We start from the raw sequence: 57,671 nt of genomic DNA, 5'->3' as shown, positions 1-57,671 counted from the left end.
ATTCTTGTTTTGGGCGGCGCGCAATATTACAAATTGTTTGATGTCACAACTTTTACAACTCCCTTTTTTCAAGGACTTTATACTATAAAAGGATTATTTTTAATTCCCGTTTTAGTATTGGCGGGCTTATATTTTTTTAGCTTTAAATTTTTGAAAAAAAATCTGTATCTCGACGCAGGACTTTCTGTAAAAGAAGATGTTGCAACAACAGAGAATCTTTCTTGGCTTAATCAATTTGGAACCGTGGGAACTTTTCTAAAAAACGATATTAAACTTATCAAAAGAAACAAAAGGTCGAAAACGACTATTTTTATGAGCTTTTTATTTTTGTTCTACGGATTTTTATTTTTCTCCGGAGGAATTGAAACCTACGACAAACCAGTAATGCACCTTTTAGCAGGGATTTTTGTTTCGGGCGGATTTTTATTTGTCTTTGGACAATTTGTACCAAGCTGGGATAGTTCGTATTATCAATTAATGATGACACAAAATATTCCGTATCGCGGTTATATTATGGCAAAATGGTGGCTGATTGTTATTGCCACAATTATTTCTACAATTCTGGCTTCGTTTTATATTTATTTTGGATGGCAGATTTATTTAACCATTGTTGTTGCAGCAATTTATAACATTGGAGTCAATTCACATTTAGTTTTATTGGGAGGTGCATTTACTAAAACCCCAATAGATTTAAGTAATGCCGGCGGAGCTTTTGGAGATAAAAAAGCGTTTAATGTAAGCGCGATGTTATTAACGCTTCCCAAAATTTTACTGCCTTTAGCGTTGTATGCAATCGGACTTTATTTAAACAACAAAAACCTCGGATTAGCATTAGTTGCCGGAGCCGGCGTTTTAGGTTTTATTTTTAAAGACAAGGTTTTTTCTTTAATCGAAAAAAGATATAAAATCGAAAAGTACAGTACAATAAATGCTTATAAACAAAAGAGTTAATTAGAGAATATGTCAATTTGATAATGAGATAATTTTATCAGATAGAAATCTAAAACCAACAATCTAAAATCTAAAATTACAAATGATACAAGTAAATCAACTTTCAAAAATATATAACGGTACTACAGTTTTAAACATTCATAATCTTGAAATTCCAAAAGGGCAGAGTTTTGGATTAGTGGGCAACAACGGAGCAGGAAAAACTACTTTTTTTAGTTTGCTTTTAGATTTAATCCAGCCTTCAGCAGGAGATATAACAAACAATGATATTCAGGTAAATAAGAGCGAAAACTGGAAATCTTTTACAGGTTCTTTTTTAGATGAAAGTTTCCTGATTGGCTATTTGACTCCCGAAGAATATTTTTATTTTATTGGAGATTTACGTCATCAAAATAAAGCTGATATTGATGCATTGTTAGCGAAACATGAAGAATTTTTTAACGGAGAAATTTTAAACAACAAAAAATACCTTCGCGATTTATCAAAAGGAAACCAAAAGAAAGTGGGAATTATTGCCACACTTATTGGAAACCCTGAAGTAGTAATTTTAGATGAACCTTTTGCAAATTTAGACCCGACAACAGTAAGCCGATTAAAGAAAATTATTAAAGAATTAGCTGAAAATCCAAATGTTACTGTTTTGGTTTCAAGCCATGATTTGCAACACACCGTTGAGGTTTGCGATAGAATCGTTGCACTTAATAAAGGCGAAATTGTAAAGGATATTCAAACCTCAGAAGAAACCTTACAAGAATTGGAATTGTTTTTTGCAGTATAACTCTCGAAAGTTTCAAAAAAGAAGTGTATTTTTACAAGTCATTATACTAAAAATGCTTTTTAGAAGTTAATGCTTTAAAATCAGTTCTATTGAAAAAGAATACTCTTAAATATAGTTTTTTTCTCACGTTTTTTCTCCTTTTGATAGCATGTTCTACCAAGAATAATACTTTTGTGAACAGAAATTCCCATGCATTAAGTACAAAATATAACATTTTGTATAATGGGGGAATTGGTCTCGAAAAAGGACTGCTATCCATTCAGGCCAACAATCAGGATAATTTTTGGAAAAGGCTTCCTATTGAAAAAATGCAGTTTGATGAAAATTTTTCGGAAGGATCAAAAACAAAAAATCCTGATTTTGAAAAAGCAGAAACAAAGGCAACAAAAGCAATTCAAAAACACTCCATGAATATTGGAGGAAGAGAAAGAAATTATCAAATTGACGAAGCATACTTAATGCTTGGAAAAGCCAGATATTACGATCAGCGTTTTATTCCGGCCTTAGATGCATTCAATTACATTCTCTACAAATATCCAAACAGCAGTAATATTTATACGGCAAAAATATGGCGCGAAAAAACCAATATGCGCTTAGGAAATGATGCGATTGTGGTTAAAAATATCAATCAATTATTAAAGAAAACAGATTTAGATAAACAGACATTTTCTGATGCCAATGCTTTATTGGCCGAAGCTTTTCTGAATTTAGAAGAAAGAGACAGTGCCGTTGCTAAACTTAGAATTGCAGAAGAATTTTCAAGAATAAACGAAGATCGTGCTCGTTATAAATTCATCTTGGGACAAATGTATCAGGAAGTTGGAAATAAAGACAGCGCTACCTATTATTATGATGGCGTAATCGACATGAATCGTAAAGCCAACAGAAAATACATGATGCATGCTTACGCAAAAAAAGCGCAGATGTACGATTATGAAAAAGGCAACGATACCATATTTTTAAAAATCTATAATAAGTTAGTTGCAGATCGTGAAAACCGACCTTATTATGATGTTCTTTTTTATGAAATGGGAGTTTTCTATGATAAAAAGAAAGACAAAGAAAATGCATTAAAATTCTACAATAAATCTTTAGGCAGAAAATCTACAGATCCTTATTTAATGGCATCGGCTTATAGAAATATTGGAAACATGTATTTTAAAAATACAGACTATACAATGGCTGCTAAATATTATGACAGTACATTGACAAAATTAGACCCAAAAACAAGGGAGTTTACTTTTATCGAGAAAAACAGAAAAAATCTTGACGACGTAATTAAATACGAAGGAATTGCAAAACGAAATGACAGTATTATTAAAGTCTACGGATTGCCTGATGCTGACAGAAAAATTTATTTTGAAAATTACATTGCCGAGCTTAAAAAGAAAGACGAAGCAAAACGAATTTTAGAAGAGAAAGAAAAAGAGAAGTTAGCGAATATTGACCGAAACACAAATGCTTCGAGTGCGCCAACAGCAATAAATCCGAATTCATTGGGTAAACCTGCAGATCCTGATGACGGAATAAGACCTCCATCTGGAAATGATGCCACAGCAAGTACTTTTTACTTTTACAACCCAACAACAGTTGCCTACGGAAAACTGCAGTTTAAAAAAATGTGGGGTAACAGAACGCTTGGCGGAAACTGGAGACTGGCTACAATAAAATCTGCAAATGATGCAGCAATGCTCAATGACAGTATAAATGAAGTGGAAGCAGCTAAATTGAAAGATACAGTTGTTATTGAAAAATATACCACTGCTTTTTATGAAAAACAGCTTCCGAAAACACAAACAGCAATGGATAGTATTGGTAAAGAACGCAACTTTGCCTATTATCAATTAGGTCTTATATATAAGGAGAAATTTAAGGAATATAAATTAGCAAGTGATAAACTGGAGCAATTACTGAAAAATAACCCAGAAGAAAAACTGGTGCTTCCATCGAAGTATAATTTGTATAAAATATATCAAATTACAGATCCGGAAAAAGCAGCAAGAATTAAATCAGACATAACAACAAATTATCCAACTTCGAGATATGCCCAGATTTTAAATAATACAAATGCTGATGATATAGCTTCGCCTGAAAAAGAATACCAAAAATGGTATAAACTATTTCAGGAAGAGAAATTTGATGTTGTCTTAGATAATATTGACAATTTAATCAATCAATATTCTGGAGAAGAAATTGTTTCTAAATTTGAATTACTAAAGGCAAATACTTTAGGAAAAGTAAACGGATTAGATGCTTATAAAAAAGGTTTAGAAAACGTGGCAGATAATTATCCAAATAGTGAAGAAGGAAAAAATGCCAGAGAAATTTTGGAGAAAGATGTCCCAGCTTTAGAAAGACTTAATTTTACAACTGTAGATAATAAAAACTGGAAAATTGTATATCTGGTTTCTAATACGGATACTAAAACAGTTAAAAAAATTGAAGAAGCAATTAGAGTATTTTTATTAGTTGAAAACTTTGAAAGACTAACGACTTCTATTGATAAATACAATAGAACAGAAAGTTTTGTAGCTATTCATGGTTTAAAATCTGAAGCTTATGCCAGAGATGTAGCAGGAGTTTTAAGAGATGATGCTAAATATAAAATTGCACATCCGTCAATTATTATATCGACCGATAATTACAAAGTGGTTCAAATTAAAAAGAACCTCGACGCCTACCTCGCCCCAAAAACCCCATAATATAATGTTTGACAAAGTAAAAAAAAACGGAACAGAACTTTTAGGAAAAACAAACCGAATTGTTGAAGGAACTTCTATTGTAGGAGACATTGTCTCAAAAGCTGATTTTAGACTAGACGGCGAATTGATTGGAAATTTCACCTCGCAGGGAAAATTAGTGATAGGCGCAACAGGCGCAGTAAAAGGAGAAATTATTTGTAACAACGCCGATATCGAAGGTGAATTTCATGGAAAAATTAAGGTTCTTGAAATCCTTAATATTAAAGCCTCAGCAAAAATTCACGGCGAAGTTGCCGTTGGAAAACTTTCTATAGAGCCGGGAGCAGATTTTACAGCAACTTGTACCATGCTTACACAAAATAAAGAAGTAACCATAAAAGATGGAAAAGGACCCGAATAAAAAACAAAATAATAAATGGATAGCCCTCATAAATATTCCTATTCAAATGGGGGTTATTATTTTTATATTTAGTTACTTTGGCACCTGGTTAGACAAAAAATATTCTAACGGAGGGTCGCTTTGGACAATTGTACTTTCATTATTCTCTGTTTTTTTAGCTTTATATAATGTCATCCGGCAAGTTAAAAATTTAAATAAAGAATGAATAAATCCGTAAATTTCCTAAAGTATTTTATTCCCTTTTCAATTGTATTGTTTCTAACACAGTTCTTTGTAATGCAATCATTATCAGAAAGGATAGCTTTTTTTTATTCAGCCTGGAGTATCTATCTATTTAATATCGTAACTACAATTCTTATTTATCTTGTGCTTACTTATATAAATAAGAATTTCTCAACCTATACCGGTTTTACTTTCCTTGGTCTTAGTTTTTTTAAGATGATGGCTGCTATTGTTTTTTTAATTCCATTTATAAAATCAGATGTTTCGGATCCTATAATTGATGTGAGCTCGTTTTTTATTCCTTATTTTTTGTTTTTGCTTTTCGAAACATATTTTACAATTAGACTTATTAATAAAGGTTAATTGCTTCATTTTTAACAATATCGTAATTTAAAGTTGCATTAATAAAAATTCTATAGATATATTTTCAGTTTTAAATTAAAAATGTACCTTTGCAAAAAATTTTTGAAACCTAAATTTAGATACAGTTTTAATAATGATAATTTCAAATAAATCAGTCCAGTACTTATTAGTTACCTTATTAGCACTTACTTCGTCGATAAATTTCGCCTCAACTTCAGTTGATAGCGTTTCTGTTGACCACAAAAACGTTGAAGTGACAGAAGAAAGTCATGCAGCAACAAGTGCTCACGGAGAAACTGTTGGTCACGAAATCGAAAAAGAATTTAACGCAAGTGAATTAATTAATTCACACATTGGAGATTCTCACGATTTTCATATCGCTGACTGGGATGGTCATCCTATTTCTTTTAGTCTTCCAGTTATTTTATGGACAAATAACGGATTGGAAATTTTTTCATCTTCAAAATTTCACCACGATAATACAGGTGAGCATGTAGTTGATATCAATGGTCAGAAATTAGTTCGTTATAAAGAAATAATTTTTTATGCTGACAAATTTGAAGAAATGGCAGCAGATGAGAGAGACAATGGTGCTTTTGCTTTTGATGCAAGACCGTTAGATTTCTCTATCACAAAAAATGTTTTCTCAATGTTAATGTCTGCGATTATTTTGTTTTTATTGTTTTTTGCAGTTGCAAGGTCATACAAGAAAAACCCAAATGCCCCAAAAGGTATAGCTGGATTTTTAGAGCCGCTAGTTACTTTTGTAAGAGACGAAATTGCTGTTCCTAATATTGGTACAAAAAAGGCTGGAAAATATATGCCATACCTTTTAACTATCTTTTTCTTTATTTGGATCAATAACCTTATCGGATTAATTCCTTTTTTTCCATTTAGTTCTAACTTAACAGGTAATATCTACTTTACATTCGTAATGGCTTTTATCACTTTTATCGTTACAACTTTAAGTGGAAACAAATCATACTGGGGACATATTTTCAACACACCGGGAGTTCCTGTATGGTTGGCTCCAATTATGATTCCTGTAGAAATCATCGGGATGTTGACTAAACCATTTGCATTAATGATTCGTTTATTTGCAAACATTACTGCTGGACATATTATCATTTTGAGTTTAGTTTCTTTGATTTTCATTTTCAAAAGTATCGCTGTTGGCCCAGTTGCCGGAGCATTCGTATTGTTCATGAGTGTATTAGAAATGCTAGTTGCTGCTTTACAGGCGTATGTATTTACATTGCTTTCAGCATTATTTATTGGTCAGGCTGTTGAAGAGCACGATCATCATTAATTAGAGTTTTATTAATTATTAACTATATAAATTTATTATTATGGTATTAGCTGGAATCGGAGCTGGATTAGCTGTAATTGGTGCAGGTCTTGGTATTGGAAAAATTGGTGGTTCTGCAATGGACGCTATTGCTCGTCAACCAGAAGCTGCTGGAAAAATCCAGACTGCTATGATTATTGCTGCTGCACTTATTGAAGGTGTTGCACTTTTCGCAGTAGTTGTTGCGTTAATCGCAAAATAATTTACATTTAAAACTTCCTGTAGCGGTTGGCTTCAGGAAGTTTTTTTAAAAAACTACAAAACAATTTTTAAATATATACTGTTATGCAATTAACTTCACCAGAAAGTTTAATTTTTTGGACAACAATTATCTTTATTGTTTTCTTCATTCTTTTGGCAAAATTTGCTTGGAAACCTATTTTAGGGGCTGTAAAAAGTCGTGAGGAATCTATTAACAATGCGTTGGCATCTGCAGAAGCTGCACGTTTAGAAATGCAAAATTTAACTGCTGATAATGAGCGTATCTTAAAAGAAGCTCGTGCTGAACGTGATGCTATGTTGAAAGAAGCTCGCGAAATGAAAGAGCAAATAATTGCTGACTCTAAAAACGAGGCACAAGAGCAAGGTCAGAAATTGATCGAACAGGCTAAAGCTGCTATCGAAAATGAAAAAAATGCAGCTATGGCTGAATTGAAATCTCAGGTTTCAACGTTATCATTAAGCATTGCTGAAAAATTATTGAAAGATGAATTATCTAACAAAGAATCTCAAACTAAATTAGTAGAGAAAATGTTAGGTGACGTAAAGTTAAACTAAGATTATGGCAAGTACAAGAGCAGCAATTCGTTATGCAAAAGCAATTCTAGACTTAGCAAACTCTAAAGGTGTTGCCGAAGCTGTCAATTACGATATGAAGTCAATTGCTTCGGCAATTGAGACAAGCGCAGAATTGAGTACCTTTATTCAAAACCCAACTACAAAAGTTGAAGTTAAGGAAAGCGCTCTTTTAGAAGTTTTTGCAAATGTAAATGGCGTTACTAAAGGTTTATTTCATTTATTATTTGAAAACAAAAGGTTTGAAATTTTAGGTGCAATTGCAATAGAATACAGCAAAATATTTGATGAAAGTAATGGTATTGAAACAGCAAAAGTTACTACTGCTATTCCTATGGATGCTGCACTAGAAGCTAAAGTTTTGGCTAAAGTTGCAACTTTGTCAAATAAAAAAATAACAATAGAAAATATCGTAGATCCATCAATTATTGGAGGATTTATTTTAAGAATAGGTGATCAACAATACAATGCATCTGTTGCAAATAGATTGCAGGTATTAAAAAGAGAGTTAAGTAATTAGTTTTATTACACATAAAAGTGTCTAAATTATAAATTTAAGATGGCGGAAATCAAACCTGCTGAAATTTCAGCAATATTAAGAAAGCAAGTAGAAGGTTTTGAATCTGGTGCTACGCTAGAGGAAGTAGGAACGGTACTTCAAGTTGGAGACGGTATTGCTCGTATTTACGGGCTATCTAATGTACAATACGGTGAGTTAGTTGAATTTGATAACGGACTTGAAGCTATTGTATTAAACCTTGAAGAAGACAATGTTGGTGTGGTACTTTTAGGACCATCAACTGGAATCAAAGAAGGATCAACTGCAAAAAGAACACAACGTATTGCTTCTCTTAAAGTAGGTGAGCAAATGGTTGGACGTGTGGTTAATACTCTTGGTCTTCCGATTGACGGTAAAGGACCAATTGAAGGAACTTTATACGAAATGCCATTAGAAAGAAAAGCTCCTGGAGTTATTTTCCGTCAGCCAGTAACTGAGCCATTACAAACAGGAGTAAAAGCAGTAGATGCTATGATCCCGGTTGGACGTGGACAACGTGAGCTTGTTATTGGTGACCGTCAAACAGGTAAATCAACTGTTTGTATCGATACAATCTTAAATCAAAAAGAATTTTACGATGCAGGAAAACCTGTATTCTGTATATATGTTGCAATTGGGCAAAAAGCGTCAACAGTAGCAGGAATTGCAAAAATGTTAGAAGAAAAAGGAGCAATGGCTTATACAGTTATTGTTGCGGCAAATGCTTCTGATCCAGCTCCAATGCAAGTTTATGCTCCTTTCGCAGGTGCTGCAATTGGAGAATACTTTAGAGATTCAGGTCGTCCGGCACTTATTGTGTATGATGATTTATCTAAACAAGCTGTTGCTTACCGTGAGGTTTCTCTTTTATTAAGAAGACCACCGGGACGTGAGGCTTACCCTGGAGACGTTTTCTACTTACACTCTCGTTTATTAGAGCGTGCTTGTAAAGTAATTGCTGATGACGGAATTGCTAAAAGCATGAACGACTTACCAGATTCTATCAAGTCTATCGTAAAAGGTGGTGGTTCATTAACTGCTTTACCAATTATCGAAACTCAGGCTGGTGACGTTTCTGCATATATCCCAACAAACGTAATCTCGATTACAGATGGTCAGATTTTCCTTGATGGAGATTTGTTCAACTCTGGAGTTCGTCCTGCTATTAACGTAGGTATCTCTGTATCTCGTGTTGGAGGTAATGCTCAAATTAAATCAATGAAAAAAGTTTCAGGAACTTTAAAATTAGACCAGGCTCAATTCCGTGAATTAGAAGCTTTCGCTAAATTTGGTTCTGACTTGGATTCAGTTACATTAAACGTAATTGAAAAAGGAAGAAGAAACGTTGAAATCTTGAAACAAGGTTTAAATGATCCTTATCCTGTTGAAAACCAAGTTGCTATTATTTACGCTGGTTCTAAAAACTTATTGAAAAGTGTTCCTGTAAATAAAGTAAAAGAATTTGAAGCTGATTTCTTAGCTTACTTAAACAGCAAACATAAAGATACGCTTAACGCGTTGAAAGCTGGTAAGTTAGATGACAACATTACTGATGTTATCGAAAAAGCAGCAAAAGAAATTTCAGCAAAATATATCTAATTAGAGAATTGGTCAATTAGATAATTAGAAAACGTCTTAACAGTATTCTAATTATCTAATTTTCAAATTGTCACATTTTTTAATCGACAAATGGCAAATTTAAAGGAAATCCGTAATAGAATTACTTCCGTTTCATCGACGATGCAAATTACATCGGCAATGAAAATGGTTTCTGCAGCAAAGCTTAAGAAAGCACAAGATGCAATCACTGCAATGCGCCCTTATGCCGAGAAATTAACAGAGTTATTACAAAATCTTTCTGCTACACTTGAAGGTGAAGTTGGAGGAGATTACACAACTCAACGTGAAGTAAAAAAAGTATTGCTTGTAGCTATAACTTCAAACAGAGGTTTATGTGGTGCATTCAATTCAAATGTTATTAAAGAGGTTAAGAATCGTACCGATTTTTATGCAGGAAAACAAGTTGACGTTTTTGCTATTGGTAAAAAAGGAAATGATGCTTTAACTAAAACGCATAAAGTTCACGGTCATCATAATGCAATTTTTGATCATTTAACTTTCGAGAATGTTGCTGGAATTGCTGATAATTTGACTGAAAAATTCTTATCTGGAGAATATGACAGAATCGAATTAATCTACAATCAATTTAAAAATGCTGCAACTCAAATTGTTCAAACAGAGCAGTTTTTGCCTTTAGCACCTATTAAAACTGATGCTGCAGTTTCTGCGGGAGATTATATTTTCGAACCTTCAAAAGAAGAAATTGTTTTGACTTTAATTCCAAAGTCTTTAAAAACACAATTATACAAAGGTATTCGCGATTCATTTGCTTCTGAGCATGGTGCGCGTATGACAGCTATGCACAAAGCAACTGACAACGCAACAGAATTAAGAAACCAATTGAAATTAACTTACAACAAAGCACGTCAAGCTGCAATTACAAACGAAATCTTAGAGATTGTTGGTGGAGCAGAAGCTTTGAATGGATAAGAAGTTCATCAATAAATAAAAAAATAGCCGACAAATATTTGTCGGCTATTTTTTTTTTGGAAGTTTTTTCTTTTTTAAGAATATCATCTATAAACAAGAAAATTTATAAAATGGTGATTCTCAATTTACCCAAAATTGAGAATCCATACCATTTTATAAAATTATTGACACAGATTTTATCACTCTGTAGCTTTGTCTTTCATGGGAACAAACTAGCTTTATAAATCCCAGTGCTCTGTTTTTTTTTTAGGGTTACATTTCAGCAGAATCAATCCCTGTGCTTTGTTTTTTATGGGTACAAACTAGCTTTATTAGTCCCAGTGCTCTGTTTTTTTTAGGGTTACATTTCAGCAGAATCAATCCCTTATGCTTTGTCTTTTATGGGAACAAACAAGCTTTATTAGTCCCAGTGCTTCCTTTTTTATAAGGGTTGTATTTAGCTTTCTCAATCCCTGTGAAACAAATTTAAGAAAAGACTGTTTAAAAAAAGTTACATAATTTTCAGCCTTAATTTACATATTTCACATGTTAGTGTGTTGTTAATTATATAACTTGCTTAAAAAAAATAATTAATTTTGAATTCTATTTCTATCACAATGGCTTTACAAATACGCGAATTTACTACGATTGACGAAATGGTGGCTCAAATTGAAACCATCAGATTTCTATATCCTAATATAACTTTAGAAAAGTACCAATCATTTCTTTCTGAAATGGTTCCGCATAATTATATCCAGATTGGAGTTTTTGAAAATGAAGTTTGTTTGGGCATTACAGGATGCTGGTCAGCAACCAAATTATGGACGGGAAAATATCTCGAAATTGACAATTTTGTAGTAAATCCAGAATATCGCTCTAAAGGAATTGGAAAAATGCTTACAGATTATATCGAACAAAAAGCGCTGGACATAGGCTGCAGCAGTATTGTTCTTGATGCTTTCTCGGGAAATTTTGGCGCGCACCGATTTTATTATAATCAAGGATATGGCCCAAAAGGTTTTCATTTTGTGAAAGTTTTAGACGAAAATAAATTAACACATTAAAATTGTCGCTAAGTTTTTTTATTGAACCGTCAAAAGGACTAATAAAACCAAAGAATTGGTTATTTTTGTTTTTTGAACTTTATTACTAATTATTTTGGGATTATATAAAAATCTATTCAAACAAACTGCAATTTATGGACTGGCAACCGTTTTACCGCGAATGCTCAGTTTTTTATTGGTCAGATTATATACAGGTATTTTACCGACTGCCGAATACGGCGAAGTTTCGATTGTTTTGTCTTGGATGGTTTTCTTTAACGTAGTTCTTTCTTATGGAATGGAAACAGCATTCTTTAGATTTTACAGTGCCGAAGAAGATAAGAAAAATGTAATCGCAACTTCTACAATATCAATATTTTGGTCATCAATTGGATTCTTGTTTGCGGGGTTAATTTTTAGAAATACGCTGGCAAACTGGGCCGAAGTTGATGCGCAGTATATTACCTATTCTGTTTGGATTTTAGTTTTAGACGCATTGGTTTTAGTACCATTTTCAAAATTAAGAGCAAACCAGCGTCCAATGGTTTACGCAGCAATAAAAATAGGAAACGTAGTAATTAATCTATTGCTGAATATTTTCTTTTTATTGTACCTGCCAAAATTAGCGGCTTCACATCCTAATTCAGTTTGGGATAATTTATATGTAGAAAATTTCCAGATTGCCTATATTTTCATCGCCAACCTCTTGGCAAGTTTAGCAACTTTCATTGTACTTTCTCCAAATTATCTTTCGTTAGGAAGAAAATTTGATCCCATACTTTGGAAAAAAATGATGAAATACGGTCTGCCAATTTTAGTTGCCGGACTTGCATTTGCAGTGAATGAACATTTCGATAAAATCTTATTAGGATATTTACTTCCTGAAAATCTTGCAAAATCAGAAGTTGGGGCTTATTCTGCCTGTTATAAACTAGGGTTATTTATGGTCTTGTTTGCAACGGCTTTTAGATTAGGAATTGAACCCTTCTTTTTCAGCCACGCAAAAAATGAAAACGCACCTCAGACTTATGCCATAATTACAAAATATTTTGTGATTCTGGGTTCACTGATTTTATTAGGCGTTATCGTTTTTGCAGACATACTAAAATATCTTTTATTAGACAACAAATCCTATTGGGAAGCCATGAAAGTGGTGCCGTTAATCATTCTGGCAAATTTCTTTTTAGGAATTTACAATAACTTATCAGTTTGGTATAAACTAACAGATCAAACAAGAATTGGAGCCTATATTTCAATTGTTGGAGCAATCGTAACTTTGGTTTTAAATTACTTTTTGATTCCAAAATACAGTTATTACGGATCTGCAATTGCAACAATTTCTGCCTACGGAAGTATGATGTTAATATCGTATGTTTTAGGAAACAAATATTATCCTATTCCATACGACATGAATAAAATTTCGGCTTATTTAGGAATTTCAATTTTATTTTCTGCCATTTCATTTTATGGATTTAGAGAAAATTATTTTGTTGGAATCCCGTTACTATTAGGCTTTATGTACTTTGTTTATCACAACGAAAAAGACACAATTAAAGGAATAATGAATAGAAAGTAAAAGTGCTTTTTTAATCTTTTATAATAAAAATGAAAATACAAATTATCAATAAATCACAACATGATTTACCAAATTACGAAACAATTGCTTCTGCAGGAATGGACTTGCGTGCCAATATTACAGAACCAATTACGTTAAAACCTTTAGAAAGAACAATTGTAAAAACAGGACTTTTTATTGAATTGCCAATTGGTTACGAAGCACAGGTTAGACCAAGAAGCGGGCTGGCAGCAAAAAAAGGAGTTACAGTTTTAAATTCTCCGGGAACTGTTGATGCAGATTACAGAGGTGAAATAGGAGTGATTTTGGTAAATTTATCAAATGAAGAATTTGTAATTGAAAACGGAGAAAGAATTGCACAATTAATTATTGCCAAACACGAAAGAGCAGAATGGATTGAAGTGGAAGAATTAACGGAAACTTCAAGAGGAGCAGGCGGATTTGGAAGTACTGGAGTGAAATAAGTTTTCAGTCTCAGTCGCGGTTTACAGTTTTTTTGATAAAGCTGTTAAACTTCTGCGAATTTTAAAAATTAAAACTTGAACTAACCAAACTGAAGGTTTTTTTAAATCTTCCCACATAAAATAAAATTAGATGAAAATAATCGTTCCAATGGCAGGTCGTGGATCAAGACTTCGCCCACATACATTAACAGTACCAAAACCATTAATTCCGGTTGCGGGAAAATCTATCGTTCACCGTTTAGTAGAAGATATCGCTAAAATATTAAAACAGCCGATAGAAGAAGTTGCCTTTATTCTTGGAGACGAAGCGTTTTTTGGAGATGATGTTGTTGCAAGTCTAAAGGATTTGGCACAAGGGTTAGGAGCGAAAGCTTCAATCTATCGTCAGGATTTACCTTTAGGAACCGGGCACGCTATTATGTGTGCAAAAGAATCTTTATCAGGACCAGCAGTTATCGCTTACGCGGATACTTTAATTAGAGCCGATTTTGAATTAGATCCATCTGCCGATGCGGTAATTTGGGTAAAACAAGTCGATCAGCCGGAAGCTTTTGGAGTTGTAAAATTAAATCCAAATAATGAAATTATAGAATTGGTTGAAAAACCAAAAGAATTTGTTAGTGATTTAGCCGTGATTGGAATTTATTATTTTAAAGAAGTTGGAGATCTGAAAAAAGAACTTCAGGGAGTTTTAGATAATAACATTCAAAATGGCGGTGAATACCAAATCAACGACGGTATCAAAGCCATGATGGCAAACGGAAAAGTTTTTAAAACCGGAAGTGTTGATGAGTGGATGGACTGCGGAAACAAAGATGTTACGGTTGAAACGAACAGCAGAATGTTAGGATTTTTGCATAATGACGGAGAACATTTAGTGGATTACAACGTAACGCTTGAAAATTCAACAATTATTCCTCCATGTTATATTGGTGAAAATGTAGTGTTGAAAAATACAACTGTTGGGCCAAATGTTTCAATAGGAAAAGGCTGCCATGTAACCGACAGTTCTATTAAAAATAGCTTAATACAAACTAATTCTCAAATAAAAAATGCTAACTTAGATAATGCAATGATTGGAAATCATGTTAGTTATGATGGAAAATTCACAAGTATCAGCATTGGAGATTACTCGGTTTTAGAATAAAATGAAATCGTAAAAAAAATGAAAAAAAGAGTTTTGATAATTTTATTTTTTGCTTTACTAAGCAATTCAGCTTCGGTTTTCGCGCAAACGGAACCGGAAGATATTGCTTTGGCACCAGATGAATATCAAGACGCTTTTTATGAATCTTTGAAACAAAAAGGAATCGAAAACTACGATAAAGCAATAGCATCTTTAGAAAAATGTATCAAAATAAAACCTTCTGATGCTGTCGCTTATTTTGAAGTTGGAAAAAATTATCTGGCACTAAAAGAATATCAAAATGCCCAAAATGCATTTGAAAAAGCCACGCAGTTAAATCCAAAAAACAAATGGTATTGGCTGGGAATTTACGATGTAAGTTACGAAACCAAAAACTACCCTTTGGCGATAGAAACGATTCAGAAGATTATTGTTTTTGATGAAGAATATAAAGACGATTTGATCTCGTTATATATGTTGACAAACCAATATGATAAAGCGCTTGTGACGATTAACGAAATGAATGATAAATTCGGAAAATCTGAAGATCGTGATCGTTATAAAACACAGATTTTATCTCAGGGAAAATATCAAAATGCAGAAATTTCAAATTTAATTGAGCAGATTAAAAAGAACCCAAAAGAAGAATCAAATTATGTTAATCTGATTTTTCTATATTCAAAATCAGACGAAACAGACAAAGCCGTTGATGTTGCAAAACAACTGGCAAAAGAACTTCCAGATTCTGAATGGGGACAGGTAAGCTTGTTCAAAAGTTATTTAGATGCTAATCAGGCAGACAAAGCCATTAAGTCGATGAATGTAATTTTGTCAAGTTCAAAAATTGATTCAAAAATTAAGCATCGAACATTAAATGAGTTTTTGATTTATGTAAATAAAAATCCGCAATACGGTCCAGATTTAGAAAAAGCCATTTCTTATTTTGACAATGATAAAGAAGTTGACGTTGCTAAAGAAATTGGAAAATTTTATCATAGTAAAAACCAGTTTGAAAACGCCATTAAATATTACGAAAAAGATTTAATGACCAATTCAAACACTGATCGTGAAACGAATTTGCTTTTGCTTGAAGCTTATACACAAGCAAAACAATTTGCGCCAATGACAAAAAGAGCAATGACCATGATTGAAGTTTATCCAAGCCAGCCGCAATTTTATTATTATGCAGGTTTGGGAAGCAATCAGTTACAGCAATTTAAAAATGCAAAAACCGTTTTAGAAATGGGACTTGATTATGTTGTTGATGATAAAAAACTAGAGGCAAATTTTAATATTCAATTGGGAGAGGCATATAATGGATTAGGAGATGCTAAGAAAAAAGAGGAATACTTTTTGAAGGCAAATGAATTATTAAAAAAGAAGTAAGAAGAAATTAAGATGAAAAAATATATTATAATAGTATTAATATCGGTTTTTATGGTCTCGTGTAAGTCCAAAGCCGTAGCTGTTCAAAATAATAATACTACCGAAGTTGTTGCAAAAAAAGACAATAAAGCAATCGAAAAACATTACGAAAACAAACTAGATTTTTCGACCTTAAATATAAGAGCCAGTGCGAGATATGAAGACGAAAAACAAAGCCAAAATGTTACCGCCGATATAAAAATCGAAAAAGACAAACAGATTTTAATAAGTGTTAAATTTTTGGGAATTACAATGGCAAAAGCTTTGATAACCCCAACAACAGTAAGTTATTACGAAAAAATAAAAGGTACTTATTATGAAGGAGATTTTAGCAGTTTGAGCGAATGGCTTGGAACTGACCTGGATTATAATAAAGTTCAGAATTTATTAATTGGAGAAGCTTTTGATGATTTACGAAAAGGAGAGTATACACAGACAATTGTAGAAAATCTTATACGTTTAGAAGACCAAAAAAGTCAAAAGATTCAAAAAGTATTTTATTTAGATCCTGAAAAATATCTAGTACAAAAAGAAGAGATTTCTCAGTCATCTGAAAACATAAAATTAGAAATCAATTATTCAGATACTAAAACGTTCAGTCAGGGAACTATTCCAACAACATTGGTAATTAATGCATTGCAGCCAAAAGGAACAACCAATATTAATTTGAATTATAACAATATATCATTTAACGAAGAACTTTCTTTTCCGTATAGTGTGCCAAGCGGTTATAAAAAAGTTTTAATTAAGTAAATTTGTAAAAAGAAAAATAGAAAGATGCCAAAATTTCTCCTAAGCCTAATTTTTGTTTGCGCCACGACTTTTGTCTGGGCACAAGATTCGCAGCAAGAAAAACTTGAACAGCGCAAAGCGCAGATTCTTCAGGAAATAAAAGACAATGAAAAAATGCTGCAGTCTGTAAGGAAAAAAGAAAAATCAGCAGTGAATGAATATTTAATTCAGGCAAATAAAATCAAGCTTAAAGAAAAGCTGATTAATACAACAGCAAAACAGGAAAGAATTTTAAGCAACGATATGTATATTAACCAAGTTCAGGTTAATAAACTGAAAAAAGAACTGGCGGTTTTAAAAGAAGATTATGCAAAAATGATTTTGAAATCGTATAAAAGCCGTTCTGAGCAAAGCCGTGCGATGTTTATTTTATCTTCAGAAAGTTTTTTACAAGCCTACAAAAGAGCACAATATTTAAAACAATATACGAATTTCAGAAAAAACCAAGGTTTAGAAATTCAGTCTAAAACCGCACAACTGGTTGATTTTAATGCCAAATTAGACGGACAGAGAAAGGTTAAGAAAAAAATTATTGTTGAAAACGAAAAAGAAAAACAAAGCTTAGAAGTTGAGAAAAAAGAACAGCAAAAGCTTGTTAATGCAATTAAAAAAGATAAAAACAGAATTGCGTCTGATATTAAAGCAAAACAAAGCGAATCAAAAAGAATTGACAGACAAATTGATCGTTTGATTCGTGAAGCAATTGCCGAAGCAAACAGAAAAGCGGCACTTGAAAAAGCTAAAGAAAACCCTGGGTCTGCAACTGTAAAACCAGTTTCATCTTCTAAAATCGCAATGACGCCAGAAGATAAAGTTTTAGCAGCCGATTTTAAAGCCAATAAAGGAAGACTGCCTTGGCCGGTAGAAAAAGGATTTATTTCGTTAGGTTATGGAGATCAGCAGCATCCGCTTTATCCAGATATAAAAGTTCATAATTCAGGAGTTGAAATTACGACCGAAGATGGTGCAAATGCAAGATCTGTATTTGCTGGTGAAGTATTCAGCGTAATGGTTTTATCTCCGGTAAATACGGTAGTTATGATCCAGCACGGAGATTACTTTAGCGTTTACCAAAACCTGAGTAAAGTATTTGTAAGCAAAGGAGAAAAAGTTTCGATCAAACAAAATATTGGAAAAGTAAGAACCAGCGGTGATAGCGGAAAAACGGTTATTAAATTCTTGATTCTTCAAAATACAACCAATACCGATCCTGAAAATTGGTTACAAAACAGATAAAAAAAGGGAGCTATTTAGCTCCCTTTTTATTTAATCATATTGTTCTAAAAAATATTTGATAACATCAGTTGTCGTGACAATCCCTTTCAGTTCTCCGTTATCTACAACCGGAAGAGCGTGAAATTCTTCTTTTACAAATGTCGACGCTAAATCTTTAATAATAGTGTCAGAAGAAAGAGTTTTAGGTTTTGATGTCATAACCTGAGGAATTGTCAGCATATCCAAAATAGCTTCATCGATACCTTCCTGCCCTTCAAACAAAGCACCAAAAGTAAGACGATTAACATCTGTACGGCTGATAATACCCACAACTTCCTTACCATTTACAACAGGAATATGTCGAATAGAATTCGATTTTAGTTTTTCTACTACTTTTCTTAAATCGTCATTTTGATTTACAGTCACCACGGTTTTAGTCATGATGTGACTAATTGGTTCTCTTTTTTTCATAATAGATCAGTTTTATATTTATATCAAATATGTAGAATAATTCTGATAAATAACATGATCTTTATCAGCTTTTAAAACAATTAAAAACCCGATATAGAGATACTTTTTTGAGGGTAATACATTGAAAAGTATAGCGAAATTTCAATAATAATTCTTTACTTAATTTGAAATTGCAATGAATGAATTTAAAAATAGTATTTTTGCAGTATGGAAACAAATAGACAGAAAAAAATAGGCAGTGTCATCCAAAAAGATTTGGTTGATATTCTGCAAGGTGAAGTGCGAAAAAATGGAGTTAGCAATTTGGTAATTTCAGTATCCAAAGTTAGTGTAACCTCAGATTTATCTGTGGCAACGGTATATTTAAGCATTTTTCCTCAAGAAAAAGCAAAGGAAACTTTAGAAGGAATAAAATCAAATACAACTTTAATTAAACATGATTTGTCGCAGCGCGTTCGTCTTCAATTACGCCGTGTGCCAAATTTGGTTTTCTTTATTGATGACTCACTAGATTATATCGAAAAAATTGACAATGCATTAGCAAACAGAGAAAACCCAATTGAAAACCGTGATCTTTTAGAAAAAAGAAGAAAATCATAAATTGAATTTCCCATTTTACATAGCCAAACGTTATCTTTTCAGCCTTAGTAAAAATAACGCGATCAATATCATCAATTTAATTGCCAGTATGGGAATTATTGTTGGTACAATGGCTTTGTTTGTGGTTTTATCTGTTTTTAGCGGATTAAAAGTTTTCAGTCTTTCGTTTACAAATGAGATTGATCCGGATTTAAAAATGACAAGTACATACGGAAAATCATTTTTAATTTCACCCCAGCAAGAAAAAGAGCTAAAAGAAATTAACAGTGTTGCCTGTTATACCAAAATTATTGAAGAACGGGTTTTGTTTTTATTTAAAGACAAACAACGCGTTACTTATTTAAAAGGTGTTGACAGCATTTACCCGGTTGTAAACAATATCAAAGTAAAACTTTTTAACGGACAATGGCTAAAACCAGATTCGTATCAGGTTGTTATTGGTTACGGAATTGCACAGGATTTTTCGCTGGGAATTCTTGATTTCGAAAACCCGCTGCAGATATTTGCTCCAAAACCCGGAAAAGGAGCAATCGACAATCCCGAAGAAGCATTTAATAAAACAGATGTTTTACCCGTTGGGATTTACTCAATCAGCGAAGATTTAGATTCAAAATATGTTTTTGCCGATTTAGGTTTAACACAGGAATTATTGATGTATAAGCCAAATCAAATTTCGGGAATCGAATTTAGGTTAAAACCAAACACAGATGAAAATGCGGTTAATACACAGATTAAAAAGATTTTTAATAATAAAGTCACTATAAAAAATAGGGAGCAATTGAATGAGTCTTTATATAAAATGCTCAATACCGAAAATATTGCTGTTTATTTAATTTTTACGCTTGTAATTATCGTTGCACTTTTCAATTTGATTGGAGCTTTAATTATGATGATTTTAGACAAAAGGGCAAATTTAAAAACCCTTGTTAATCTGGGAACTGAAATAAACAGCGTGAGAAAAATTTTCATACTACAAGGAACTTTACTTAGTGTTTTTGGAGGATTGATAGGACTTTATTACGGAATTATATTAGTCACATTGCAGCAAAAATACGAGCTGATAATGATCACGCCAACGCTGGCTTACCCAGTTGTTTTTACACTTGAAAATGTTGTAATCGTAATGACAACAATTGTTTCTCTTGGATTCGTGGCATCACTTATTGCCAGCAGCCGTGTAAGTAAAAAATTATTAGATTAATTTTTTCTTTCAAAATATTACTTATATTTACCGCCTTGAAAATTCACAGCATATGATTGTTTCTGCCTAATCCTATTTTATTTTTAAGAATAATTAGGATACTTACGTTTTTTACTTTTCAGTTCAGATAAAGACATCTGGACCAATTTTATCATTTATCCTAATATATCATGACAGAAACAACTATACAAAAAAGTTTTTTTTCTAAATTTTTTACCACTTTAAAACAAGCCTTAAAAGGCGATGAATCATTTGATTATACTGCCGGAAGTATAAAGAAAGCCGTAATTCTATTGGCCATTCCGATGGTTTTAGAAATGATGATGGAATCGGTTTTTGCTTTAGTCGATTTATATTTTGTTGGGCATTTGGAGCATAGCAGTTTTGCGATTCAAACCGTTGGTTTGACGGAATCTGTTTTGACAATTATATATTCTCTTGCAATAGGAATGAGCATGGCCGCAACAGCAGTTGTAGCAAGACGTATTGGAGAAAAAGATCCGGTCGCTGCCGCAAAAGCCGGAATGCAGGCGATAATTGTAGCATTTGCCGTTAACGCTGTTCTAAGTGTTTTGGGAATTATCTATGCAAAAGATATTCTGCTTTTGATGGGCGCTTCTGTTGATGCTGCCGAACACGGTTTCAAATTCACGCAGATTATGATTGGCTCAAGTTTATGCATTATGCTTTTATTTTTGATTAACGGAATTTTCCGTGGAGCAGGAAATGCAGCAATTGCAATGAAAAGTCTTTGGATTGCCAACATTTGCAATATTATTTTATGTCCGATTTTAATTAACGGTTTTGGACCAATTCCTGCCTTTGGCTTAGTTGGAGCTGCCTTGGCAACAACTTTAGGAAGAAGCATTGGAGTTTTATATCAGGTTTATCATTTGTTCTCTGGAAACGGAATTTTAAAAATTAAAATAGCCTATTTCGCTCCAGACTTTAAGCAGATAAAAGCTTTGGTTAAAATAGCTGCACCGGGAATTTTACAATTTGTAATCGCATCATGCAGTTGGATTTTCTTAGCTCAATTAGTTGCAACAACTGGAGGCGATCACGGTTCTGCAGGTTATCAAACGGCGCTTAGAATTATGATGTTTTTTATTCTTCCGGCTTGGGGCTTAAGTAATGCTGCGGCAACTTTGGTTGGACAGAATTTAGGAGCAAAACAAATTGAACGTGCCGAAAAATCGGTTTATACGACAGCAAGATATAATGTAATTTTCATGGCCACGATCATGATTATTACTTTAGGTTTTGGCCAATATATCATTTCATTTTTCACGAATGATGAAGCTGTAAAAACAATTGCTGTCGAAGCACTGCAAATCATGAGCATCGGATTTATCTTTTACGGAATCGGGATGGTTTTGATCAATACTTTTAATGGAGCAGGAGATACCTGGACACCAACCGGAATTAATTTCTTCGGGTTTTGGCTGTTCCAAATTCCGCTGGCTTTTGTATTAGCCAAACATTTTAATATGGGGCCAACCGGAGTTTTCATCGCAATTCCCGTTGCCGAAACTGCTATAACTTTAGCCGGAATCTTTTTCTATAAAAGAGGAAAGTGGAAAAGAGTTCAAGTGTAATAAAAATAAAAAGGCCTTCAAAACGAAGGCCTTTTTTGTATAAAAAAGTTAAATACTGGAAAAATTATTTTTATACCACAAAGATATTGTACATTTGAGCGTACAATTAAAAGTACTATATCATGAAGGCTATTACAATATCTACATTAAGAAAAAACATTAAAAACTATTTTGATGAAGTCTCAGAATCCTCAGAAATAATTGTTGTTCCCAGAAATACTGAAGAAGATGCAGTTGTTATAATTTCAATGAAAGAGTACAATTCTATATTAGAAACACAACATTTATTATCAACTAAAGCAAATAGAAAAAGACTTTCAGAATCTATTGAACAAATGGAAAGTGGAAAGTTAACGTCTTATAATTTAGACGAATTATAGAGGAAGAATATGGATATTTGTTTTACAAAAAATGGCTGGGAAGAGTTTGAATATTGGATTGAAAATGATACAGATACTGCACTAAAAATAAAAGAATTAATTAAATCGATTAGAGAAAATCCATTTAAAGGAATTGGTAAGCCAGAACCATTGCGGCATGATTTAAAAAGTTTTTGGTCCCGAAGAATTAATGGAGAACATCGATTGGTTTATAAAGTATCAGGAACAAAGGGGATTGATCAAAAGTGTATAATTATACAATGTCGATTTCATTATGATGATTAATAAATACAAAAAGACCTCTAATTGAATATTTTGTAAGAAATTTGCATTAATTTTGTTTCGTAAAATTTAATACTTTTTATGATTAAAATTAATTTAGAAAATACTTTTGAAGCAATACATGTAAGTTCTAATTTCGATCAATATATTTTTGAATCTCAATTAAAGAATAATAAAATAATTCAGCTTAAAGTTAAGTTCACCAACATTGCTGAATCCTTATTGCCCAATGTTTACAATTTAGCTTTTGGCCCATTTGATGCAAACGGAAAAATTAATGATTCTATAAATCTTAAACATAATGATAGTAATAAAGTTTTCTCGACAATTATTTTGTTTTCGATAACTTTTTTAAAAAACAATCCTCATACCTCAATTGGTATTGATGGCTCAGATGATTTACGAGCCAATCTATATCATCGAATGTTTAGATATAATTACAAAGATTTAAAAGATTTTCTAGTGATTATCGGAGTAGATTGGTACGTGAGATTACTGCGAAATGGCACAATTGAATTAGATAATAATGGATTGGCATTTTTTAAACCAAAACCAGAATCGTTTGATTTTCAAAGAAAAACTAACGATCTTTATAGATACTATATGTTTAATTTAAATCAATAATGTTTAAATTTGCTTTATGAAAGATTCTATTCAAAATAAGATTAATAAAATTCAGGAAATCGCTTTAGCCTCTGCTTCTGAGAAAAACATTGCTGATGATAGAGATGTTACAGAATCAAATTATAGTGATAATTTGACTAAATCAATTCGAAATAAAAAAGAAGCGGAATTATTTTTTTCTGAGTTAAAATCAGCTATTGATCTGGCTAAAAGAAATTCTATAAGAAATATTTTAGAATAGAAATAAAAAAAAAAACCTTCAATATTGAAGGTCTTTTTTTTATATTAAACAAACTCATATCCAGCATAAACCTGTTCGATTTCTTTCATAATTGCGAATAAATCTTCTGGAGCATCAGTTGTAACTAATTTTTGTTTGAATTCTTTAAAAGAATGAATTCCTTTAAAATAGTTCGTATAATGACGACGCATTTCTACAATTCCCAAACGCTCGCCTTTCCAATCCATTGACCATTGCAAATGATTTCTCGCGGCTTCAACACGATCAATAACTGTTGGAGCAGGTAAGTGTTCACCTGTTTTGAAATAATGCTTGATTTCATTAAAAATCCACGGATAACCAATTGCCGCACGGCCAATCATGATACCGTCGATTCCATACTCATTTTTATATTTTAATGCTTTTTCCGGACTGTCGATATCGCCGTTTCCAAAAATAGGCATTGAAATTCTTGGGTTGTTTTTTACACGCGCAATGTGTGACCAGTCAGAATGACCTTTATACATTTGAGCACGAGTTCTGGCGTGAATGGTCAAAGCCTGAACACCAATATCCTGAAGTCTTTCTGCGACTTCATCAATATTAATAGAGCTTTCGTCCCAGCCTAAACGCGTTTTTACCGTTACAGGTAAGTCAGTGCTTCTAATAACCGCTTTTGTTAAGCGTACCATCAAATCGACATCTTTCAAAACTCCGGCACCGGCACCTTTACAAACTACTTTTTTTACCGGACATCCAAAATTAATATCAACTAAATCTGGTTTTACTGTAGAAACAATTTTAGACGAAAGCGCCATTGCTTCTTCGTCACCACCAAAAATCTGAATTCCAACCGGACGTTCGTAATCAAAAATATCCAGCTTCATACGGCTTTTTATAGCATCACGAATTAATCCTTCCGACGAAATAAATTCAGAATACATCATGTCAGCGCCATGCGTTTTGCATAATCTGCGAAACGGCGGATCACTAACATCTTCCATCGGTGCGAGTAATAAAGGAAATTCGGGTAATTCTATGTTGCCAATCTTGACCATCTTCATGATTTTTTGCAAAATTACAACATTTAGTTCAATTTGTACCAAATTGGGGTTCAAAGGTTCAGAGTCGCAAAGGCTCAAAGGTTTTTTTATATTGCTGATTAAGAGCCTTTGAACCTTTGTCTCTTTGCAACTTTGTACCTATACTAAGCCCTGTAGTCAAAAAATCGAATTGGTTTGCGGCTCATCGGATTAAAAACTAAAGGGTTTAAAGTTTCTTTTGAAGCAAATTCTATTTTTGGAGTTACTCTCAATTTCGCTCTAAAGTGATCTTTAATTTCCTGCAGAAATTCTGGCGTTTGATTTTTTACCGCAATTTTTATTACGATTTCATCAGTGCCTAAATCGTTTGTAGAGATTTCGATAATATGATTTTCGATATTGTCAAAACCGCTTAAAACATCGTTCATCGCCGGCGGATAAAGCGTTGTTCCTTTATATTTTATCATTTGCTTTTTACGGCCCAAAACAGGGCCAACACGCAAAGTATGTCGCCCGCAGGCGCAAGGTTCGTTATGAAGCTGTACAATATCTCCGGTTTTAAAACGTAATAATGGCATCGCTTCAATTCCTAAAGTAGTAAAAGTAAGTTCACCCGTTTCTCCGTCTTTTACAGGTAAATTATTTTCGTCCAAAACTTCCACAATAATAAGTTCCGGATGATGATGACCGCCATTTCCGTGTTCACATTCTGTAAAAGCCGTACTCATTTCGGTCGAAGCATAAGTCGAAAACAACTTAATATTCCATTTATCAGTGATTTTTTTAGATAATGTATTCATCGAAAAATCCTGATCTCGCAAAGATTCTCCAATGCAAATTGCCCCTTTTATGCTCGAATTATTATAATCGATTCCGTGAATTTCGGCATATTCAATCAATTTCAATAAAAAGGACGGAACAGTAATTAAATAACTCGGGTTATACTTTAAAATAGAATCCCATTGCATTTCCGGAATTCCGGCACCAACACGAATCACGCCGACTTTCAATTTTCGAAGACCTAGAAAATAAGCCAAACCAGCCATAAATTTTCTGTCGATTGTGGTCATCAATTGTACCACATCACCTTCGGCAATTCCGGCGCAGGCAAACGAAATGGCTTCATTATAAGCCAAACGATCCAAATCAGAATCGGTTAAACCAAAAGTTACAGGATCGCCTAAAGTTCCTGATGTTGAAGCGTAGTCGATAATTTTATTTTGCGGAACGCATACAAAATCATCATTATATTGCTGTAAATCTTCTTTTGTAGTAACAGGCAAAAATTGTAAATCTTCAAGCGTTTTAATTTTTGAAAGATCAATATTTTGTCCGGCAAAAAGTCTTTTATAAAAAGGAGAATTTTGACTGATATATTCTAAAAGTTCAGATAGTTTTTTTTCTTGAAAAATTTTAATTTCTTCTAAAGAATCTTTTTCTATTGCTGGAATCATTTTAATTTTCTTTTGGATTTTTTTAAATATTTTTCAATTTTTTCTTTTTCAGGCAGCGTCGTAATTTCTTTGGTCAAAGCTTTTTCAAAATTAAGTTTTGCCTGCTGAAAATCTTTTATTTGGTAAAAGTACAATCCTGCCTTATAATATACAACCCAATAATCAGGGTTTAATGATTGATAGTTTTGAATAAATTCTCGAGAAATCGTTTCCTTATTTTCAAGAAACGAATCTATTTTATGATCTTCAACTTTGAATTTTTTATAATTGTGAAAAGCAGCTGTTTCTAAAAACGGATCTTTGGCAATATTTAAATTTTCTTTTTGAAAAGAATTTAGGGAATCATTTTTTCTTTCGCCAAAAACGGAATTCAAATCATAACAAACAAATTCGCCCAATTGATACGGATTTGCCGAAACCCAAACTAATTTTTCTTTTGGTTTAAAAATAATTCCGTGATGTGCCATTAATTGGTTTAACGCTTTTTCAGAACCAAAACCTAACGGAATATCTTTTAAACCATTTTTATTTCGAAGAATTTCCGAAGCAATTTCCGGATTTACTTTTGGGTTTTCTGCCAGAAGTTCCTGCATTCTTTCAAAGCGATATTCAGAATGACTGTTTACAATTTGTTCCTGATTTCGTTTATCAGCTGCAAAAGCGTCTCCCTGAAAATGATTGGAACATATCAACTGATCTGTGTTTGGAACATCGTAAACGTCCATTTTTGTAGGTGAAACTTCAATTAAAATCGCTTTATTATCGTTGGCACTTCCCACCATTATTGATTCAGACACAAATACGTTTCTCTTTTTTGCAATCGAAATGGCTTCGTCTATAGTTGCGGCGTGTTGCAAAATTTCACGCGTTAAAATTGAAATGGGTGTTTTGGCAATTAGCGGAATTTTAGATTTCGAAGCATTAATCGTCACCGTTAAACCTTCCTGATTCATTCCGGAAACGGCACCAACCATTCCCGGCCAGGTAACCATCATAAATTTGTAACCTGCTTTCGGGTTTATAAACGCCACGATTTTATTTTCCGCGAAAGCGTCATTTACATAGAAATCAAAATTGCGTCCGAGGATTAAATTTCCATCTTCCGTTTTTTCATTCCATGCCGCAAAAGACGAACAGCCAACCAAAGCCAAATCTTGTAAAGCGTGTCCAATATCATGTGCCGCATGAAGGTATAAACCACGCTGATATTTGGGCGCAATGTTATTTAATTCATCCGAAGTGTATTCAGAAACGCCATAAATTTCCGTTTGATATTCTTCGGGAACATTCAAATATAATTTTCGATTGTACCATCTTAAAAATTGGCGGAGTATTTTTTGCTGAAAAGCAGACGGAATAAAATCTTTTACTTTGGAGAAAAAAACTTGCTGCTGATTTTTTAAAAGAGAATCGGTTAAAGCTCCGGTGTTTAAGCCAATTTCCAGCGGATCGCCTTCGACATACAATTCCCAAATACCTTGTTTGTTTTTTAAAAGAGAATTTTTTCCGGAAATAAAAACAGAGTCTGATTTTTTTACAACAATTGGTTTCGATGCATTATAAGCTGAAAGATCAGGTTTATGATGCATTGATTTTGATGTTCCGCAAGAAATAAAGAACATTAAAAAACCGATAAAGAAGAAAAGTAAGATTCGGTTTTTCATGATTTCTATTCAGATTCGGAGTTGATTTTCGTAACCAAATATTCTTTGCCCACAATTTCAGAACAGGTTGAAACAGCACCAATTGTTACGCCCAAAACGCCGTGCATATTGATACTCTGCCCTGTAAGATATAAATTATCTAATTTGGTTTTTGCCGGGATTAACGTTTTCATCGGATTGTTTGAATCTTTCACATAACCGTACATATTTCCGTTATAACCGCCAATATAATCCCGATAAGAAAGCGGAGTAGAAGTATGAATTGATTTTATACAATCTCTGATTCCCGGAAATTTAAGCTCAATTTCGTCTAAAAATTTAGCTGTTTTTCGCGATTTATATTCCTCATAACTCTCGCCGCGATTGCTTTCTTCGGCTGTTGTATTAAAAGTGTCGATCCAAGGCGCAACATCTTCATATTTCATGTAGGTTATAAACGTCATTCCTTCGGCCCAGATTTCCTCTTTTTTTGAAGCATTCATGGAAGCCATAAAACCTTTTGGCCACGAATCTTCATCATATTCATGCGCGGTCCAGACTTCGCTGCTTTTCTTGAAATGATAAAAATTATGATTGATATATTTAAAAGTGTGAGGCTTAAAAACAATATATAAACTAAAGGCAGAAATTACAGCTTCAAGACTTTGTACACGATTAACAAAAGCTTTTCTGAAGTTTTCTTCGCCAGCCATTTTCAGGGTAGTTTTAGGTTCGATATTCGAAATAAAGATGGAACCAAAAACTTTCGTTCCATCTTTTAATTCAACAAAATTGACTTTATTATCTTCAACATTAAAACGTGTCACTTCTTTGTATTTATAAAATTCGCCGCCGTATTTTTTAAGTTGTTTTAAAAGCTGTTTTGTAATCTGGCTTCCACCGTTAATACATCGCCACGAACTTTGAATATAAGAGTTTACAGAAAGTGCATGAACGTAAAAAGGCGATTTATCCGGAATGCCTGCATACAAAAAATTCGAACCGGCAAGAACCGCTTTTAGTTTTTCATTCTGCGTACACTCTTCAATAGTTTCTTTTGCGTTTAATGCCAGAATTTCATTTTCGTATTTTCCTTCCCAGTTTAAATTGTAAAGCGGAAAAGCATCGCAGATGGTTTGCAGTTTTTCGCAGTATTTTTCAATATTTGCTTTTTCTTCAGGAAAAAAAGCAGTTAGTTGATCTGCAAAATTTTCATAACCCTGCGCATGCGGATATTCGTTTTGATCGTCTTCAAAAGAGATCATATCGTAACAATTTTCATCTAATTTTTTTAGATTCAAATGGTCAATAATGCCAATATATTTAAAATATTTATACAAATTTTGACCTTCGGCTAAACCTCCAATGTAATGAATTCCGGTATCAAAAATAGTTTTATCACGAACAAAAGTCTGTAGATTTCCGCCGTATTGATTGTTCTTTTCGAGCACACAAACCCTGTAGCCTTCTTTAGCTAAAATTATAGACGAAACCAATCCGCCTAAACCGCTGCCAACAATTACTACATCGTACTGCTCTTTCATTTATTTTTTATTTAATAGCGTAATACCTTTTTCTTCAGAAATAATTTCAAAACCAGAATTAATCAATTTTGTTTTATAATGCAGAGAATTAATCAAGATTACAGAAGAAAATCTAGAGACAAAAATTTCAGCATTGTCATTATAACTTTGATCAGAAATTAAAAGAATCTCATGTTGATTTTCAACTACAGAATCTAGTGTATCCAGATAAGATATTTTTCTCTTTTTTAGAAAATAATTAGTTTTCGCAACGGCTGATTTTTCTTCATCATTTATAAAAGAAACTATTTTTCGCTGCGGTTCCTGCAAAGTCAATAAGACGTCTAATTGTCCATAATCATTGCCAAGATGCAAAATTTTAGCTTTAGGATTAATGTATTTATTTAAATTGAAATACGTTTCCAGATTCTGTTTTAAATCTTTTTTTACAGCATCACCAACTTCAATTTCTTTATAATCGTAACTATTAATCAGCATTTTTTTGAAATAATCTACGCCTTCTAATTGCTGGCGAATTTTTCGATGTTCTGCTTTAAAAAAGGTACTTATTTGTTTTGTTCTTTCGGCATAATTATTTCCGAAAGAAGTATTTTCAGGAGTAATTCGCTCTAAAATGGTAACCGTTAAACTTCCGTCATGAATAACAAAATCACCCTTCGGAATTAACTCTGAAGCACCATGAATTACAACCGGAATGATGTCTAATTTAAATTCTTCGGCAAGAAAAAATGCACCTTTATGGAATCGCTTAATTACATTATTTTCTGAACGGGTTCCTTCCGGAAAAACCATTAAAGAATATCCTTCGTTTACTTTTTTACGCAAATGTTCAACGCCGCCTTCTAAACCTTCAGAAACTGGATAAAAACCAGCTTTTCTAACAACGCCGCCAAAAATAGGAGAATTGTAAACCCAGTCGCTTACCAGAAAAATAATTTTCGGGCTCAGCATTCCAATCGATAAAATATCTAAAAATGAAGAATGATTGGCAATAATAACGGCTGGTTTTTCAAACGTTTCATTAAAATTGTTAACGACTTTTTTGCGAATAAATGGGTTAGAATATAATACCGATTTCATGTATTTTGAAACCACATATCTAAAACCTTTCATTTTTGTTTTTTTGCTAAGCGGCAAAATCGGCATTAATGTGAAACTAAAAAGCGACATTAAAATTCCGCCCAAACCGTAATAGAAAAATGACATTACGCCATAAATAAAAGTGCGTAATTGAAAAGGCGGATTTCCGTTTTTAGGTCTGTTTGACAAAAATAATTTAAACAGAATTGGGTAAAAAATGAACGTAATAATTAACGCTGCAAAAACTCCAATTAATGAAACGGAAGAAATAGAGCGCAGCGCCGGATGTTTGGCAAAAATCATCGCGCCAATTCCTAAAATGGTCGTAATTACCGCCAGAATAATGGAAGTTCTGTAAATGGCAATTTCGTTTTTTCCGGTTGTATATTCTTTCTGTAAAGCACTTGTCATGAAAATACTAAAATCGACACCGTGACCAAAAATCAATGTGCAGACAATCATACTGAAAATATTCATTTGAATGCCAAAAATGCCCATAATTCCAGCCGTAACAATTCCCGTTAAAGCAATTGGAATACAGCTTACGATTACCAATTCAATTCTTCGGAAAAAGAAAAACAGAATTAAAATTACGGCAACAAAAGAGTAATTGACAAGCGAATTAAAATCGGTTTTTAAAGTGCTGAAAAAAGTTTCGTTCATTTGCTGACGATCAATTGCAATTAAATTTTCTTTTGCAGAAGTTGACTTTACAAATTTGTCGCGCTGTTCCCGCTTAACTTTTACTAAAGTCGAAATCGTGTAAAAACCATTTTTTTCGGTTACAAATTCTTTCAGCTGTAACGCCTGGATTTTTAAATAATCTTGAGTAGAAATAGGTTTGAAATCAAAATCTAAATGATCAAAAAACAGGGAATAAGTGGTTGGCTTAAAGCCGAGTTTTGAACCTTCGGCAATTAATTGAGATTTTAAAATTTGTTTTTTTTCTGAGTTCCAAAAGGAATTCCATTTTGCAATTTTTTGTTCCTGTTCTTTTTGGGAAAGTACAATTCCGCCAACGGAACTAAAATTCAATATTTTGTCTTGTTGTTTTTCTTTTGATAAATCGGCAAAAAGTTTGCTGTTGTTTTGCAAAACTTCTTCCATACTTTTTCCGTAAGCCGCGACATAAATGGTTTTTGAAGTTAAGCTAGTACTTTCTTCCAATTGTTTTTCGGCCGCTTTAATATCTTTCGGAACAAAATTTAACTGCGATAAATCGTTATTGAAACCAACATCGTTATACGTAAAACAGCAAATAATGGTAATGATAACACAAAAACCAATTAAGAATTTGTTATTGTGAAATGAAAAATGAGCCAGTTTATCGATCGCATTTTTCTTGCGTTCAGAATTGTTTTCTTTTGGTTTGTACAAATGCGGAACAATCAAAAGTGAAAAAATTCCGGCTGCCATTACGATAACGGCGGCAAAAATTCCGAGATCATTTAAGGCATCAGATTTTACAAAAAGCAGACATAAAAAGGCAACAGCAGTTGTTGAACTGCTCATAATTACCGGCATTGTAATGTCTTTATACAATGTTTTGATGTCACTGTTATGTTTGTAATGCGTAAGAATGTGAAGCGAATAATCGATCGTAATTCCTAATAAAATAGATCCAATTCCGAGAGAAATGGCTGAGATTTGTTCTTTTACAAAATATAAAAACGCAACGGCAAATAAAGCTCCGAAAGCGGTTGGCAGGAAAATAATTAACGGAATCAATATTTTTCTGTAAAACAAAATCAAAATCAGCATCAGCGTAATCATGGCAATTGTTGTCGTTAAAACAATATCGCTTTTAATTTGTTTTGCATTTGCGGCCGCAATTAATGCGGAACCAAAATAACTTACAGAACTTTTTCCTTTAAATTGCTTATTTAAATTTTCCTGAATTGATTTTAGTTTTTCGGCAAAAATGCTGTTTTTTTCTGTTTCGCTTGAAGAAATATCTGAGGTTATAAAAAGCAGTAATTTCTTTTTATCCTTTGTCATTACAAAACCATTGTCGAGCGTAAAATCGTCGCCAATATTTAATTGCTGTAATTTTTTTAAAGCGATAAAAGAAATCCCAAGCGGATCCTGCAGAATAAAATCTTTGGTAATAAATCCCGAAGGCGAAATAATCGATTTGTAATTTCCCTGAACCGTTGCTGCAATGCTGTCTTTTTGCAGTTTAGTTTGAATGGCAGCATAATCTTTATCTTCCAGAAAAAGGGGTAGATTGTTGTAAACAAAATCAATAGTTTCCTGAATGTTTTCTTCATCAACTTTTCCCTGAATTCCGCTTATGTAAGGTTTGCAGGATTTAGCAACGCTGTCTGAAAAAGCCGCAGCTATTTCTTTTAAATCTTCGGCAGAACCGTTTTTTTCGAGTTTGAAAATAACGGTCGTTTTATCGGCAAAGTTTAATTGTTTTAAAACTTTTGCAGTGGCATCGGCTTTGTCGTTTGTTGGAATAAGTTTGGTAATGTCTTCTTCAAACTTAATTCGGGAAGCAAAAAATCCAAATACCAAAAGCATCAAAACGGCCAAAAGAACCGAGAGAGATTTTCTTCGGTTTACAAATAAATGAATGGCGTAAAAGTATTGATGCATAATTATTTATTATTGTTTTTTGCCACAGATTAAAAGATTAGCTTTAGTTTGTCACCCTGAGCGAAGTCGAAGGGCGTTCCAATTGGACGTGGGCTTCGACTTCGCTTAGCCTGACAAACTGGATAGGAAAATCATTTTAGTCCGTGTAATCTGTGGCAAAACCTTATTTAATATTCGTTTTGTTTTTAGAACTAAAAGCGCTTAAAAGCAAATAACTTATAAGCCCAGCTGATAGTGCTAAAACGGATGCTAAAATAAGACTTCCGACGATATATTGTGCAGCGTTTTTTTGAATATCGTCGAGTGTGGCCGAACTATCTAAAATTAACGGCGCATCGCTCGAAATAAAAAGACTTCCCGTTTTTAAAGAACCGTAGATTACCAGCGGAATGAAAGGTGGAAAACTCACATTTGACGACAAAAAAGCGATTACTTTATTGAGCCTGAATAAAGCGGCAAAAGTAAAAAGAAGTATGGTTTGAAATCCCCAAAAAGGTGAAATTCCGATAAAAATTCCCAGAGCAATTGACGCGGATTTTGTGAAATTAGAATCGTTGCTTTCTAAAATATCTTCTAGAAAAAACTTTTTAAAACCTTTTTTTTTTGCTCGCCGAAAGAAATCGCGAGGTTTAATATACAACAAGGCATTGGCTACCAAAACTGTATTTAAAATACTGATTCTGGTAAAATCTCTGAAAGGTCGAAAATGCGAAACACGTTCTGCCGGATCATACAAAACCTGAATTGGAATATTTTTGACCACAATTCCTTTCCATGCTGAACGAACAATCACTTCGATTTCAAACTCAAATTTATTGGTATAAAATCGTTTCGGAATTAATTTTAGAGGATATAATCTAAAACCAGATTGCGTGTCCTGAAGTTCAATTCCGGTTTCAAACTTAAACCAGAAATTGGAGAATTTGTTTCCGAAACTGCTTTTCTTAGGAACATTTTCCTGCGTCATGTTTCGGCTTCCTATTAAAAGCGAATTGGGTTCATTTTGAATTGCTGAAATAAAACCAGGAATATCAGAAGCGAAATGCTGACCATCAGAATCTATCGTGATTGCATATTCAAAATTCATTTCAATTGCTTTTCTAAAACCATTTCGCAGCGCTCTTCCTTTACCTAAATTTTTAGGATGATGAATTTGAGTAAACTGCAAATATTGTTTTAAAATTTCGTTGGTTTCGTCTGTCGAACCATCGTTGACGATAATGATATTTTGAGTGAAATCTAAAATAGAATCCAACACTTTTTTCAATGTTTTATGGTTATTGTAAGTGGGTACAATAACACAAAAAGAAGTTGAATCGAGCAATTCCTGCTTTGATAAAATAGGTTTCATGGAGAATTTTTCATGAGCTTATTTTACAAACTGCTTCTCTTTGTCAGAGAAACTTTTCGATTGTAAAACAAAGTCTTTTAGATAATCTTTCAACGCTGCATTTTGTTCTGCATAATGCGCGGTGATGAATTTTTTATCTTCTTTAATATTTTTTTTATAGCCCGTAACTCCAGGAACATTTTCCTGAATACTTAGCCTGATCATTCTAATTTCGATATTGTTAGGTTCACTTTTTATAGTCGATTCAAGAAGTTTTGCACCTTCTTTAAAACGAGCAATTTTATTTTTTAATTTATCTTTAAACTTCGAATCTAATAAAATTGAAGCGGCTTTGTACGCTACTAAAGTTGCATCATCGTTAGGAGAAACGCCGGCAAGTTTTTCGGTAAATTCTTTAGCGTTTGTTTCAGATTTTATAACATCAGGATATATTTTTCTGATAGAAGCCAAATCTGGCGTTCCAGAAAAATTTATCCATAGAAGTAATGACAATAGTAATTTCATAATTATAATTTTTTGTACACATTGCTTAATTTTAAAGCAACAGTGTCGTTAAAATATGTGGTGTTTTTCACCTTTACCAAATCATCTTCTGTGGTTGTTATGTCAAGTTCTAAACGGAGTTCCGGATTTGTCTCCGGATTAATCAATGCCATGAATTTTACATTCGAAAGTGTTTGTATTATCAAGGAACTTTTTATGATTGACTCCACAAGTTCTTTAATAATTTGAATCATGCAAACGCCGGGCATTATTGGATTTTCAGGAAAATGACCTTTAAAAACCTCATGATTGGCATTAACTAATATACGAATATTATATTTAGCATCGCCAGTTTTCTCCTCTGAAAGTACTTTGTAAAAGTCTTTTAAAACCATAATTTTTTATTATTTTCCGAATGTATATGCGGCACCAAATTGAAACACTAAGTTAGAATTTGTAGTTGCGGCTCCGTTTGCATCATCAAATGCATCCATTACTCCTTTTTTGATTCTTGCTTCAAATGCAATTCCTTTTGGCAGACTAAATCCTAGGCCGCCAATAATTCCAAAATCGATATCTTCAGCATTGGAAACATTTGCAAAAAAATTATTTGATTTATCGTATTTAATTTCTTTTCCAACAATAATATCAGCAAAAGGACCGGCTAAAAAATAGATGTTTTCTGTAATGTTAAACTTATTCATGGTTACAAAAGATAAATACTGAAGTGAAATATCTAAATCTCTGTTTTCATAAGTTAGTCCGGATTGACCGTCTGGGTAATAAACAGGATAAAAACCTTCAATAGAGCCTTTTGCTCCTTGTCTTGAATACGTTATTTCTGGCTGTAAAGTATAAACTTTTCCAAGTTTTAAAGCTCCAAAAGCACCAATGTAAAAATCTGTTTTACTATTTAGATCCAAGTCAGAGCCTGTTATTTTAGAAATATTAACTCCCGCTTGAATTCCCGGTCTAAAAGTTACTTGAGCTTGTGTGTTTACAAATGCAAAAAACACCAATGCAATAATGGCTAAATTTTTAGTATTCATATTTTATTTTACGTTAAAAGAGTAGGTAATACCTATTTGAAAATTGACATTAGTATTATAATCACCAAAAAAATAATCATTGTTAGAATTATTATAATAATAATCGCTGTCTAAAACATCAAAAAGACCTTTTTTAAATCGAAATTCAAATCCAAGTCCCGAAGGCATTTTATAGGCAATACCTGTAACAAACGAAAGATCATTATTTGTTTTTCTAAAAGCTAAATTGTCGTCTAAAAGAACATCTAAAGCCGAACCAAACTGTACTTGTAAACCTTGTCCAAATTTAAATTTGTTAATCAAACCAATCGACAAATAACTTATTTGTAAATCCTGATAAACGATTCTTTCTGTCTGCGTATTTGGGTCAATAAAATTTCTGGCAACGTTATTAGAACCTTGCCTGATATAATTTATTTCGGGTTGAAGCGCATAACGTTTCGATAAGTTTATTTCTCCAAAACCGCCAATATAAAAATCGGGTCTGTAATTGGCATGCGTTTCTGAAATGGTCGACAAACTTAAACCGGCTCTTAAACCGGGTTTAAAAGTTGCCTGGGCTTGCAGTTTTAAGATTGCAAAAAAAACGAATAAGACAAACGCTAATTTCTTTTTATGCATTATTTTACTTTAAAAGTATAGCTGATTCCTATTTGAAAAACCTGATTTAAAATAACATCATTGTAATAATAATCATCATTGTTATTATCAAGTCCGTCATAACCATAAATATCTATCAATCCTTGTTTAATTCTGGCTTCAAAAGTTAATCCATTTGGAAGCGTATAACCCACACCGCCCACAATGGCAAGGTCAAAACCTTCAGGGTTCGTGTTTATATAGTTATCGCCCACTTTAATATCTAAAGAAGGCCCGGCTAAAACGTGAAAACCTTTCCCTCCAAAATGATATTTTGCAACTGCACCAAGTGTCAGGTAATTTAATTCATACTTTTCAGAATAATAACGGCCGTTTTCAAAATATCTTCCTTCATCACCTTGTCTAGAATAGGTTATCTCAGGCTGCAGCGAAAAATATCTATTAAATTTAATGTCTACCAATCCACCAATATAAAAATCAGTTTTAGAGCTATTATCATCAATATTGGTTAAAGTTGAGATATTTAAACCGCCTCTAAGTCCAGGGCTAACTTTTACCTGTGCTTGCGATTTTACAAGACCGATAAATAAAACGAATGCAATTAAGGTTATTTTTTTCATCTTTTTATTAGTTTAATTTTATGGTTAGTTTAATTTTCTACTCTGATTTAAAATAATTTAGCTCAATTTTAAGCTTAATATTTTGATGAATAATCTGAATCTTTTCAGCAAAAATATTGTTTTCTGAATTGAAATACAGCGTAAATTTCTCTTTTGTTTTAGATGCGTGAACAATCTTTTCTAATTTTTGATCTTTTTTTGAAATAAAAATATAATTGTCCCGTTTTCCATCAGCCGATTTATAAATGTTATTTGATTCGTTTTCAAATTGTTCCTGAATCAAATATTGTTTTTTTAAAAGCAGTCTAAAATCTTCTTTTAAAGTATTAATTAAAATTTTCCGATCTAATTCCGATACAATCGAATTGACTTTAAAATCATTTTCAGAGATTTCAAAATCCATTAATTTGTTTCCGAATTCTGTTGTAAAAACAATTCGGTGTGTGGTGTCATTTATTTTTTTGGCAATGAAAATTCCCGACAATTCATTTCCGTAAACGCTAATGTTGGTTTTATAAACATAATCGGTTTTTGAATCTGAAAAATACGGAACGTCATAAGACGTTTTGTCTAATTTTTTTGGCGTATAGTTTTTTGTGACCGAGCCGCAAGAAACCAATACAATTGCCAGAAAGCAATTAATTAGTAAAAACTGAATCGTCGATTTTTGCATTGATTACTTTATTTTTAAGTACAATTCTGGTATAATCTTCAGATGATTCTAATAATTTTACCTGAACCACAGTGGCTTCTTCTTTGTCAAAAGTCAATTCGATTTGTTTGATGTATTTTTTCAGCGTTGCATCTTTCGGAATAAATTTCGCTAAGTTTTGGCCTTTCAATTTAAAATACGAAATCGTAAACTCTTTATCGTCAAACATATTTCCGCTTACGCTTCCAATAATCAATTTATTAATTCGTGCAAAGATTTTGCTGTTGCCAATATCAACTGCGCTTTTCTTTCCTTCGTCGTTAATCAGGATTTTACCGTTCTTAAAAACAATGCTGTAATTGTATGGTTTTTTATATTGCCATTGCAAAAGAGCAGGTTCTTTAAAAACCATTTTCCCCGAAGTTTCAATATCTTTCGATAAAAAATCTAAATGTTTGTACTGAACAAAATCAGTACTTAAAGTTTTGATTTTTTTCGCCACCACATTTACATCTTGCTTAAAAGAAGCAATTTCGGCATCGGTCATTTTTTGTTCCTGCGCGAACAAACTTCCTGAAAAAAATAGAATTAATAATGCTATTTTAGTTTTCATATTTTTTTAAATTGTGCTTATTATCTGCCACGAATTACACCAATTTTCACGAATTTTAATTTAATAAATCCGTTTTTTATCTGCGTTTTCGCTTTAGCGAATCCGTTTCATCCGCGTTCAATTTCATAAGCATTAAGATTCAGTAATTCTTCAATCGAAACCACTTCATAATCATTCTGCTGTAAAAATTGCAAAAACTGTTCCAATACTAAAACAGAGTGTGATCCGGTATCGTGCAAAAGTACAATTCCGCCCGGAGAAACCCGTTTTATAATTCGATTCAAAATTAATTCCTGATTTTTTGTTCCTCCATCAAGAGAACGAATATTCCAGCCAATTGTTTTATGTCCGGTGATTTTTAAAGCTCTTCGAATCGAAGGTGTCGTAACTCCATAAGGGGGACGAAAGAAGTTTATTTTTTTTGAAGTATATTTTTCCAGCAATTTATCCGTTTTACGAAGTTCCTCCGTTATTTTATCTTCATGATAAAAATCGAAAAACTTAGAATGACTGTAGGAATGATTTCCAACCAAATGTCCTTCTTCAATAACTTTTTGAATAATTTCAGGATGTTTTTCAATGTTTTTTCCGATGCAGAAAAAAGTGGCTTTAGCATTGTATTTTTTCAGAAGCTCTAAAACTTCCAAAGTAAATTCACTTGGGCCGTCATCAAAAGTTAAGGCAATTTTTTTCTCTGTTTCCAGCGGATTATTGCAGAAAGCTTTTACATGATAATTAGAAGAAATTATCGAAGAACCAATTGCATTTATTCCGATCCAGATAAAAATTATAGCAAAAAAATACCACAGATTTATTGCCATAAAAAGATTCAGAAGAAAAACTAAAAGCAATAAAAAGATAAAAAAGATCGAGATGTTTTTATGCGTTATCATTTTGAAAGTAACGTAAAACTATGATTTTTTCCATTTAATTGATTGTACAATAAAATGGTTTTATAAGCTGGTTTTACAGCCGAATTTACTTTTATAATTTCTGGAATTTCCTGTGTTTTTAAAATCTTCGAAGCCATCCAAAAAGCAAAAGCCGAAGCCGTATCATATTCACCGCTCAAATGTTTGTAATACAAAACCGGAGTTTTGGCGAAAGCATTTTCGGCAAGATTTTTATAATAATTTTCGAAAGAAGCATTTCCGTCAAAACCTAAAACTAAAGCGTCAACATCAGAAATTTCTAAATTATTAGATTTCAAAAAAGATTTAATCTCTGTTTCAATTTCGTTTTCTTCCAGCGTATTTACGATTGCAATATCCAGAAGTTCAGCGTATGTATTTTCTTTTCTTTCATTTTCTAAAACAAAAAAACTGGCACCTTCTCCATAAACAGCTCCGCTGGTTTTAGAATTTAAAACATCGTAAGGTGCGGAATTATCTGCTTTAATTCGGCCGTTTAATTTAAAAAGCGAAGTCGTATAATCACCATTTTCATCAACACCGCCCACTAAAATTGAATTCGCTTCGTCTTCCTCAATCTGCATTTTTGCATCCAAAAGTGCTGATTCAAAAGAAACCGCGCCGTTTACATAAGTAAAATTATAACCTTTACATTGCTGTAAAAGTGCAATTTGCGCACCAACTGTATTGTGCGTAGATTGGATAAAAGAAGTTGGTGTTAGAAATTCTTCTTTATTATCCAAAATACTTTTCAGGAATTTTTCAGAATCTTCGATACAGCCTAAACCAGTTCCGGTAATAATCGCATCGACTTTTTCGACATTCGCATCTTTCATGGCTAAAGCCGAAGCTACGATCCCGTTTTTCACTCCTTTTGCCATTCTGCGGCTTGCAGCTGGCGAAATATATTCTTTGTAAGCTGGCGGAACAATTGCCAGTACATTTTCATCGTGATTTACATTGGCCTCTTCCAAAAAAACAGTATCAAATGTTTTTTGAGTCGAAATACAGCCTACTCCATTTATATATGTTTTTTTCATTAGCTTTTTGAAAATATAAGAGTTGAACAATTTCCTCCAAATCCAAAAGAATTAGATAAAACGTGTTCGATATTTTTAGTTATTAATGAAGTCTGCGGAGTCAAATCAAATTCTTCCATCTGAGTTTCAAAATTCAAATTCGGATAAACAACATTATTCTGAATCGCCAAAACACTGTAAACAGCTTCAATTGCCGCCGCAGCTGCTAAAGTATGTCCCGTAAAAGGTTTTGTTGAACTAAAATCCGGAACTTTTTCTTCTTCATAAATTCGGCGTAAAGCTCTTCCTTCAGATAAATCGTTGTTTGGCGTTGCAGTTCCGTGAACGTTGATATAGTCAATTTGAGAAGGTTTTAAACCTGAAACTTCAAAAGCTTTTTTCATCGCCAGAAAAGCACCGTCTCCGTTTTCTGAAGAAGCCGTTTGATGAAAAGCATCATTTGCATTTCCATAACCCGAAACTCTTGCCAATACTTTTTTGTTTTGTTTAGCCACAATTTCATCCGATTCTAAAACCAAAAAAGCAGCAGCTTCTCCAAGATTTAATCCTTTTCTGTTATTGTCGAAAGGTTTGTTGTAGTCGTCAGATAAAATCATCAAAGTCTTAAATCCGTTGATCGTGAATTTTGACAAAGCATCGGCACCGCCAACAATAACACGATCTAATTTTCCGGTTTTAATTAATCTTGCACCCAGCATAATCGAATTTGCGGCAGAGGAACAAGCCGTACTTATTGTGGTAACCATTCCTTTTAAACCTAATTCCTCAGCAATTTTATCTGCAACATCTCCGCCGTCGTGACAGGTAATATATTTTACCAATTCCGGTTTTTCGAAATAATCGTAATAATGTTTCTCTGTCATGTCCATTCCGCCCACACTAGTAGCCGAAATAAGTCCGGTTCTAAATTCATTGATGGAGGTTATGCCGGCATTTTCAACAGCTTGTTTGGCTGCCAAAGTACCAATCATAGCGGTTCTCGAAAAATTATTATCACTGTTTAATTCCAGTTCAGCGATAAGTTCATCGTTGGTTTTTTTGATTTCACCCACTTTGATAACATCTGCATGAACTGTAGAAATATTAGAGATACGGGAAATCCCGATTTTATTTTCGATTAATGAATGATAATTTTCCTCAACCGAATTCCCGATTGCGGAGATAATTCCCATTCCCGTTATTGCAACACCTTTTGCCATTTTAGATTTTAGAGTTTTGATTTTAGATTCTAGAACTTTGTCAAAGTTTCAAACTTTGACAAAGTTGATGGATTTTAAAACATGTTAGATTTTAGATTCCAATAGGAAATCTAAAATCTGAAGTCTAAAATCTAAAATTATTTCGTTCTGTTAGCGCTGATATACGCAGCCATAGTTTCGATAGATTGGAAAATTGTTTTTCCTTCTTTCGGATCTACTAATTTAATTCCGTAATCTTTATCTAAAATCACGATCAATTCAAGTGCATCAATCGAGTCTAAACCTAAACCATCTCCAAACAAAGGATCGTTATCAGCAATGTCTTCAATTGCGATATCTTCAAGGTTTAGAGTAGTAATAATTTTGTTCTTCAATTCTTCTTTTAATGCTTCCATGATTATTTATTGTATAATGTATTGATAGTTTCGTTTTTATATTCTGTGTTTTCGTCTTTACTTATTGTACAGAGAAAAGCTTTATAATTGTCATTAAAAAATTCTACCCAGCCGCATAAAACCATATCTGCTTTATTTGTATTCAACAGAATATTAGAATAATTCGACATAAATTCCGTGTTAAAGGTGTCAAATATAAAGAAAGAATTTTCACTTTTCAGCTGATGGCGGATACTTATTTCGCCCAGACAAATATTTGGGAGTGTATAAACGAAAACCGCCGGACTCGGAAAATAGTTTTCTTTATCTGAAATTGATTCCTGATATTTTACATCGGTATCTAAACTTGACGATTTATTGGCCAAAACCAAAGCAATATTATGCTCTTTTTCTTCTGAAGTTATCGGACTCAAAAGCAATTCTGATCCTAAAAAAGCGAGTTTGCTCAGAGCGTCCATTTTGAAAAACTTTGGATATTGCATTTCAAAATTACGATACGCTTGTTTAGAGAAATCTGCAAAATCTGTTGGTTCAATTTTGAATACAGAAGTTCCGTTCAAAACAATTTCGTTGTTTTGGATGGTGATGTAGGATTGTATGTTGGTTTTATTTTGAGTCATTTTCGCCATCATTGTAAATTCAAAAGAGGTGAATCTTAATTGATTTTTAATATTTTAAAGCTTTTTCCCTCTTTTAGAACATTTCCGTAAACTTTTTCTTCTCTAATATCTTTTTTAATTGCATTCTCTAACTTAAGTAAAGTTTTTTCTAAAAATTCATAATTAACAATCAAGACTCTTTCTGTACTGTAACCAAAACTTCTTTGAATAGTGTCCAAATCAGGAGCATGTCTTTTTTCCCATTCTTTCCCAACAAGTACTTTTTCTATTTCTAATAATCTTTTTTCAATTTCAGGATGGTCATTTAAGAAACCATTTGCTATTGAATCTGCAAATTCTTGTAACTGAGGTCCTGCAGTTTCATTTAGAATGATTGCCTCTTTTATTTCAGTAACGTCATCTAAATCATCGGCATTCATAAAATTAGTTAGATGAAGGCCTTTTTTTATTACTCGTATATCAGCAGTGGTAACTAATATTGCACAAGATAGATAAATGTATTTTCCATTATAAGATGTTCTATCAAGACAGCTTTCAAGGTCATTTTTCAAAAGATGAGGCATAGCGAAACGAAGCTGAAAAACACCATGCTTCGCTCCATTTGTATTCCCATTTCCATCATTTGAAAGTTCAATGCCATTAACACAATATCCTATTTCTTTTTCAAATTGATTTACTGCGTTATAACCAATTCTAAACGGAACTAAATCTTCAGTTGAATTTATTAATCCAGTTGGTACAATATCATTTGGGTAAGGAGAAAAAATCCAAGAAGTTCCAGGCTGTCTATATTTACATTCAATAAGCATTGATAATACAATAAGTCTGTCATCATTATCTAAGCATTTATAAGATCTTAAATCAACAGAAAATTCGGTTAATTCATTTTTTTCATTAGGTCTGATGTATGGATATTCACCGAAAATAGAATGACCTAAATTATCAAGAATGTTAGAGGTTACGTATTCTAGTGGTAGCCCAGTTTTAAAAAAACCAGTTTTCCATTTATTATTAGAGGTCGTTTTTTTTTCCATTTTAATTTTCTACTTTTTAATAATTGGCTTTACTTCACTTTCTCAAAAACTACAGCCGTATTACAACCTCCAAACCCGGAAGCTGTTTTCAAAAAATAATCAATATTCTTTTCTTCATTTTTCTCAATAACATTTACAGCTTCACTAACCCCAATTTCATCAAAACCTTTTGATTCAAAAAGCATATTTTGATTGGCTGATTCAATTGCAATTACCGTTTCTAATAATCCCGAGGCGCCTAATGTATGACCGTAAAAACCTTTTAAACTATTTACAGGAATATTTTGTAAACCTAAACGATTTAAGGCAATCGCTTCCATTTCGTCGTTGAATGGAGTTGCGGTTCCGTGTGCTGAAATATAATCTAGTTTGTCGGCTTCGATTTGAGCTTCTTTTAAAGCATTTTGAATACTTCTAAACAAACCTTCGCCCGTTCTTGACGGTCCAGAAATATGATTCGCATCGTTTATCGAACTGTCACCAATTACTTTTATTTTGGCGTTTTTGGCTTCCGCCGAAATTAAAACAGCTGCTGTTGCTTCGCCTAAACTTACTCCGGTTCTGTTTTTAGAATACGGTTTGCAAGGCAGATCGCTCATAGCTTGAAACGCATTAAAACCAGATAAAACAAATTCTGAAACTTCGTCGCCAGCGACTACAAAAACATTGTCGTATAATTCAGACTGAATCATTCTTTTAGCAATTGAAACTGCTAAAATTCCAGAAACACAGGCATTAGATACTACAATCGGCTGTGTTTTAAATCCAAAGAAATCTGAAATGTTTTTCGCTAAAACATCTAAATGTGCATTGTTGAAACTTTCATCAGAATCATTTGCTAAAGCCGTAACATTTCCTTTTGTGGTAGAAAGTATAAAAGCTGTTTTGGAGTTTAATTCAACTCCTGAGTTTTTGATAATCGGCTCTAAAGCCAAAATCATCATTTTCTCTAAACGGGAATATTTGGTTTCAGTGCTGATTTTTGAAAAAGCACTGTTTATTTTTTCATCATTAATAATCGAAGCATAAAATGAATTGGGCATTAAAGAAATGTCATTATGAAGCTGAATGCCAGAATTGCCGTGAAGAATGGCGCTGATATTCGATTCGACATCAAAACCTAAAGGTGTGATACAATTGGTTTGCGTAATGTATATTTCTTTTGACATTTTATGATTCTCAGTTTCTCCTGCAAGGTTTTTAAAACCTTGTAGGTATTTATTTTAAAGCTTTATCTGAAAAAATGGCTCGCAGATTTTACAGATTAAACAGGTTTACACAGATTATTTTATTTTATACCTACAAGGTTTTGAAAACCTTGCAGGAAATGAATCCTGATTATTTTATTTTTTTATTCGTGAAAATTAGTGCAATCCGTGTTTTATAATAGTAATCCAACTTTCTTTTTCCATTCAGCATAAAATGGAGGATTGGTCAGCATTAAATTTCCTTCTTTATCTAAAAAAACCTGAACAGTTTCTCCTGTGCACGCAATTTCACCTTTATCATCAATAATTTTAAAACGATAGATCATTTTTGCAGCGGGCGTATCAACAACGGTTGTTTCAATTGTTACAACATCGCCGTAACGTAAAGACAATTTATGCTCGCATTTTGATTTTACAATTGGCGTTGTATAACCGGTTTTGGCAATATCTAAATACGTAAGCCTGTGCTGACGGCCAAACGCTTCGCGCCCATCTTCAAAATACGTAATATAGTTGCCGTGCCAAACGATTCCAAGCGGATCAGTTTCGTTAAAACGAATTCTGATTTCGTGGGTAACGGTCAGGTTTGTGGCTTCGTTAAACTGCTCTTTTCTTTTTGTCATAAAATAATGCGATGGCTGTTGTGAGAATGAAAAACAAAAATAGTAAACTTATTTTTGGGATGATTTCCAGGAAAGAAACGTTGCGTAAAAGAACGTCGTAAAAAGCGTCTAATCCCCAGTTCATTGGAGACGATTTGGCAATAATCTGCATGATTTTTGGCATGGCAAAAACCGGAACCCAGATTCCGCCAATTGCTGCTAAAATGATAACACTCGTTGCGCCAAACGGAGCCGATTGTTCCTGTGTGCTTGCAATTGTTCCCAATAAAATTCCGAATCCAATTGCGGCGAAACCTGAAAATAAAGCAACGACGCTCATCAATGCTAAATGTCCTTCGATATTTAAAGACGGCAATCCGATAGATGGAAATAAAAATACTGCAACGGCAACCATCATATAAAACTGAATCATACAAATGACAGAATAAGTGATCGTTTTGCCAATAATCACAACTAAACTAGAAACAGGATTTGTTCTTAATCGAACGAAAGTTCCTTGTGATTTTTCTTTTACAATATTAATAGATAACGGAATTACAATAAAAAATATCGCAAAAAGTGTCCACGCCGGAACGTTATGCTGAACCGAATTTGGACGAACTTCTTTATTGTTAATCTTTGGAATTATCTCTTTGAAAGAAATGAAACTTTTTTGCTCAAAATTGGTAGTTCCTTCGCCTAACTGATTTTGAAAAGTGGTGTAAATCGATTTGGTTTCAATCTGCGAAATCATTTTGTCAATCGAGCTCATGACAGCATTTTTGAAACTCATTTGAACCGCTGGATCAAAATACAGTCTTACTTCTTTTTCTTTTATTATTCGCTGAGGTTGGCTGGCTGCCGTACTATCAGTCATGCCTAAACTGCTGACAATTTTTTCGACATTTTGATCCACTTTCGCCTGCAAATCAGAACTTAAATTTTTTGGGATTATAATTGCCAATTGAAATTTTCCTTTGTAAACATTTTCTCTGGCAACATCTTCTGTAATCGTTTTATTGTCGATTTGTGTTACAACGCTGAACAGATTACTTTTTTCTAAATTCTCAAAAACGGTTTTTGAAACAGAACCTTTGTCGTAATCCACTAATAAAATGGGAATTTTAGAATCGCTGACGGTTTTAAAAGTACTGTCCTGAATTAACGTAACGGTAATGACCAAAACCAAAGGCATTATAAACAGAATGATTAATCCGCCTAAATCGCGTTTAAGCAGTAAAAATTCTTTTACGATCGACATCCAAATTTTATATAGCATCTCTCAAGTCTTTACCGGTTAATGAAATAAAAACATCTTCGAGATTTCGGGCATCTTCAACAGAATCAATTAAAGTTGACGGCGTTCCTTTTGCGTAAATTCGGCCTCGGTCTAAAATGGCAATATTGGTGCAGAAATCTTCGGCTTCAGCCAAATGATGCGAAGTATAAATAATGGATGTTCCGTTTTGGTTCAACACTTTTAGATAATCTATAATGGCATTTTTAGACTGTACATCAACGCCAACGGTTGGTTCATCTAAAAATAAAACTTTTGGTTTGTGCAGAATTCCGGCAATTAAATTCACACGGCGTTTCATCCCGCCGGAGAAAGTTTCAACAGGTTTGTCGGCAAATTTTAAAAGGCCTAAAAGATCTAAAGTTTCGATTACTTTATCTTTTAAATCAGAACCTTTTAAACCGTACATACTTCCAAAATAATGCAGATTTTCTCTTGCTGTAAGAGTAGGATATAAGGCATATTCCTGAGGAACAACGCCTATGATTTTTTTAATTTTTGAAGAGTGATGCTGATAATCTAAATTATCAATTGTAAAATGTCCCGATGTTGGTTTTACCAATCCGCAGAGCATGGAAATTAAGGTTGTTTTTCCGGCACCGTTTGGGCCAAGTAAACCAAAAATTTCTCCTTCATTTATATGTAGCGAAACGTCGTTCAAAGAAAACTGATCGGCATCTTTGTACTTTTTCGAAAGGGATTCTATTTTAATTATGGATTGCAAAATATCTTAGCTGATGGCTTTTTTTAGTTTTTTGAAAAAGATTTCTTCTCTGTTGGCAATGTCCAAAAGTTCATCGGCAATAGTGTTATAGGCGTCTTCTTTGGCACTTCTGTTTTTATAAATACGCGAAGCTTCAACAGCAAAATCACGCCATGAATCTCCAATTTGTGTCATTTCTTTCGAAAGTTCTTTCAATTCTTCATTATTTAGAATAACCGAAGCTTCCTGTAAAAATGCCGCATAAATAAAACGGAAACCACCGCCTCCAGTTCCTATTTCTTCCTGCATACGAACCATTTGCGCTAAATAATGATTGGCTTTTTTAGTTCCGTGTTTTATAGGCCATTTTCTAATTTGCTTTGATACAAATTTGATGCCGCGAACGCCTATAATTGGCATTGGCGCAAGCATGTCTCTGCATGTATTTTTTATTCCTTTAACGATGGCACTTTTTAAATCAACATCTTTCGGAACTTGAATTGGATAATACATTTGTCCGCGAGGCGCAAAAGCACCTTTTGCAAAACGAACTTTATCCAGTTCTTCGTGAGTTAAAGTTGTAACGGTTTCCATTACAGGATCACTTACTAAATAATCAGTTTCGGTTTTTCCATAAACGACTAAATTGTGTGCGTTGAAATGGAAACGGTATTCATCAGGAAAATAACTTAAATTGTAAACGCCAACTTGCAACCCGGTTGGAATATTGTTTTTTAAATTTTCATCTAATGCTTTATTGGCATTTGAAACAGAAGAAAATTTTTGTCTTTTTATTTTTAAATTTAAACGATTGGCAACTTTATTGAAAATCTGTCCAGGCAAAGTTCTGTAACTAATTGCCGGAGCATAATTAACTTTTATAAAAGGCAGATACACAAAAAATAATCCAGAGCCAATACCAAAAACCATCGGTTCGCTGATGTTTAGTCCGCTGTTTTTTAGCAGATTTGACGCTACTCCATTCTCACAATGAGCAGACTGATGATGTGTGAAAGTTAATTCCATTATTTGGTGATGCTGTTTTTTAATTCTTCGATTGAAATTTCAAATGTATCGGCATATTTCTGTAAAACCTTATCGTTTAGTTTTGCAAAAATACTTGGTTTAAAATGTTTTTTTACACGCCATTTCCAAAACCCTACATAACTTGCTAAAATAGTAAGATCCATTTTATTGACTTCCATAAAATAAACAATCGGGCTTACTTCGCCATTTAAAACCTGTTGTCTGGCTTCGGCAATACGCTCGTTTATTTCATCAATAGAGTTTGAAAGTGCTATTGTTTTCGGTTCCCAGCCTGTGCTTAACGTTGTAGTATAATTGCCGTTTTCGTCAGTTGCGTATAAAAGCTCTTTTACGTTGTTTTTCGTTAAATTACTTTGGTCTTGTGGTACTTTATCTTTTTCCATATTGCTAATTTACTTTATTAGAAACATAAAGGCTAATGCTATACATAAACTAATTATTAAAAATCTCAGATTTGCAAAAGCTAAAATTTTGTTTTTCTTCACAAATAAATAAATCATTTCGATCAGAATTCCTGCATAAAACATCTGTGTGATTATAAATCCCATGATAAATAATCCCAATCCGCCGTCGACATGTTTGTGTCCGGTTTCGTCACAATACTTATGAGGATCATAGGTAAAATACCAAAATGTGAAAAGTAATGCAAGTAAAAGAATCAAAATTCCAATTCGAATTCCGAGATGTAAAATGATTTTTTTTTGAATTACCCAACCGAAACTGTTTTTTGAATAAACAAGTTAATTTCACATTCTAAGAGTATCTGATCTTCTACTGAACTCTGACAGCTCATTGTGCATAAAGTGTAATCGTCGCCGGCAAATTTTGAAACTAAATTTGCTTTGGTAATTATAGTATCGCCGACTTTTGGAAGCGAATGAATTTTTACATTTTTTAAGGCACTGATAAATCCAATTACATTTACGTTTTCATTTTCTGTTCCGTCTTCGTCAAAAAAGTATTTTTTCCCAACAATAGAGGAGCAAGTCTGCGCCGTATTTTCAATTAAACCAGCTTCGATAAAAACAGTATCCTGAACAAAAATATTGTCTTCTTTTATCAAAAAAGTGGTTTCTACGAAGTTGGCATCAATGTCCAAAATTAAATCTACCATAAGCATTGGTGCTCGGTGCGGTAAATAATTTTGTATGTCAACTCCGGTATTCAAAATCATATATTATTTGGCTAAAACGGTTTTCATTTGTCCGTTTGCGATTTCTTCATTATTTAATTTTGTTACAATATTCACCAAAGTGATTCCTGCAAATTCTTGCAAAATTGTTACTTCAGACTGAATGTTGTCGTTTAATTGAGGCAGTTTTTTAATTTCAATTTCTTTAATAGAACCAATGTAGCCTGTTGGTGCAGTTTCATTTCTTAAAAAAAACTGATATCCGGTATGCAGTGCCACAGACTGTGCCATATGTTCAATTAAACCGGCTTCCAGAAAAATATCATTTTTTACGAAAATATTATCTTGCTGAATTTTTAAACCTGAAACCAAAGAAGTTTCGGTATAAGAATGCATAGCATCGACCATTACAAAAGGGAACTTTTGCGGTAATAAATTTTCGACTGTTTCTTTTTCTAAAAGTGCCATTGTTTCCATTAGCAAACAGTTAAATACGCATACGCGAAAGAGAATCTTCCGCTTTCGGGAACTGATAAAAGAACTTTATCTCCTTTTTTCAGTTTTCCTGAATTCATTAATTCTTCAAGAGCTAAATAAATAGAAGCAGAACCAACATTTCCAACTCTGGAAAGGTTCATGAACCATTTTTCATCGCTCATTCCAATTCCTTTTTCCGTTAATCCTTTTTTCAATCCTTCGACAAAAAAGTTAGAAGAAACGTGAGGAATAAAATAATCGACATCTTCAGATTTGATGTTGTTTTTGTCCATCGCATCTTTCATGCTTTCTGCACCTTTTGACAGAATAAATTCATCTAAAAGTTTAACGTCTTGCTTAATGGAGAAAACAGATTCGTTTAACCATTGTTCCGGCGCGTAATCGCTCCATGATTTTATTTCTCCGTTTTCTAATTTATCACCTCCTGCATACATGCAGGTTTCTAATTCGTATGCATACGAAAAAGCTTCCATCCATTCGATTTTAAGAGAAATAGGGCCTCTTGGTTTATTTTCTAATAAAAAAGCTCCGGCACCGTCAGATAACATCCAGCGTAAAAAATCTTTTTTGAACGCGATAATTGGCTGTTCTTCCAGACTTTTTAAATTGTCGGCTTCGTGATTGTATTTTTGAGCATTCAGCCAGGTCGAAACTTTTTCAGATCCTGTACAGATTGCATTGTTTGAATTTCCAGATCGTACAGAAAGAAAACCAAATTTAAGAGAGTTCATTCCGGCACAGCAAACTCCTGTTGAAGAGTTTAGTTCTACCGATTTATTTTTTAGCAAACCATGAACCATTGCGGCGTGCGAAGGCAGAAAAATGTCCGGCGTTGAGGTTCCGCATGAAAGTACTTCTAAATCCTGAGGCGTAAAATTTTCGTCGAATAACGGTAAAATGGCATTTCTGGTTAATTCGGCATTGCTGTGTGTGCTTTTTCCTGTTTTGTCAACAGCGTAATAACGGCTTGTAATTTTGTTGTTGCGCAAAATAATACGTCTTGCTTTTGAGGCAGTATCGTTGATAAGTCCTAAATAAGCTTCCATTTCATCATTTGAAACAGCTTCGTTAGGCAAATATTTTGCAGCTTTTGTTATATATACTTCAAACATAATCTATATTCTCGTCTAAACTCCTTGATAATATTGAGTTTGTCTTTTTATGGTTTTTAACTTAAAAGGGTAGGAAATAAAGTGCAATATATACACTATTGGTGAGATTAACCAAATTGCCAAGAATAAATAAACATTAAATACTTTTAGAAGCTTTTTTCGGTTTTTTTGATTTTTAAAAATCAGGTTTGACCATTTATTGAAAATTTTATTGGCCGTTTTGTCTACTGTTACTAAGTACGGACTAATTTTTACGGCCCCAATTTCTACCAATTTTGGCTGTAATTGGTCTAAATTATTCTCGTTAAAGGATGAAAGCATTACTTCTCCGAACTTTGGAGATTCGTTAATGTCTTTTTCTGAAACTCCTGGTAACGGAAAAATACCTAAATATTTTTTCTTAACGCCAGAGAACATCCATTCTACAATTGTAATAACGCTTATTAAATTTCCTACGCGATCTACTAGTGCTACATTACCTACTAATTGTGCGTTGGCTTCTTTTAGTAAAGTTTTGATTTTTTCCTGCGCCATAATCCACATGTTTCTTGAACCGCTGATGGTCACAACCGGTGTATTGTTCAGGATTTTTTTGGCTTCGTCGCTTTTTAAAAACGAGTTGATTGGAATTGAAGGCGACAAATACCAAACCTGATAATGGAAAAGCACCAAATCAAATTTTGTATTTAAAATTTCTTCAGGAACTGGCATTAAGGCTGTTGGGATTTGTAAAAACGATTCTGGAAAGGCATCAAAAAAAGCATCTTTGCTCCACGGAAACGGGAAAGGTTTTTCTAATTGTATTTCGTGAAAAGTCACTTTTATATTCTCTGAATTTAGAAATGGTTTTGCGATGTTTTGCGCAATGGTTTCTAATTGTCCGGATTGAGAATAATAAATAACAAGAACATTTTTCATTGAGGTTTGTTTGCTTTGGTTGCGAACAAAAATAAGTAAATTTATTTAAACGGATTTTTCTTGTTTACGGATTGAGGGTTTGCCACGAATTACACAAATTTTCACGAATGTATTGCGTAAAAAAGAGTGTTTTATCCCACACGTTGAGATTTACAAAATTTCAGAGGATATTAAATTAGTGAAAATTTGTGTAATTCGTGGCAAAACAAAACTTTAAGACTTCAAATCATTCCAAAAATCGAAATAATTAAACCATTGCAAAGGGTATTTTTTCAGGATGCTTTCTACGCTTGTTACGTATTCTTTCAGCAATCCTTTTTCGTCACGGTGTTTAACTGCGGCTTCTCTTGCGTATAAATGATAATGTAAATTTGGCTCTTTCATAACATAAACGAACACAACCGGAACTTTTAATCTTGATGCAATTAAAAATGGCCCGGCAGGGAAGTTGGCTTCTTTGCCCAAAATATTTTCAGAAAGCGATTTTGTGCCTTCAAAATAACGGTCGCCTGTAAAGCAGACTAATTCGTTATTGGCTAAAGCCGCATTTATTTCAAAAATATGAGACAAATCGTCTTTGATAATAATGAATTTTACGGTTGGTTTTTGGGTAATGCTTTCCAGATAATTTTTAATCGCAGAATGTTCTAAATCTGTCGTAACTAAATTGATTTGAAAATCAAGATCGATATCGCCTAAGAAATGTTCTGCAATTTCAAAATTCCCAACATGTGCGCTAATTAAAACACCGCCTTTTTTTTCGGCTAAAAGCTTTTTTAAAATCTCAATTCCATCAAATTCATAGGTGAATTTGTTTCGCATTCCGGCAGAAATGGAAACCTTATCAATAATGGTCTGTCCAAAAGTGTAATAACTTTTGAAAACCATTTTTTTTGATTTAAAATAGGAATACTGAAGCCTTTCTTTAAAGTAATAAAAAATAGCGCGATTGCTTTTCTTTAAAAATAAAAAGTAGTAAGAAGCGACAAAGTAAAGTAAAACATAAGCAGATTTAATACCCGCTTTTTGAATCAAAAAAACGAATATTCTATAACCTAAAACAGTTCCTTTTGATTTGCCATCCCATTCACTCATTAAGCTGTTTTGGCTTTTAATTTGGTTTCGATAAGGTCATAGAAACTTTGGAAATCAGAAATTCCAACAAAATCTGCCTCAACTAGTTTTACGCCAAAGTTTGATTCTATTGAAACTACTAAATCAACATAATCTAAACTATCTAAGCCAAGCGTATCTTTTAAATTAGCATTTGGTTCAATGTCGTCATTGTCTACTTCAAATTCATCAACTAAAAAACCATTGATTTTTGCTATAATATCTTCTTTATTCATCGTTCAATTTAAACTTTTTAACCACCAACGCCGAGTTGGTTCCTCCGAAACCGAAAGAATTGGACAAAAATATGTCAAATTTTTTGTTTAACGTAGTTTTAACTAAATTTAATTTTGAAGCATCTTCATCTGGATTGTCTAAATTGATGTTTGGCGCAATGAAATCGTTCAGCATCATAATGATAGAGTAGATAATTTCGCTTGCTCCCGCCATCCAGCATTCGTGGCCTGTCATTGATTTTGTTGAACTAACATGAGGATTTTTCTCACCAAAAACTTCAAAAATAGCTTTGGCTTCGTTTGCATCGCCAACCGGAGTTGAGGTTGCATGTGCATTTATATACTCAATATCTGATGCTTTTAGTTTAGCATCGTCAAGTGCTCTTTGCATTGCTGTAGCGGGACCTTCGACATTTGGAGTCGAAATATGTCCGCCGTTTGATGAAAATCCGTAACCTGAAACTTCGGCAATAATATTAGCTCCACGTGCAATTGCAGATTCGTAACTTTCCAGAATTAGAGTTGCGCCGCCGCCACTCGGAATTAATCCGTCACGTCCGGCATCAAAAGGTCTTGAAGCTTTTTCAGGATCACTTTCTCGGTTAGAAAAAACACCTAAACCATCAAAACTGCTCATCGCATATTTGTTGATTTCCTGCGCTCCTCCAGTTATAATGATATCCTGAAAACCACTTTTTATTAAAAAATAAGCTAATCCAATTGAATGTGAACCGCTTGCACAGGCAGCGCTAACGGTTAAATTAATGCCGCGAAGTTTAAAAATCGTTGAAAGATTCATCGTTACCGTAGAATTCATCGATTTAAAAATCGCTCCGGAACCAATTAAGGCAGTATCTTTTTTCTCACGCACGATATCTGTAGCATCGATAATGGCTTTAGAAACGCTGTCGTTTCCGTACATAATTCCAACTTCGCGAGTATCAAAAAAAGCATCGTCAATATTGGCATTTTTCAATGCTTCGATAGTGGCCATATAAGCATATTCGGTTTCTTCACCAATGCTCATACGTTGTCTTCGGGTCAATAGATTTTTTAAATCAGCTTTAGGAACCATTCCGGTTAAGGCTGACTGAAAACCAAACTCTTTTCGTTCAGCATCAAACTGAATACCCGATTTTCCGTTATACAATGATTCCTTCACTTCATCTAAAGAAGTTCCGATACAAGAATAAATCCCCATTCCAGTAATTACCACTCTCTTATTCATCGTCTTTCAAAGTAATTTTTTATCCTTAAAGTGTAATTTTTACCAAAGTTTTTTTTAATCTATTCGTTATTATTAATCTCGCAAAGACGTTTAAAAAACTTAAAATATTATGCAAACATAGTATTCTTAAGAATATATTCCTCCGTTTATATTAATAATTTCTCCGGTAATATAACTCGATTTTTTTGAAATCAAAAAGCTTACCAAATCTGCCACTTCTTCGGCTTCGCCAAAACGATTTACCGGAATCAGTTTTAATAATTCTTTTTTGTCAAGCGCACTTGTCATATCGGTTCTAATAAAACCGGGTGCAACAGCATTTACCGTTATATTACGTTTTGCAACTTCTTGTGCTAATGCTTTTGTAGCTGCGACAATTGCTCCTTTTGCAGCCGAATAATTGGTTTGTCCAGCTGTACCTTTTACTCCAGAAACAGAAACCATATTTACAATTCGGCCATATTTATTGCGAAGCATTTTTTGAATAAAAAACTGCGTCACATTAAAAAATCCGTTTAAACTTGTGTTTACAACTCCGTTCCAGTCTTCGGGAGTCATCCACATAAAAAGACCATCTTTTGTAATTCCGGCATTGTTTACAATAGCCTCAACAATAGCTTCAGGATTTGATTCCTGCCATTGCGTTAAAACAGTTTGTACTTGTTCAAAATTTGCAACATCAAAACCTAAAATTTCTCCTGTTGCGCCTAATTTTTGTATTTCCTGAAGTGTTTCTTCGGCAGCGGTTTTGTTTGAATGATAATTGATCAGAATATGATAATTGGATTCAACGGCTAATTTTTTACAAATAGCACTGCCAATTCCTCTTGAACCGCCTGTTACTAATACACATTTCATTTATGTCGATTTTATTTCTTTTTCTTAGTTACTGGTTTGCTAACTGGTTTTGCTGGTGTTTTTGTTTCAGCTTTTGGACTCTCAGCAGCTACACTTATTTCCTTTTTTTCTCTTTCTGCTGTTTGTGAAAACAATTCAGCATTTTCAAACCATTGGTTTCCTAATACAGTTCCGTCGGGTCTTAAAAAACCCCATTTCCCTTCGTTTTTTACTCTGGCAAGGCCATCAATAAACCCTTTGTCCTGCTGTACGAAAAGCGCAATAACGAATCCGTTTGAAGTGATTCCGTATTGAGTTGGAATTACCAGTTTTCCGGCTTCATTAATAAATCCCCAGTTGCTTTCTTTTACAGGAGCTAAACCATTTGTGCTGAAAACTTCTGCATCGCTGTACGTTGGTTCAATTACAAATGTTCCTTTTAAATTGATGTAACCCCATTTTTTTCCAACTAAAACCGGAGCTAAATTTTTTGAGAATGCTTTTCCTTTATCATATATAGGCAGGATTACCCAATTTCCGTTTAAATCAATAAAACCAATCTTTCCGTTCTTTTTGGCATACGTTAAATCCTGAGTTTCAAAATCCCATATTTTTTCGGCACCATCAACCGGAATAAATTTTCCCCCGCTTACAAGTCCGAAAGTTTTATCTTTTCTTGCCCAGGTTGTGCCTTTAAAATAATTTCCAATCTCTGCATAAGCTGGTTCAACTAATTCTTTTCCGGAAGTATTTATAATTCCCCAGTTTTTATTTAGTTCGACTCTTGCAAAACCATTTTCAAAAGGTTTGATTTGGTCGTATTTCGGTTCTAAAATTACGGTCAGTTTTGAATTGATTAATCCAACTTTGTTTCCTTGTCTTATAAAAGCAACGCCGTTATTAAAATCGAATATTTTTTCGGTAGCGGGCGCTTTTAAAATTTCACCTTTTGCATTAATATAAACCCAGTCCTTATCTTTTTGTACAACTGCAATTCCGCTGTTAAAATCTTTAGCATTATTAAAAGATGCCGGAATTACCCAGCTTCCTTTGGTGTCAATAAAACCCCATTTTCCGTTGTCTTCGACAGCGGCTAAACCTTCAGAAAAGCTTTTGGCAGATTTGTATTGAGGTTCGATTTTAAAAGAACCATCTTTTGAAATATATCCAATTTTTGAATTCTTTTTAACTAATGCTAGTTCTTGACTATTAACAAATTGAATGCAACCTAGCAACAAAAAAATAAGTGTTTTTTTCATGATTTTAAGATTCAATATTAATAATATAAAAATGCTTTTTTATTCCTGAAAGAGTTCAGCATTCTGAAACCATTCAATCAAAAGCTTCCCATCTGGTTTAAGAAAACCCCATTTACCGTTGCGTTTTACTCTTGCTAATCCGCCGATGAATCCTTTTTCTTCACGCATATAGCTTCCAAATGCTGCAGAAATATCATAATCTGCCGGAATAACTACTACTCCTGTTTCATTAATAAATCCCCAGCCGAATTCTTTTTTTACAGCTGCAAGTCCGCTTTCGCTAAAAGGTTCTGCATCATAAAACATGGGTTGTACCACACATACTCCTTCTAAATTGGTATAACCCCATTTTTCACGCATGCAAACGGGTGCTAAATTATTAGAAAATGGTTTTGTTTTGTCAAATAATGGTTTAAGAACCCACTGTCCTTCAAAATTTACAAATCCCCATTTTGCTCCTTTTTTCGCAGCAATTAAATCTTGCGTTCCAAAAGTTCCAAATTCACTTACATCGTCTATTTTAATAAATTGTCCGTTATGAACCAGTCCATAATCTTTTCCTTTTTTTGCCCAGGTTGTGTTGTTGTAGTAATCTCCAACTTCATCATAAATGGCTTCAACAACTTCTTTTCCTGATGGATCAACAATTCCCCATTTTCCATTTACAGCAGCTCTTGCATAACCTTTATAAAAAGCTCTGATCACATCATATTTTGGAGCCAGAATAATTTCAAATTTATTATTGATAATCCCTACTTTATTGTTTTGTCTAAAAAAAGCTGCTCCGTAATGAAAATCAAATAATTTATCAGATTCCGGATTCCCCTTTAATATTTCACCTTGTTTGTTGATGTAATACCAAACGGCTTTTTTTTCTATAGCAGCGATTCCGCTGTTGAAATCTCT

Annotated in this window: 61 protein-coding genes (2 of these 61 only partly in view); 25 read left to right on the top strand and 36 right to left on the bottom strand. The window is 33.3% G+C overall.

Annotated features, from left to right (window positions below):
• From BUE10_RS08340 to BUE10_RS08250, 18 genes are all read left to right on the top strand, one after another.
• Positions 1-951, top strand: the 3' portion of a protein-coding gene (locus BUE10_RS08340) for a DUF5687 family protein (protein ID WP_073484059.1). It extends 519 nt beyond the left edge of the window; the window shows 951 of its 1,470 coding nt (coding positions 520-1,470); the start codon falls outside the window, past its left edge; its stop codon occupies positions 949-951.
• Positions 952-1,033: 82 nt separating this feature from the next.
• A complete protein-coding gene (locus tag BUE10_RS08335) occupies positions 1,034-1,729 on the top strand; it encodes an ABC transporter ATP-binding protein (RefSeq protein WP_073484057.1) in 696 nt (231 codons plus the stop codon).
• Positions 1,730-1,818: 89 nt separating this feature from the next.
• On the top strand, positions 1,819-4,431 hold the full coding sequence (locus BUE10_RS08330) for a type IX secretion system periplasmic lipoprotein PorW/SprE (RefSeq protein ID WP_073484055.1): 2,613 nt from the start codon (positions 1,819-1,821) through the stop codon (positions 4,429-4,431).
• Positions 4,432-4,435: 4 nt separating this feature from the next.
• Positions 4,436-4,831, top strand: a complete 396-nt coding sequence (locus BUE10_RS08325; protein ID WP_073484053.1) for a bactofilin family protein — start codon at positions 4,436-4,438, stop codon at positions 4,829-4,831.
• The gene (locus BUE10_RS08320; protein ID WP_073484051.1) at positions 4,812-5,036 is read left to right on the top strand and encodes an AtpZ/AtpI family protein; all 225 of its coding nucleotides are present in this window, start codon (positions 4,812-4,814) and stop codon (positions 5,034-5,036) included. The genes BUE10_RS08325 and BUE10_RS08320 overlap by 20 nt, the downstream gene beginning before the upstream one ends.
• 513 nt (positions 5,037-5,549) lie before the next feature.
• A complete protein-coding gene (gene atpB, locus BUE10_RS08310) occupies positions 5,550-6,725 on the top strand; it encodes a F0F1 ATP synthase subunit A (RefSeq protein ID WP_073484047.1) in 1,176 nt (391 codons plus the stop codon).
• 40 nt (positions 6,726-6,765) lie between these two features.
• The gene (gene atpE / locus BUE10_RS08305; RefSeq protein WP_031453874.1) at positions 6,766-6,966 is read left to right on the top strand and encodes an ATP synthase F0 subunit C; all 201 of its coding nucleotides are present in this window, start codon (positions 6,766-6,768) and stop codon (positions 6,964-6,966) included.
• 83 nt (positions 6,967-7,049) lie between these two features.
• Positions 7,050-7,541: a F0F1 ATP synthase subunit B gene (locus tag BUE10_RS08300; protein ID WP_073484045.1), complete on the top strand. Its 492-nt coding sequence runs from the start codon at positions 7,050-7,052 to the stop codon at positions 7,539-7,541.
• A gap of 4 nt (positions 7,542-7,545) precedes the next feature.
• Positions 7,546-8,079, top strand: a complete 534-nt coding sequence (atpH, locus tag BUE10_RS08295; protein ID WP_073484043.1) for an ATP synthase F1 subunit delta — start codon at positions 7,546-7,548, stop codon at positions 8,077-8,079.
• 39 nt (positions 8,080-8,118) lie between these two features.
• Positions 8,119-9,696, top strand: a complete 1,578-nt coding sequence (atpA, locus tag BUE10_RS08290; RefSeq protein WP_073484041.1) for a F0F1 ATP synthase subunit alpha — start codon at positions 8,119-8,121, stop codon at positions 9,694-9,696.
• A gap of 90 nt (positions 9,697-9,786) precedes the next feature.
• Complete coding sequence (gene atpG / locus BUE10_RS08285) at positions 9,787-10,647, top strand: ATP synthase F1 subunit gamma (protein ID WP_073484039.1); 861 nt, start codon at positions 9,787-9,789, stop codon at positions 10,645-10,647.
• Between the two features lie 596 nt (positions 10,648-11,243).
• Entirely contained in the window at positions 11,244-11,690 is a 447-nt protein-coding gene (locus tag BUE10_RS08280) for a GNAT family N-acetyltransferase (protein WP_073484037.1), read from the top strand.
• 94 nt (positions 11,691-11,784) lie between these two features.
• Positions 11,785-13,245, top strand: a complete 1,461-nt coding sequence (locus BUE10_RS08275) for a lipopolysaccharide biosynthesis protein (protein WP_073484035.1) — start codon at positions 11,785-11,787, stop codon at positions 13,243-13,245.
• Positions 13,246-13,274: 29 nt separating this feature from the next.
• The gene (gene dut, locus BUE10_RS08270) at positions 13,275-13,709 is read left to right on the top strand and encodes a dUTP diphosphatase (RefSeq protein ID WP_053472973.1); all 435 of its coding nucleotides are present in this window, start codon (positions 13,275-13,277) and stop codon (positions 13,707-13,709) included.
• 130 nt (positions 13,710-13,839) lie between these two features.
• The gene (locus tag BUE10_RS08265) at positions 13,840-14,856 is read left to right on the top strand and encodes a sugar phosphate nucleotidyltransferase (RefSeq protein WP_073484033.1); all 1,017 of its coding nucleotides are present in this window, start codon (positions 13,840-13,842) and stop codon (positions 14,854-14,856) included.
• A gap of 18 nt (positions 14,857-14,874) precedes the next feature.
• The gene (locus tag BUE10_RS08260) at positions 14,875-16,221 is read left to right on the top strand and encodes a tetratricopeptide repeat protein (RefSeq protein ID WP_073484031.1); all 1,347 of its coding nucleotides are present in this window, start codon (positions 14,875-14,877) and stop codon (positions 16,219-16,221) included.
• A gap of 12 nt (positions 16,222-16,233) precedes the next feature.
• Positions 16,234-17,013, top strand: a complete 780-nt coding sequence (locus BUE10_RS08255; protein ID WP_073484029.1) for a lipoprotein insertase outer membrane protein LolB1 — start codon at positions 16,234-16,236, stop codon at positions 17,011-17,013.
• Between the two features lie 24 nt (positions 17,014-17,037).
• On the top strand, positions 17,038-18,288 hold the full coding sequence (locus BUE10_RS08250; protein ID WP_073484027.1) for a murein hydrolase activator EnvC family protein: 1,251 nt from the start codon (positions 17,038-17,040) through the stop codon (positions 18,286-18,288).
• Between the two features lie 30 nt (positions 18,289-18,318).
• Here BUE10_RS08250 and BUE10_RS08245 read toward each other — a convergent pair whose 3' ends face one another.
• On the bottom strand, positions 18,319-18,738 hold the full coding sequence (locus BUE10_RS08245; RefSeq protein ID WP_073484025.1) for a CBS domain-containing protein: 420 nt from the start codon (positions 18,736-18,738) through the stop codon (positions 18,319-18,321).
• A 207-nt stretch (positions 18,739-18,945) separates the two neighbouring features.
• Between BUE10_RS08245 and rbfA the strand changes: the two genes are divergently transcribed.
• From rbfA to BUE10_RS08210, 7 genes are all read left to right on the top strand, one after another.
• On the top strand, positions 18,946-19,338 hold the full coding sequence (gene rbfA / locus BUE10_RS08240) for a 30S ribosome-binding factor RbfA (RefSeq protein WP_053472967.1): 393 nt from the start codon (positions 18,946-18,948) through the stop codon (positions 19,336-19,338).
• 1 nt (position 19,339) lies between these two features.
• Entirely contained in the window at positions 19,340-20,539 is a 1,200-nt protein-coding gene (locus tag BUE10_RS08235) for an ABC transporter permease (RefSeq protein ID WP_073484023.1), read from the top strand.
• Between the two features lie 170 nt (positions 20,540-20,709).
• The gene (locus BUE10_RS08230; protein WP_073484021.1) at positions 20,710-22,137 is read left to right on the top strand and encodes an MATE family efflux transporter; all 1,428 of its coding nucleotides are present in this window, start codon (positions 20,710-20,712) and stop codon (positions 22,135-22,137) included.
• A gap of 122 nt (positions 22,138-22,259) precedes the next feature.
• Positions 22,260-22,517 carry a type II toxin-antitoxin system Phd/YefM family antitoxin gene (locus BUE10_RS08225; protein WP_073484019.1) on the top strand — a complete coding sequence of 86 codons (258 nt, stop codon included), beginning with the start codon at positions 22,260-22,262 and terminating at the stop codon, positions 22,515-22,517.
• A 9-nt stretch (positions 22,518-22,526) separates the two neighbouring features.
• Positions 22,527-22,802 (top strand): Txe/YoeB family addiction module toxin, encoded by a 276-nt coding sequence (locus tag BUE10_RS08220; protein ID WP_073484017.1) that lies wholly within the window; start codon positions 22,527-22,529, stop codon positions 22,800-22,802.
• Positions 22,803-22,880: 78 nt separating this feature from the next.
• Positions 22,881-23,423, top strand: a complete 543-nt coding sequence (locus BUE10_RS08215; RefSeq protein WP_073484014.1) for a DUF6934 family protein — start codon at positions 22,881-22,883, stop codon at positions 23,421-23,423.
• Positions 23,424-23,439: 16 nt separating this feature from the next.
• Positions 23,440-23,664: a hypothetical protein gene (locus BUE10_RS08210; RefSeq protein WP_073484012.1), complete on the top strand. Its 225-nt coding sequence runs from the start codon at positions 23,440-23,442 to the stop codon at positions 23,662-23,664.
• Positions 23,665-23,708: 44 nt separating this feature from the next.
• Here the strand turns inward: BUE10_RS08210 and dusB are convergent, their stop codons facing one another.
• From dusB to BUE10_RS08030, 35 genes are all read right to left on the bottom strand, one after another.
• Positions 23,709-24,701, bottom strand: coding sequence for a tRNA dihydrouridine synthase DusB (gene dusB / locus BUE10_RS08205; protein ID WP_073484236.1), 993 nt, complete (start codon positions 24,699-24,701; stop codon positions 23,709-23,711).
• A gap of 149 nt (positions 24,702-24,850) precedes the next feature.
• Positions 24,851-26,140, bottom strand: a complete 1,290-nt coding sequence (locus BUE10_RS08200) for a flexirubin biosynthesis putative acyl-CoA ligase FlxY (RefSeq protein ID WP_083598003.1) — start codon at positions 26,138-26,140, stop codon at positions 24,851-24,853.
• Positions 26,137-27,804 (bottom strand): C45 family autoproteolytic acyltransferase/hydolase, encoded by a 1,668-nt coding sequence (locus tag BUE10_RS08195; protein WP_073484008.1) that lies wholly within the window; start codon positions 27,802-27,804, stop codon positions 26,137-26,139. Before BUE10_RS08195 ends, BUE10_RS08200 begins: the two co-directional genes overlap by 4 nt.
• Before the next feature lie 5 nt (positions 27,805-27,809).
• The gene (locus BUE10_RS08190) at positions 27,810-29,327 is read right to left on the bottom strand and encodes a phytoene desaturase family protein (RefSeq protein ID WP_073484006.1); all 1,518 of its coding nucleotides are present in this window, start codon (positions 29,325-29,327) and stop codon (positions 27,810-27,812) included.
• Positions 29,328-33,008, bottom strand: coding sequence for a 1-acyl-sn-glycerol-3-phosphate acyltransferase (locus BUE10_RS08185; protein WP_073484004.1), 3,681 nt, complete (start codon positions 33,006-33,008; stop codon positions 29,328-29,330). It abuts the gene before it with no gap.
• 163 nt (positions 33,009-33,171) lie between these two features.
• Positions 33,172-34,359 (bottom strand): DUF2062 domain-containing protein, encoded by a 1,188-nt coding sequence (locus BUE10_RS08180; RefSeq protein WP_073484002.1) that lies wholly within the window; start codon positions 34,357-34,359, stop codon positions 33,172-33,174.
• Positions 34,360-34,377: 18 nt separating this feature from the next.
• Positions 34,378-34,863 (bottom strand): hypothetical protein, encoded by a 486-nt coding sequence (locus tag BUE10_RS08175; protein WP_073484001.1) that lies wholly within the window; start codon positions 34,861-34,863, stop codon positions 34,378-34,380.
• A 2-nt stretch (positions 34,864-34,865) separates the two neighbouring features.
• Positions 34,866-35,237, bottom strand: coding sequence for an ApeI family dehydratase (locus BUE10_RS08170; RefSeq protein ID WP_073483999.1), 372 nt, complete (start codon positions 35,235-35,237; stop codon positions 34,866-34,868).
• 9 nt (positions 35,238-35,246) lie between these two features.
• Complete coding sequence (locus BUE10_RS08165; RefSeq protein WP_073483997.1) at positions 35,247-35,891, bottom strand: outer membrane beta-barrel protein; 645 nt, start codon at positions 35,889-35,891, stop codon at positions 35,247-35,249.
• Positions 35,892-35,894: 3 nt separating this feature from the next.
• Entirely contained in the window at positions 35,895-36,512 is a 618-nt protein-coding gene (locus BUE10_RS08160; protein WP_073483995.1) for an outer membrane beta-barrel protein, read from the bottom strand.
• Positions 36,512-37,111 (bottom strand): porin family protein, encoded by a 600-nt coding sequence (locus tag BUE10_RS08155; RefSeq protein ID WP_073483993.1) that lies wholly within the window; start codon positions 37,109-37,111, stop codon positions 36,512-36,514. The genes BUE10_RS08160 and BUE10_RS08155 overlap by 1 nt, the downstream gene beginning before the upstream one ends.
• A 37-nt stretch (positions 37,112-37,148) precedes the next feature.
• The gene (locus BUE10_RS08150; protein WP_073483991.1) at positions 37,149-37,784 is read right to left on the bottom strand and encodes a flexirubin biosynthesis protein LolB2; all 636 of its coding nucleotides are present in this window, start codon (positions 37,782-37,784) and stop codon (positions 37,149-37,151) included.
• Positions 37,750-38,376, bottom strand: a complete 627-nt coding sequence (locus tag BUE10_RS08145) for a flexirubin biosynthesis/transport protein LolA2 (RefSeq protein WP_073483989.1) — start codon at positions 38,374-38,376, stop codon at positions 37,750-37,752. Before BUE10_RS08145 ends, BUE10_RS08150 begins: the two co-directional genes overlap by 35 nt.
• Before the next feature lie 107 nt (positions 38,377-38,483).
• Positions 38,484-39,197, bottom strand: a complete 714-nt coding sequence (locus BUE10_RS08140; protein WP_234984724.1) for a polysaccharide deacetylase family protein — start codon at positions 39,195-39,197, stop codon at positions 38,484-38,486.
• A 68-nt stretch (positions 39,198-39,265) separates the two neighbouring features.
• Positions 39,266-40,327, bottom strand: coding sequence for a beta-ketoacyl synthase N-terminal-like domain-containing protein (locus BUE10_RS08135; RefSeq protein ID WP_073483985.1), 1,062 nt, complete (start codon positions 40,325-40,327; stop codon positions 39,266-39,268).
• Positions 40,327-41,526, bottom strand: a complete 1,200-nt coding sequence (locus tag BUE10_RS08130; protein WP_073483983.1) for a beta-ketoacyl-[acyl-carrier-protein] synthase family protein — start codon at positions 41,524-41,526, stop codon at positions 40,327-40,329. The genes BUE10_RS08135 and BUE10_RS08130 overlap by 1 nt, the downstream gene beginning before the upstream one ends.
• 137 nt (positions 41,527-41,663) lie before the next feature.
• Complete coding sequence (locus tag BUE10_RS08125) at positions 41,664-41,921, bottom strand: phosphopantetheine-binding protein (RefSeq protein WP_017496902.1); 258 nt, start codon at positions 41,919-41,921, stop codon at positions 41,664-41,666.
• Between the two features lie 2 nt (positions 41,922-41,923).
• Positions 41,924-42,541 (bottom strand): 3-oxoacyl-ACP synthase, encoded by a 618-nt coding sequence (locus BUE10_RS08120; RefSeq protein WP_073483981.1) that lies wholly within the window; start codon positions 42,539-42,541, stop codon positions 41,924-41,926.
• Between the two features lie 35 nt (positions 42,542-42,576).
• Positions 42,577-43,575: a hypothetical protein gene (locus BUE10_RS08115; protein ID WP_073483979.1), complete on the bottom strand. Its 999-nt coding sequence runs from the start codon at positions 43,573-43,575 to the stop codon at positions 42,577-42,579.
• A gap of 29 nt (positions 43,576-43,604) precedes the next feature.
• A complete protein-coding gene (locus BUE10_RS08110) occupies positions 43,605-44,744 on the bottom strand; it encodes a beta-ketoacyl-[acyl-carrier-protein] synthase family protein (RefSeq protein ID WP_073483977.1) in 1,140 nt (379 codons plus the stop codon).
• A 212-nt stretch (positions 44,745-44,956) separates the two neighbouring features.
• Positions 44,957-45,406, bottom strand: coding sequence for an acyl-CoA thioesterase (locus tag BUE10_RS08105; protein WP_073483975.1), 450 nt, complete (start codon positions 45,404-45,406; stop codon positions 44,957-44,959).
• Complete coding sequence (locus tag BUE10_RS08100) at positions 45,381-46,664, bottom strand: ABC transporter permease (protein WP_073483973.1); 1,284 nt, start codon at positions 46,662-46,664, stop codon at positions 45,381-45,383. The genes BUE10_RS08105 and BUE10_RS08100 overlap by 26 nt, the downstream gene beginning before the upstream one ends.
• Positions 46,654-47,406, bottom strand: coding sequence for an ABC transporter ATP-binding protein (locus tag BUE10_RS08095; RefSeq protein ID WP_073483971.1), 753 nt, complete (start codon positions 47,404-47,406; stop codon positions 46,654-46,656). Before BUE10_RS08095 ends, BUE10_RS08100 begins: the two co-directional genes overlap by 11 nt.
• Positions 47,407-47,412: 6 nt before the next feature.
• Entirely contained in the window at positions 47,413-48,411 is a 999-nt protein-coding gene (locus BUE10_RS08090; protein ID WP_073483969.1) for a BtrH-related acyltransferase DarH, read from the bottom strand.
• Entirely contained in the window at positions 48,411-48,815 is a 405-nt protein-coding gene (locus BUE10_RS08085) for a flexirubin biosynthesis protein DarG (RefSeq protein WP_073483967.1), read from the bottom strand. The genes BUE10_RS08090 and BUE10_RS08085 overlap by 1 nt, the downstream gene beginning before the upstream one ends.
• A gap of 323 nt (positions 48,816-49,138) precedes the next feature.
• Positions 49,139-49,606, bottom strand: coding sequence for a hotdog family protein (locus tag BUE10_RS08075; protein ID WP_073483964.1), 468 nt, complete (start codon positions 49,604-49,606; stop codon positions 49,139-49,141).
• A 3-nt stretch (positions 49,607-49,609) separates the two neighbouring features.
• Entirely contained in the window at positions 49,610-50,041 is a 432-nt protein-coding gene (locus BUE10_RS08070) for a hotdog family protein (protein WP_073483962.1), read from the bottom strand.
• Positions 50,041-51,174 carry a dialkylresorcinol biosynthesis protein DarB gene (locus tag BUE10_RS08065; protein ID WP_073483960.1) on the bottom strand — a complete coding sequence of 378 codons (1,134 nt, stop codon included), beginning with the start codon at positions 51,172-51,174 and terminating at the stop codon, positions 50,041-50,043. Before BUE10_RS08065 ends, BUE10_RS08070 begins: the two co-directional genes overlap by 1 nt.
• 15 nt (positions 51,175-51,189) lie before the next feature.
• On the bottom strand, positions 51,190-52,092 hold the full coding sequence (locus BUE10_RS08060) for a hypothetical protein (protein WP_073483959.1): 903 nt from the start codon (positions 52,090-52,092) through the stop codon (positions 51,190-51,192).
• Between the two features lie 213 nt (positions 52,093-52,305).
• Positions 52,306-53,187, bottom strand: coding sequence for an LpxL/LpxP family acyltransferase (locus BUE10_RS08055; protein ID WP_073483958.1), 882 nt, complete (start codon positions 53,185-53,187; stop codon positions 52,306-52,308).
• Positions 53,187-53,441, bottom strand: coding sequence for an acyl carrier protein (locus tag BUE10_RS08050; RefSeq protein ID WP_053472936.1), 255 nt, complete (start codon positions 53,439-53,441; stop codon positions 53,187-53,189). Before BUE10_RS08050 ends, BUE10_RS08055 begins: the two co-directional genes overlap by 1 nt.
• Positions 53,434-54,669, bottom strand: coding sequence for a beta-ketoacyl-[acyl-carrier-protein] synthase family protein (locus BUE10_RS08045; protein ID WP_073483957.1), 1,236 nt, complete (start codon positions 54,667-54,669; stop codon positions 53,434-53,436). Before BUE10_RS08045 ends, BUE10_RS08050 begins: the two co-directional genes overlap by 8 nt.
• Before the next feature lie 126 nt (positions 54,670-54,795).
• Positions 54,796-55,527, bottom strand: a complete 732-nt coding sequence (fabG, locus tag BUE10_RS08040; protein WP_073483956.1) for a flexirubin biosynthesis SDR family reductase FlxB — start codon at positions 55,525-55,527, stop codon at positions 54,796-54,798.
• An 11-nt stretch (positions 55,528-55,538) separates the two neighbouring features.
• Positions 55,539-56,765, bottom strand: coding sequence for a WG repeat-containing protein (locus BUE10_RS08035; protein WP_073483955.1), 1,227 nt, complete (start codon positions 56,763-56,765; stop codon positions 55,539-55,541).
• A 39-nt stretch (positions 56,766-56,804) separates the two neighbouring features.
• A protein-coding gene (locus tag BUE10_RS08030; RefSeq protein ID WP_073483953.1) for a WG repeat-containing protein crosses the window boundary here: on the bottom strand, positions 56,805-57,671 show its 3' portion. It continues 243 nt past the right edge of the window; the window shows 867 of its 1,110 coding nt (coding positions 244-1,110); the start codon falls outside the window, past its right edge — the gene reads right to left on this strand; it ends in the stop codon at positions 56,805-56,807.

Origin of the sequence: Flavobacterium sp. CF108 (assembly GCF_900129795.1) — a bacterium.
In the GTDB taxonomy this organism is placed as follows: Bacteria; Bacteroidota; Bacteroidia; order Flavobacteriales; family Flavobacteriaceae; genus Flavobacterium.
The sequence above is the reverse complement of the archived record's forward strand: the minus strand, read 5'-3'. Positions and strand labels throughout refer to the sequence as shown.

Coding starts and splice junctions, on each gene's coding strand:
- BUE10_RS08260 (WP_073484031.1), top strand. CDS start 14,875: ATGAAAAAAAGAGTTTTGATAATTTTATTTTTTGCTTTACTAAGCAAT.
- BUE10_RS08125 (WP_017496902.1), bottom strand. CDS start 41,921: ATGGAAGCATTAAAAGAAGAATTGAAGAACAAAATTATTACTACTCTA.
- atpH (WP_073484043.1), top strand. CDS start 7,546: ATGGCAAGTACAAGAGCAGCAATTCGTTATGCAAAAGCAATTCTAGAC.
- BUE10_RS08150 (WP_073483991.1), bottom strand. CDS start 37,784: ATGCAAAAATCGACGATTCAGTTTTTACTAATTAATTGCTTTCTGGCA.
- BUE10_RS08145 (WP_073483989.1), bottom strand. CDS start 38,376: ATGAAAACTAAAATAGCATTATTAATTCTATTTTTTTCAGGAAGTTTG.
- BUE10_RS08265 (WP_073484033.1), top strand. CDS start 13,840: ATGAAAATAATCGTTCCAATGGCAGGTCGTGGATCAAGACTTCGCCCA.
- BUE10_RS08120 (WP_073483981.1), bottom strand. CDS start 42,541: ATGACTCAAAATAAAACCAACATACAATCCTACATCACCATCCAAAAC.
- BUE10_RS08045 (WP_073483957.1), bottom strand. CDS start 54,669: ATGAATAAGAGAGTGGTAATTACTGGAATGGGGATTTATTCTTGTATC.
- BUE10_RS08325 (WP_073484053.1), top strand. CDS start 4,436: ATGTTTGACAAAGTAAAAAAAAACGGAACAGAACTTTTAGGAAAAACA.
- BUE10_RS08200 (WP_083598003.1), bottom strand. CDS start 26,140: ATGATTCCAGCAATAGAAAAAGATTCTTTAGAAGAAATTAAAATTTTT.
- BUE10_RS08300 (WP_073484045.1), top strand. CDS start 7,050: ATGCAATTAACTTCACCAGAAAGTTTAATTTTTTGGACAACAATTATC.
- BUE10_RS08140 (WP_234984724.1), bottom strand. CDS start 39,197: ATGGCAATAAATCTGTGGTATTTTTTTGCTATAATTTTTATCTGGATC.
- BUE10_RS08335 (WP_073484057.1), top strand. CDS start 1,034: ATGATACAAGTAAATCAACTTTCAAAAATATATAACGGTACTACAGTT.
- BUE10_RS08135 (WP_073483985.1), bottom strand. CDS start 40,327: ATGAAAAAAACATATATAAATGGAGTAGGCTGTATTTCGACTCAAAAA.
- BUE10_RS08320 (WP_073484051.1), top strand. CDS start 4,812: ATGGAAAAGGACCCGAATAAAAAACAAAATAATAAATGGATAGCCCTC.
- BUE10_RS08255 (WP_073484029.1), top strand. CDS start 16,234: ATGAAAAAATATATTATAATAGTATTAATATCGGTTTTTATGGTCTCG.
- BUE10_RS08280 (WP_073484037.1), top strand. CDS start 11,244: ATGGCTTTACAAATACGCGAATTTACTACGATTGACGAAATGGTGGCT.
- atpE (WP_031453874.1), top strand. CDS start 6,766: ATGGTATTAGCTGGAATCGGAGCTGGATTAGCTGTAATTGGTGCAGGT.
- BUE10_RS08220 (WP_073484017.1), top strand. CDS start 22,527: ATGGATATTTGTTTTACAAAAAATGGCTGGGAAGAGTTTGAATATTGG.
- BUE10_RS08060 (WP_073483959.1), bottom strand. CDS start 52,092: ATGAAAAATGTTCTTGTTATTTATTATTCTCAATCCGGACAATTAGAA.
- BUE10_RS08250 (WP_073484027.1), top strand. CDS start 17,038: ATGCCAAAATTTCTCCTAAGCCTAATTTTTGTTTGCGCCACGACTTTT.
- BUE10_RS08180 (WP_073484002.1), bottom strand. CDS start 34,359: ATGAAACCTATTTTATCAAAGCAGGAATTGCTCGATTCAACTTCTTTT.
- BUE10_RS08110 (WP_073483977.1), bottom strand. CDS start 44,744: ATGTCAAAAGAAATATACATTACGCAAACCAATTGTATCACACCTTTA.
- BUE10_RS08190 (WP_073484006.1), bottom strand. CDS start 29,327: ATGAAAGAGCAGTACGATGTAGTAATTGTTGGCAGCGGTTTAGGCGGA.
- atpG (WP_073484039.1), top strand. CDS start 9,787: ATGGCAAATTTAAAGGAAATCCGTAATAGAATTACTTCCGTTTCATCG.
- atpB (WP_073484047.1), top strand. CDS start 5,550: ATGATAATTTCAAATAAATCAGTCCAGTACTTATTAGTTACCTTATTA.
- BUE10_RS08105 (WP_073483975.1), bottom strand. CDS start 45,406: ATGACAAAAAGAAAAGAGCAGTTTAACGAAGCCACAAACCTGACCGTT.
- BUE10_RS08165 (WP_073483997.1), bottom strand. CDS start 35,891: ATGAATACTAAAAATTTAGCCATTATTGCATTGGTGTTTTTTGCATTT.
- BUE10_RS08155 (WP_073483993.1), bottom strand. CDS start 37,111: ATGAAAAAAATAACCTTAATTGCATTCGTTTTATTTATCGGTCTTGTA.
- BUE10_RS08035 (WP_073483955.1), bottom strand. CDS start 56,765: ATGAAAAAAACACTTATTTTTTTGTTGCTAGGTTGCATTCAATTTGTT.
- BUE10_RS08160 (WP_073483995.1), bottom strand. CDS start 36,512: ATGCATAAAAAGAAATTAGCGTTTGTCTTATTCGTTTTTTTTGCAATC.
- BUE10_RS08050 (WP_053472936.1), bottom strand. CDS start 53,441: ATGAATAAAGAAGATATTATAGCAAAAATCAATGGTTTTTTAGTTGAT.
- BUE10_RS08065 (WP_073483960.1), bottom strand. CDS start 51,174: ATGTTTGAAGTATATATAACAAAAGCTGCAAAATATTTGCCTAACGAA.
- fabG (WP_073483956.1), bottom strand. CDS start 55,527: ATGAAATGTGTATTAGTAACAGGCGGTTCAAGAGGAATTGGCAGTGCT.
- BUE10_RS08115 (WP_073483979.1), bottom strand. CDS start 43,575: ATGGAAAAAAAAACGACCTCTAATAATAAATGGAAAACTGGTTTTTTT.
- BUE10_RS08195 (WP_073484008.1), bottom strand. CDS start 27,804: ATGAAAAACCGAATCTTACTTTTCTTCTTTATCGGTTTTTTAATGTTC.
- BUE10_RS08210 (WP_073484012.1), top strand. CDS start 23,440: ATGAAAGATTCTATTCAAAATAAGATTAATAAAATTCAGGAAATCGCT.
- atpA (WP_073484041.1), top strand. CDS start 8,119: ATGGCGGAAATCAAACCTGCTGAAATTTCAGCAATATTAAGAAAGCAA.
- BUE10_RS08130 (WP_073483983.1), bottom strand. CDS start 41,526: ATGGCAAAAGGTGTTGCAATAACGGGAATGGGAATTATCTCCGCAATC.
- BUE10_RS08170 (WP_073483999.1), bottom strand. CDS start 35,237: ATGGTTTTAAAAGACTTTTACAAAGTACTTTCAGAGGAGAAAACTGGC.
- BUE10_RS08215 (WP_073484014.1), top strand. CDS start 22,881: ATGATTAAAATTAATTTAGAAAATACTTTTGAAGCAATACATGTAAGT.
- BUE10_RS08175 (WP_073484001.1), bottom strand. CDS start 34,863: ATGAAATTACTATTGTCATTACTTCTATGGATAAATTTTTCTGGAACG.
- BUE10_RS08090 (WP_073483969.1), bottom strand. CDS start 48,411: ATGGAATTAACTTTCACACATCATCAGTCTGCTCATTGTGAGAATGGA.
- BUE10_RS08100 (WP_073483973.1), bottom strand. CDS start 46,664: ATGCTATATAAAATTTGGATGTCGATCGTAAAAGAATTTTTACTGCTT.
- BUE10_RS08070 (WP_073483962.1), bottom strand. CDS start 50,041: ATGGAAACAATGGCACTTTTAGAAAAAGAAACAGTCGAAAATTTATTA.
- BUE10_RS08225 (WP_073484019.1), top strand. CDS start 22,260: ATGAAGGCTATTACAATATCTACATTAAGAAAAAACATTAAAAACTAT.
- BUE10_RS08075 (WP_073483964.1), bottom strand. CDS start 49,606: ATGATTTTGAATACCGGAGTTGACATACAAAATTATTTACCGCACCGA.
- dut (WP_053472973.1), top strand. CDS start 13,275: ATGAAAATACAAATTATCAATAAATCACAACATGATTTACCAAATTAC.
- dusB (WP_073484236.1), bottom strand. CDS start 24,701: ATGGTCAAGATTGGCAACATAGAATTACCCGAATTTCCTTTATTACTC.
- BUE10_RS08185 (WP_073484004.1), bottom strand. CDS start 33,008: ATGCATCAATACTTTTACGCCATTCATTTATTTGTAAACCGAAGAAAA.
- BUE10_RS08230 (WP_073484021.1), top strand. CDS start 20,710: ATGACAGAAACAACTATACAAAAAAGTTTTTTTTCTAAATTTTTTACC.
- BUE10_RS08245 (WP_073484025.1), bottom strand. CDS start 18,738: ATGAAAAAAAGAGAACCAATTAGTCACATCATGACTAAAACCGTGGTG.
- BUE10_RS08085 (WP_073483967.1), bottom strand. CDS start 48,815: ATGGAAAAAGATAAAGTACCACAAGACCAAAGTAATTTAACGAAAAAC.
- rbfA (WP_053472967.1), top strand. CDS start 18,946: ATGGAAACAAATAGACAGAAAAAAATAGGCAGTGTCATCCAAAAAGAT.
- BUE10_RS08055 (WP_073483958.1), bottom strand. CDS start 53,187: ATGAGTGAATGGGATGGCAAATCAAAAGGAACTGTTTTAGGTTATAGA.